41 protein-coding genes, 1 pseudogene and 1 riboswitch are annotated in these 57671 nt (G+C 69.7%); of the genes and pseudogenes, 21 read left to right on the plus strand and 21 right to left on the minus strand.

Features of this window, described 5'->3' with window-relative positions; all coding sequences use genetic code 11:
- The 10 genes and pseudogenes from Manayef4_RS09070 to thiC all read right to left on the minus strand — a co-directional run.
- Positions 1–308, minus strand: a 308-nt coding sequence (locus tag Manayef4_RS09070; RefSeq protein WP_254665548.1) for a transposase, incomplete at its 3' end; no start/stop codon positions are given.
- A 557-nt stretch (positions 309–865) separates the two neighbouring features.
- Positions 866–1180: a helix-turn-helix transcriptional regulator gene (locus Manayef4_RS09075; protein ID WP_070131301.1), complete on the minus strand. Its 315-nt coding sequence runs from the start codon at positions 1178–1180 to the stop codon at positions 866–868.
- A complete protein-coding gene (locus tag Manayef4_RS09080) occupies positions 1177–1569 on the minus strand; it encodes a type II toxin-antitoxin system RelE/ParE family toxin (RefSeq protein ID WP_070131302.1) in 393 nt (130 codons plus the stop codon). The genes Manayef4_RS09075 and Manayef4_RS09080 overlap by 4 nt, the downstream gene beginning before the upstream one ends.
- A gap of 70 nt (positions 1570–1639) precedes the next feature.
- Positions 1640–2125 (minus strand): tyrosine-type recombinase/integrase, encoded by a 486-nt coding sequence (locus Manayef4_RS09085; RefSeq protein WP_070131303.1) that lies wholly within the window; start codon positions 2123–2125, stop codon positions 1640–1642.
- A gap of 37 nt (positions 2126–2162) precedes the next feature.
- Positions 2163–2573, minus strand: a complete 411-nt coding sequence (locus Manayef4_RS25890) for a DUF5615 family PIN-like protein (RefSeq protein WP_011434852.1) — start codon at positions 2571–2573, stop codon at positions 2163–2165.
- Positions 2570–2809, minus strand: coding sequence for a DUF433 domain-containing protein (locus Manayef4_RS09095; RefSeq protein ID WP_011434851.1), 240 nt, complete (start codon positions 2807–2809; stop codon positions 2570–2572). The genes Manayef4_RS25890 and Manayef4_RS09095 overlap by 4 nt, the downstream gene beginning before the upstream one ends.
- A 442-nt stretch (positions 2810–3251) precedes the next feature.
- Complete coding sequence (locus Manayef4_RS24895) at positions 3252–3410, minus strand: hypothetical protein (RefSeq protein ID WP_023840839.1); 159 nt, start codon at positions 3408–3410, stop codon at positions 3252–3254.
- A gap of 62 nt (positions 3411–3472) precedes the next feature.
- Positions 3473–3664, minus strand: a pseudogene (locus Manayef4_RS09100) (helix-turn-helix transcriptional regulator); the annotation flags it as partial.
- 27 nt (positions 3665–3691) lie between these two features.
- Positions 3692–4009: an ABATE domain-containing protein gene (locus Manayef4_RS09105; protein ID WP_160323712.1), complete on the minus strand. Its 318-nt coding sequence runs from the start codon at positions 4007–4009 to the stop codon at positions 3692–3694.
- A gap of 268 nt (positions 4010–4277) precedes the next feature.
- The gene (gene thiC, locus Manayef4_RS09110) at positions 4278–6095 is read right to left on the minus strand and encodes a phosphomethylpyrimidine synthase ThiC (RefSeq protein WP_139140050.1); all 1818 of its coding nucleotides are present in this window, start codon (positions 6093–6095) and stop codon (positions 4278–4280) included.
- Between thiC and Manayef4_RS24100 the strand changes: the two genes are divergently transcribed.
- On the plus strand, positions 5992–6240 hold the full coding sequence (locus Manayef4_RS24100) for a hypothetical protein (protein ID WP_175443353.1): 249 nt from the start codon (positions 5992–5994) through the stop codon (positions 6238–6240). The two genes, thiC and Manayef4_RS24100, sit on opposite strands and share 104 nt — an antisense overlap.
- Positions 6227–6334: riboswitch (TPP riboswitch) on the minus strand. (Overlaps the previous gene by 14 nt.)
- A gap of 145 nt (positions 6335–6479) precedes the next feature.
- Here the strand turns inward: Manayef4_RS24100 and Manayef4_RS09115 are convergent.
- Both Manayef4_RS09115 and Manayef4_RS09120 read right to left on the minus strand, forming a co-directional pair.
- Positions 6480–8096 carry an ATP-binding cassette domain-containing protein gene (locus tag Manayef4_RS09115; RefSeq protein ID WP_070131304.1) on the minus strand — a complete coding sequence of 539 codons (1617 nt, stop codon included), beginning with the start codon at positions 8094–8096 and terminating at the stop codon, positions 6480–6482.
- A complete protein-coding gene (locus Manayef4_RS09120; protein ID WP_070131305.1) occupies positions 8093–10171 on the minus strand; it encodes an ABC transporter permease in 2079 nt (692 codons plus the stop codon). Before Manayef4_RS09120 ends, Manayef4_RS09115 begins: the two co-directional genes overlap by 4 nt.
- A 144-nt stretch (positions 10172–10315) precedes the next feature.
- Here Manayef4_RS09120 and Manayef4_RS09125 point away from each other — a divergent pair, with 144 nt between their 5' ends.
- Positions 10316–11548, plus strand: coding sequence for an ABC transporter substrate-binding protein (locus Manayef4_RS09125; RefSeq protein ID WP_070131306.1), 1233 nt, complete (start codon positions 10316–10318; stop codon positions 11546–11548).
- Positions 11549–11654: 106 nt separating this feature from the next.
- Here the strand turns inward: Manayef4_RS09125 and Manayef4_RS09130 are convergent, their stop codons facing one another.
- The 4 genes from Manayef4_RS09130 to Manayef4_RS09145 form a co-directional block, all read right to left on the minus strand.
- A complete protein-coding gene (locus tag Manayef4_RS09130; protein ID WP_070131307.1) occupies positions 11655–13616 on the minus strand; it encodes an ABC transporter ATP-binding protein in 1962 nt (653 codons plus the stop codon).
- Positions 13613–15346 (minus strand): ABC transporter ATP-binding protein, encoded by a 1734-nt coding sequence (locus tag Manayef4_RS09135; protein ID WP_023840842.1) that lies wholly within the window; start codon positions 15344–15346, stop codon positions 13613–13615. Before Manayef4_RS09135 ends, Manayef4_RS09130 begins: the two co-directional genes overlap by 4 nt.
- A gap of 263 nt (positions 15347–15609) precedes the next feature.
- On the minus strand, positions 15610–18675 hold the full coding sequence (locus Manayef4_RS09140; protein ID WP_070131308.1) for a diguanylate cyclase: 3066 nt from the start codon (positions 18673–18675) through the stop codon (positions 15610–15612).
- Between the two features lie 297 nt (positions 18676–18972).
- Positions 18973–19377, minus strand: a complete 405-nt coding sequence (locus Manayef4_RS09145; RefSeq protein ID WP_070131348.1) for a YccF domain-containing protein — start codon at positions 19375–19377, stop codon at positions 18973–18975.
- 509 nt (positions 19378–19886) lie between these two features.
- On the opposite strand from Manayef4_RS09145, the gene Manayef4_RS09150 reads away from it, so the two are divergent.
- The 3 genes from Manayef4_RS09150 (at position 19887) to Manayef4_RS09160 (ending at position 23703) form a co-directional block, all read left to right on the plus strand.
- Positions 19887–21266 carry a cystathionine beta-synthase gene (locus tag Manayef4_RS09150; RefSeq protein ID WP_070131349.1) on the plus strand — a complete coding sequence of 460 codons (1380 nt, stop codon included), beginning with the start codon at positions 19887–19889 and terminating at the stop codon, positions 21264–21266.
- A gap of 38 nt (positions 21267–21304) precedes the next feature.
- Positions 21305–22483 carry a cystathionine gamma-synthase gene (locus Manayef4_RS09155; RefSeq protein WP_070131309.1) on the plus strand — a complete coding sequence of 393 codons (1179 nt, stop codon included), beginning with the start codon at positions 21305–21307 and terminating at the stop codon, positions 22481–22483.
- A gap of 230 nt (positions 22484–22713) precedes the next feature.
- Positions 22714–23703, plus strand: a complete 990-nt coding sequence (locus tag Manayef4_RS09160; RefSeq protein WP_070131310.1) for a hypothetical protein — start codon at positions 22714–22716, stop codon at positions 23701–23703.
- A gap of 524 nt (positions 23704–24227) precedes the next feature.
- On the opposite strand, the gene Manayef4_RS24105 is transcribed toward Manayef4_RS09160, so the two are convergent.
- Together Manayef4_RS24105 and Manayef4_RS09170 are read right to left on the minus strand one after the other, a co-directional pair.
- Positions 24228–25073, minus strand: coding sequence for a hypothetical protein (locus Manayef4_RS24105; RefSeq protein ID WP_023840846.1), 846 nt, complete (start codon positions 25071–25073; stop codon positions 24228–24230).
- Between the two features lie 1358 nt (positions 25074–26431).
- Positions 26432–28117, minus strand: coding sequence for an isovaleryl-CoA dehydrogenase (locus Manayef4_RS09170; RefSeq protein ID WP_070131311.1), 1686 nt, complete (start codon positions 28115–28117; stop codon positions 26432–26434).
- Between the two features lie 1390 nt (positions 28118–29507).
- On the opposite strand from Manayef4_RS09170, the gene Manayef4_RS09175 reads away from it, so the two are divergent.
- Positions 29508–33392: a diguanylate cyclase gene (locus Manayef4_RS09175; RefSeq protein WP_254665549.1), complete on the plus strand. Its 3885-nt coding sequence runs from the start codon at positions 29508–29510 to the stop codon at positions 33390–33392.
- A gap of 264 nt (positions 33393–33656) precedes the next feature.
- Entirely contained in the window at positions 33657–34418 is a 762-nt protein-coding gene (locus Manayef4_RS09180; protein ID WP_011434832.1) for a glucose 1-dehydrogenase, read from the plus strand.
- A 43-nt stretch (positions 34419–34461) separates the two neighbouring features.
- Here Manayef4_RS09180 and Manayef4_RS09185 read toward each other — a convergent pair whose 3' ends face one another.
- Positions 34462–34653, minus strand: coding sequence for a hypothetical protein (locus Manayef4_RS09185; RefSeq protein WP_011434831.1), 192 nt, complete (start codon positions 34651–34653; stop codon positions 34462–34464).
- 49 nt (positions 34654–34702) lie between these two features.
- A complete protein-coding gene (locus Manayef4_RS09190) occupies positions 34703–35779 on the minus strand; it encodes a non-ribosomal peptide synthetase (RefSeq protein WP_108913197.1) in 1077 nt (358 codons plus the stop codon).
- A gap of 355 nt (positions 35780–36134) precedes the next feature.
- On the opposite strand from Manayef4_RS09190, the gene Manayef4_RS09195 reads away from it, so the two are divergent.
- The 12 genes from Manayef4_RS09195 to Manayef4_RS09250 all read left to right on the plus strand — a co-directional run bounded on the left by Manayef4_RS09195 (position 36135) and on the right by Manayef4_RS09250 (position 50285).
- Complete coding sequence (locus tag Manayef4_RS09195; RefSeq protein WP_011434828.1) at positions 36135–36635, plus strand: hypothetical protein; 501 nt, start codon at positions 36135–36137, stop codon at positions 36633–36635.
- Positions 36636–36943: 308 nt separating this feature from the next.
- Positions 36944–38830, plus strand: a complete 1887-nt coding sequence (locus Manayef4_RS09200) for a hypothetical protein (protein ID WP_023840851.1) — start codon at positions 36944–36946, stop codon at positions 38828–38830.
- Positions 38831–39024: 194 nt separating this feature from the next.
- The gene (locus Manayef4_RS09205) at positions 39025–40188 is read left to right on the plus strand and encodes a TAXI family TRAP transporter solute-binding subunit (RefSeq protein WP_070131313.1); all 1164 of its coding nucleotides are present in this window, start codon (positions 39025–39027) and stop codon (positions 40186–40188) included.
- A 122-nt stretch (positions 40189–40310) separates the two neighbouring features.
- Positions 40311–41801, plus strand: a complete 1491-nt coding sequence (locus Manayef4_RS09210; protein ID WP_256388613.1) for a serine/threonine-protein kinase — start codon at positions 40311–40313, stop codon at positions 41799–41801.
- 130 nt (positions 41802–41931) lie between these two features.
- Positions 41932–43839 carry a serine/threonine-protein kinase gene (locus tag Manayef4_RS09215; protein ID WP_070131315.1) on the plus strand — a complete coding sequence of 636 codons (1908 nt, stop codon included), beginning with the start codon at positions 41932–41934 and terminating at the stop codon, positions 43837–43839.
- A 56-nt stretch (positions 43840–43895) separates the two neighbouring features.
- The gene (locus Manayef4_RS09220; RefSeq protein ID WP_070131316.1) at positions 43896–44999 is read left to right on the plus strand and encodes a class I SAM-dependent methyltransferase; all 1104 of its coding nucleotides are present in this window, start codon (positions 43896–43898) and stop codon (positions 44997–44999) included.
- A gap of 140 nt (positions 45000–45139) precedes the next feature.
- Positions 45140–45619 (plus strand): OmpA family protein, encoded by a 480-nt coding sequence (locus Manayef4_RS09225; protein WP_254665551.1) that lies wholly within the window; start codon positions 45140–45142, stop codon positions 45617–45619.
- Positions 45616–46503 (plus strand): hypothetical protein, encoded by an 888-nt coding sequence (locus Manayef4_RS09230; RefSeq protein WP_070131318.1) that lies wholly within the window; start codon positions 45616–45618, stop codon positions 46501–46503. Before Manayef4_RS09225 ends, Manayef4_RS09230 begins: the two co-directional genes overlap by 4 nt.
- Positions 46504–46750: 247 nt before the next feature.
- Positions 46751–47236: a hypothetical protein gene (locus Manayef4_RS09235; protein ID WP_011434820.1), complete on the plus strand. Its 486-nt coding sequence runs from the start codon at positions 46751–46753 to the stop codon at positions 47234–47236.
- Positions 47237–47371: 135 nt separating this feature from the next.
- Positions 47372–48448 carry a hypothetical protein gene (locus Manayef4_RS09240; RefSeq protein ID WP_070131319.1) on the plus strand — a complete coding sequence of 359 codons (1077 nt, stop codon included), beginning with the start codon at positions 47372–47374 and terminating at the stop codon, positions 48446–48448.
- 105 nt (positions 48449–48553) lie between these two features.
- Positions 48554–49162, plus strand: coding sequence for a hypothetical protein (locus tag Manayef4_RS09245; RefSeq protein ID WP_070131320.1), 609 nt, complete (start codon positions 48554–48556; stop codon positions 49160–49162).
- Between the two features lie 55 nt (positions 49163–49217).
- Positions 49218–50285 (plus strand): LLM class flavin-dependent oxidoreductase, encoded by a 1068-nt coding sequence (locus Manayef4_RS09250; protein ID WP_070131321.1) that lies wholly within the window; start codon positions 49218–49220, stop codon positions 50283–50285.
- Here Manayef4_RS09250 and Manayef4_RS09255 read toward each other — a convergent pair.
- Positions 50173–51048: an SDR family oxidoreductase gene (locus tag Manayef4_RS09255; protein ID WP_070131350.1), complete on the minus strand. Its 876-nt coding sequence runs from the start codon at positions 51046–51048 to the stop codon at positions 50173–50175. The genes Manayef4_RS09250 and Manayef4_RS09255 overlap by 113 nt on opposite strands.
- A gap of 315 nt (positions 51049–51363) precedes the next feature.
- Between Manayef4_RS09255 and Manayef4_RS09260 the strand changes: the two genes are divergently transcribed.
- Positions 51364–52578, plus strand: a complete 1215-nt coding sequence (locus Manayef4_RS09260; RefSeq protein ID WP_254665552.1) for a hypothetical protein — start codon at positions 51364–51366, stop codon at positions 52576–52578.
- A gap of 125 nt (positions 52579–52703) precedes the next feature.
- Positions 52704–57263 (plus strand): cation-transporting P-type ATPase, encoded by a 4560-nt coding sequence (locus tag Manayef4_RS09265; RefSeq protein WP_070131323.1) that lies wholly within the window; start codon positions 52704–52706, stop codon positions 57261–57263.
- Positions 57264–57671: the final 408 nt, after the last annotated feature.

The following is a 57671-nucleotide window of genomic DNA, read 5'->3' on the forward strand; positions in this document are numbered from 1 at the left end:
CGGTGGAACAGGGTGTCATCGACGACGACGTGCAGCGGCCCGGCCGGGACGAGGCGGTCGACGACGAGCCGGGCGAGCGCCAGGCCGACCTTCTCCGGCGACCAGACCGCCCGCGCGAAAAACCGGTGCGCCCGGTCGTGCGGCCACAGCGTGGACAGGCCCGCGCCGACGAGCATCCCGCACACCGTGCGCCGCCCGCCGGTGGCGAGCATCCCCACGACGAGCGCCCGGAACGTCCGGAACGACGGCGCGGTGAAACACGGCCGGAAACCCTCCAGCAGCACCGCCAGAGAAACCGGTATCGTCACGTCCGGGAGCATCGGCGTCCAACTTTCGGGTTGGTACAGGAAACGCTGATGCTCCCGCCACCAGCCCCTCGCGCTGGCCTTCCACCCCTCCGCCACGCACCGCGATACCACCGGCAGGCACCAGGGAATCATCCACCCGAAAGCAATCGGGAAAATTATCCAGCCGTTGCCAGACACTGATCTGGATCAAGAAAACTGCGAAACTCTAGTTATTGAATCACAATAGGGCAGCCGTGTCCAGATGCTAAGATTCCTATTAGTAGCAACATCCCTACCGCGCATCCTCGCCAGCGTCGCTGGACAGGTGATCGTCGAGCTTGCGCAATGCACCTTGCTTCTCCGCCATCGGAGCCTGTCAATCCCGATGAGACATCAGGCTGCTTGGTTCGTGGGTAGCGCCTCCTCGGTCTCGATGATCGCTGGGGGCTGGTTGATCCACGCCTCGGTCGGCAGCGCGGGTGGGGTCGGCCGGCGACGATCACGACTCCGGGGGTGCGCCCCTGGGACAGCAGCAGCAGCAGCGCCGCCCCGATCCGCTTCTTGAGTTCCCGGTCGTATCAGGCGATCTGGCGGAGGTCATTACCGTAGTCGAAGATGATCCGCATGCGTGCGCCCAACGCCCGGKCGTATCGGCTCAGGGTTGCCACCTCGTTCACGTCCAGATCACCGTTTTCGATCTGGCTTATCCGGCCAGGTGAGACGCCCATCAGATCGGCGACCTGACGCTGTGTCAAACCAAGGCGCTTGCGCTCCTCGGCCAGGTGGTAGGCGCTGGCCCACGCCTCCGTACGCGCTCGTTCCACGGCGAGTGCCGCGTCATCGCCGTCATGGAGCTCGGCGCGGATGTCCTCCCAGTCATGGAACTCGGTCATGAGCCCTCCCGCCGTTTCCGTTCGACGGCCAGCCAGCCGTCGTAGACAACCTCTGCCGCAGGAATCGCAGCCCTGTACCAGTGCGACCAGTCGCCGGCCTTGTTCCCCGCGACCAGCAGCACGGCCTGCGACCATGGATCGAACACGAAGATCACTCGGATGGCCACCTCGCGGCCCGACCGCGGTCGGAGCTCCTTGAGGTTGCTGATCGTTGATCCCTTGAGGGTGTCGACCAGCGGGCGCCCGAGCGCCGGCCCGGCCTCGGCGAGCATGTCGATTGCCGCGTTGACGGATCGGTAGCTGTCCGRCTCCTCCCGGCGCAGCGAACGCAGCCACTCTCGCACCTCGGAGGTGGCCTTGATCGTCCACCGGGCGGGCGTTGCGGCCATTGGTCAACTATAGCTCAAGCTAAACATGGATCCGGGTGAGTGCAGGTGACGATTGATCGAATATTTCCAATCAACACCACTGAGCTCTGGTCGCCGACAGTATGATCGCGTGTGTGATCCGCAACCGTGCTGGTGGGGGTGTTTGTGGTGCGTTGCCGAGCGCACCCTGCTTGACCTGCGGTTTTTCTCCTATTCGATCTTCTTGTGACCTGTCGGGTGTGCGCGGGGTGTGCGCGRCCCGAGTGGGTGGAGTGCGGGGGACGAGTCGGGCGGCGCCTTCGGCGGCTTCCCGGGCGAGTTCTTCCAGGACCGAGGTGTAGGTGTTGACCGTCACCTCGTGGCTGGAGTGGCCGAGGGTCTCCTGGATGACCTTCAGGTCCGCGCCGCCGCCGTGCATGAGGGTGGCGGCGACGTRCCGGGCATCGTGAAGGCGGATCGGGGGTACCCCGGCTCTCGCGATCTGGTCCTGGAACTCGGCGGAGACGGCGGCGGGATGCAGAGGATCGCCGTCGAGGGTCGTGAACACCGGTCCTGAGGGGTCCCAGTCGAGGCCCATGGCGCGGCGCTCGTCGTGCTGCCGTTCCCGATGACGGTTAGAACTCCTCGACAGTGAGGTCGTCGAGGAGCAGTTCCCGCACTCCCGCGTCGGTCTTGGGCCTGGTGCGCTGCACCTTCCAGCCGACGACGACGAGCTGCCACTGGATGAGGATCTTCTTTTGGTCGAGGTCGACGTCCGGCCAGTTCAGAGCGCATGTCTCTTCACGGCGCGGCCCTCTGTAGGTCACGAGGTGATAGTGAAGCGATCCCGGCGGGTAGGCACGGATGTTCCCGCAGCCGCGGTCGAGGGTGAACACGATCCGGTTCTCGGCAACCGCAGCAGCGAGCACCTCCGGATCGGAGCGGCCCGACAGGTTCTCCGCAAGCACGGTATCGGCATCGATCCCGTGCTTGGCGAGTCGCTCGGCAAGGGAGACCGGGAGACCCTCGTCCAGCTTGACCTTCACGGCGCGGTACGAAGCGGCACGAGATCCTCCCGCGCCAGACGCGCCCCGTAGGCAGCGGCCGCACGGATCCCCGACACGGTCAGCGACGGGTACTCCGCGATGATCTCACCGTCGGACATACCGTCGGCAAGGCAGTCGAGCACGACACTCACCGGCACCCGGGTCCCCCGGATACACGCCTGCCCATGACCGACTGTCGGGTCGGCCACGACGAGCGCCAGAAGATCTTCCGCCATGCCTCCCAGTATGCTCCCGGATCTCAGCGTCGAGCGCCCGTCACGTGGTCCAAGCCGTGGCACGAGTGACAGCCAAGTTGACAGCCAAGCCGCTGGACGCGGGTGGACGTCGACGGATACCGGTGGACGGAACGCTCATGGTCAGCAGACAGGGCGGACGTTGACAGACGTCGACGGAAGATCCAAATCTAACTACGGATCAGAAGGTTGGGGGTTCGAGTCCCTCGGCGGTTGCAACGCGTCGGTGTTCGGGCGGTTCGACGTCTGCGAGCCGGCGGGCCAGGCGCTGTTCGGCGCGGGCGAGTGCCTCGTCGCGTGCCGGGAGTACCTGGTGGGCGCCGAGGCGTGCAGGTCTGGCGGAGCGGGGCGTCGCTGGTGGCGAACGCGCAGGGCCGCCGCCGCCCGCAGACCGAGCAGACCGCTTCCGGGAGTGTGAAGCAGTTCACGCAGATGTCGGGCTGGTCGTCGTGCGCGCGCAGACCGGCACCGCCGCGGTAATCACGTCGGCGGGCAGCGACGGGTCGGCGGCCGCGACCGCGGCGGTCACCGCCACCCAGCGGGCCGCCGCCGTCGCGAGCCGTGACGCCCAGGGGCTGGTCATGACCCGACCCCCGGGCCGGGGATGGCGGTGATGTCGGCGCRCCGGGGCCGGCCCCAATAGGGCTCGACCAGGTCTCCGGGCGCGCAGCCGAGGATGTCGCAGAGCGCGGCGAGTGTGGCCAGCGACAGCCGCTCCGGGATGCCGGTCACCAACCGGTAGACCTGCTCGCGGGAGAGCCGGACACCCCGCTCGGCGAGCAGCGGGACCAGCGCCGTCGTCGCGAACAGCCCACGCTCGGCCATCAGCTTCCGCAGATGCCAGTGGTAGCCGACCTGCGCGCTTCAGTCGGTGGCCAACAGCCCATTCAGTCGCGACAGCGTGGGTTCGTCCGGCACGGTGGAGCTGCCGCCCGCCCAGGCGCCGATGCGCGGCCGCAGCCACTCCCGGAGCTCGACCGCGGCGACGGCGATGCGGTCGAGCTCCTCGGATCCGAACCGGGCAGGCAGCGCCTCTCGTTCGGCCGTGCCGACAAGCCCCGTGAGCTGGAGCCAGCGCAGGTAGCTCCAGCCATCGGCGATCAACTCGATCGGGCCGTCCGCCGAGAAGGCGAGGCTGTTGACGAAGTCCAGCACCGGATGATCGCCCAACCCGATCAGCACGTCCGGGTTCATCGGAGACCTCCCCTCGAGCCGATCACCCAAATAACCACTCCACTTCCTCTTGAGAGGTTACTCCCTCGTCAAAGTAATCGTCTTAGATATCTTTTTTAGATAGCTTTTATGGACCACCGGGGCCGCTGCGCCCGCTGAGCCCCCTGCGCCCGACGGGGCCCGCCGCTGACCGGCGGAAGCCCGTCGGGACGGTCGGTCAGGAGTTGGCCACGTCGGTCAGGAGTTGGCCACGGCGGTCAGGAGTTGGCCACGGCGGTCAGGAGTTGGCCACCGGAAGGTAGATCCGATTGCCGGCGGCGTTGAACTCGGCGGCCTTCTCGCGCAGGCCGGCGGTGACCGCCTCGTCGCCGGCCGGGTCCGCGCCATGCCCGGCCGGGTCCAGCCCGTCCCCGCCCGCGTGTGCCCGCACCTGGTGGGAAATCTTCATCGAGCAGAAGTGCGGGCCGCACATCGAACAGAAGTGCGCCGACTTCGCGGCCGGGGCCGGCAGCGTCTCGTCGTGGAACGCGCGTGCGGTGTCGGGGTCGAGCGCGAGGTGGAACTGGTCGGCCCAGCGGAATTCGAACCGGGCGTCCGACAGGGCGTCATCCCAGGCCTGCGCGCCGGGATGCCCCTTAGCGAGGTCGGCGGCGTGCGCGGCGATCTTGTAGGCGATAACGCCGGCCTTGACGTCGTCCCGGTCGGGCAGGCCGAGATGCTCCTTCGGGGTGACGTAACAGAGCATGGCGGTACCGGCCCATCCGATCATCGCCGCCCCGATCGCGGAGGTGATGTGGTCGTAGCCGGGGGCGATGTCGGTGGTCAGCGGCCCGAGGGTGTAGAACGGCGCGTCGTGGCACAGCTCCCGCTGCAGCTGCACGTTCTCCTCGATCTTGTTCATGGGCACGTGCCCGGGTCCCTCGATCATCACCTGGACGTCGTGCTCCCACGCCACCTGCGTCAACTCGCCCAGGGTGGCGAGCTCGGCGAGCTGGGCCTCATCGTTCGCGTCCGCGATGGACCCGGGCCGCAGGCCGTCGCCCAGAGAGAACGTGACGTCGTACGCGGCGAAGATCTCGCACAGCTCGGCGAAGTGGGTGTAGAGGAAGTTCTCCTCGTGATGGGCCAGGCACCAGGAGGCCAGGATCGAGCCGCCGCGCGAGACGATCCCGGTCCTGCGCCGCGCGGTCAGCGGCACGTAGCGCAGCAGCACCCCCGCGTGGACCGTCATGTAGTCCACACCCTGCTCGCACTGCTCGATCACGGTGTCCCGGTAGACCTCCCAGGACAGCTTCTCCGGCCGGCCACCGACCTTCTCCAACGCCTGGTAGATCGGCACGGTCCCGACCGGCACCGGCGCGTTACGGATGATCCACTCACGGGTCAGGGCGATGTCCGACCCGGTCGAGAGGTCCATCACGGTGTCCGCGCCCCAGCGGGTCGCCCACACCATCTTCTCGACCTCCTCCTCGATCGAGGAGGTAACGGCCGAGTTGCCGAGGTTCGCATTGATCTTCACGAGAAACGCACGGCCKATCGCCATCGGCTCGGACTCKGGATGGTTCACGTTCGCCGGCAGCACGGCCCGCCCCGCGGCGATCTCCGCCCGCACCGTCTCGACGGGAAGACCCTCCCGCAGGGCGACGAACTCCATCTCCCGAGTGATCTGACCGCGGCGGGCGTAGCCCAGCTGGGTTATGGAAGGCCGTCCCGGCACCGCCCGACGGGGCACTCGCACCCGCCCGTCGAGATCCGTCCCGCCGAGACCGAGCGTCCCAGAACCGGGCGTCCCAGAACCGGGCGTCCCAGAACCGGGCGTCCCAGGACCCRATGTCCCGGTCCCGGGAACGGTCCGCCGCTCATCCGGCGCGGTGTCGCCACGCTGGGCGATCCAGCTGTCCCGCGTCGCCGGCAGACCCCGGCGCACATCGATCGTCACCCCCGGATCGGTATATGGACCGGAGGTGTCGTACACCACGACGGTGTCACCCGTGGTCAGCACGATCTCCCGCATCGGCACCCGCAGATCGGGATCCGCTCCGACCAGCCAGGTCTTGCGGCTGCCCGTCRGCGGACCCGTCGAGACCGCCGTCATCCCCGCGGCCGAGACGGACGACGAGGAGGACGAGGACGAGACGGACGGGGAGGATGCGGCGGACGACAAGGATGAGGTGGACGGGGACGAGGTGACGGCCTTCGAGGTGGACGAGGACGAACGGTCGGTACGCGACACCATGTAAGACTCCCTACGCCGGCATTACCCGGACAGGTTCCTGCGGTCGGCGGCCCCAGCCGCCCTCTCAGCCCCTTGGCGGAGCTCCCGCGATCAACTTCGACGCTTGTCGACAGTAAGACACCGCCGGCCCGCTCGCCACCCCTTCCGGTTCATCCGACGCATGCCCTACACCATCGGGCGACGTGAAGAGCCCTGTTCMGCCGGACCCCGGTTTCTCTGCGTGGCGGGGAACGCCGGACCAGCTCAGCGGTCCGGGGCCGCCGCCGGCCCGGAACTCCCGCCCAGGTAGGCCGTCTCGATGAGCTCGGGATGCGCGATGAGATCCGCCGCGCTCGCCGACAGCGCGATCCGGCCCCGGTCGAGAACGTAGCCACGGTCGRCCACCTGCAACGCGAGCGAGACGAACTGCTCGACCAGCAGCACGCCGGTCGACGTCTCGAGGGCGATCGTGCGCAGCAGGGCGAGCAGCTGCGGCGCAATCCCGGGTGCCAGGCCGAACGACAGCTCGTCCACCAGCAGCAGACGCGGTCTGCGCACCAGAGCGACGGCCAACGCGAGCCGTTGCCGCTCGCCCCCGGACAGTTCTCCGGCCGACCGGTCGAGCAGGCCGCGCAGCACCGGGAACCAGTCCAACACCCGCCCGATCTCGCCGGATGAGCGCCGGCCGGCCGCCAGGCGCAGGTTCTCGCGGACGGTCAACCGCCCGAGTGATCCTCGTCCCTGCGGTACGACCGCCATCCCCCGGCGGGCGAGTGTGCTCGGCGCGGCCCGGCGCGACCGGTCATCGAGGACCTTGACCCGTCCCCTCRACGGCGTCAGCAGCCCCGCCGCCGTGCGGATCAGCGTCGTCTTGCCCGCGCCGTTCGCTCCGAGCAGCGCCACGATCTCCCCGGCACCGACGGTGAGCGACACGTCCCGGAGCACCGGAACTCCGTCGTATCCGCTCGTGACCCGGTCGAGTACGAGCAGATCGCCCCCGCCTCGGCCGGGGGCCGGCGCCGGGGTGGAGGCGGGCACGGAGTCGAGAGCAGGCACGGAGTCGAGAGCAGGCACGGAGTCGAGAGCAGACACGGAGTCGAGAGCAGACACGGAGTCGAGAGCAGAGGCCGAGCCGGGCCCGGGTCCCGGGGCGGTCCCGGCGCGGTCGCCGCCGTCGGGCCCACCACCGCCCAGATAGGCAGCGCGGACCGCCGGATCGGCGCGCACCTCGGCGGATCGACCGCGCGCGACGACGCGGCCCCCGTCCAGGACGAGGACGTGGTCGCATACGTCGAAGACGAGCTTCACGTCGTGGTCAACGAGCAGCACGGCGATGCCGTCGGCGGCGATGCGGCGCAGCCGGTCGGCGAGCGTCCGGCGGGCGGCCGGGTCGAGACCCGCGGCCGGTTCGTCCAGCAGCAGGACCTTCGGCCTGGCGACGAGGGCGCGGCCGAGAGCCACCGAGGACCGCTCGTCGTGGGAGAGCGTCGACGGCAGGCGATCGGCGATCGTGGCGAGCCCGAGCGACCGGGCCGGATCTGGCCCGGTCGCGGGTCCGGGTGCCCGGGGCGTGACGACGGCCAGGTTCTCCCCGACCTCCAGACTGTCGAAGAGTTCCAGCGCCTGGAAGGTGCGGGCGAGCCCCAACCGCAGCCGCTCATGCGCCGGCAGTCCGACGAGCACGGCACCGTCCAGCGTGACGGTACCCGCGCTGATCGACRCAAACCCGGTGAGGGCGTCGATCAACGTCGTCTTTCCGGCTCCGTTGGGTCCGATGAGCCCGGTGATGGTGCCTGCCGACAGAGTGAAGGAGACATCCTCGAGGATGCGCGTGCGGCCCTGGTCGGCGGCGAGCATGTCGACCGCCAGCAACGCCGTCACGGGGCTCCGCCCGGGTTGACCGGATGCGGGGTCAGGCTCGGCCGGCCCTGGTCCGGCGGCTGCGGGTGTCGCACGTGATCTCCTCGACGCGTTCGCTGCCCAGGACCGGTCCGATGCGTGCCACCCGACCGATCCGCGCGGCCCTGATGATCGGCGCGAGCCGTCCGATGCGGTCGGTACGCGAGCCCGGCCGGACGTAGCACCGCCAGCACCACGACGGCGATCCCGCACAGCACGGACTGGTACTTGCCGAGCCCGGCAACCTGGTCCAGCACGATGAACACGATTCCGCCCGGCACCAGCAGACCGCCCAGCAACGCTCCGCCGACACTCGTCACCCCGCCGGCGGCCGCGATCGCCAGGAAGAACAGCGAGGCCGTGACGCCGAACGAGTCGAAGGACAGACGTCCCTGGCCGTAGCCGATGAGGCAGCCGCCGAGACCGGCGATCGCGGCGGAGAGGGTGAAGGCGAGCACCTTCGTACGACGGACGTCGATCCCGGCCGCGGCAGCGGCCCGTTCGTTCGCGCGCACGGCCAGCATGCGCCGGCCCAGGTCCGCGGTGCGCAGCCGGGCGACTCCGTAGCAGCACGCGGCGAGCACGGCCAACGCCAGCAGCCCGTACTGCGGCCGGGGGAACCCGGCACCGGCGAGCCCGAGATCGAGGCCGAAGATCTTCGGACTCGGTACTACCGACCCGGCCAACCCGCCGGTGACCAGCGGGTTTCCGAACACCACCTCCTGGATCGCGACGCCGGCGACCAGAGTGATCAATGCCAGGTCGATTCCACGCAGCCGCCGTGACAGCACCCCCAGCAGCAGGCCCGCCACGGCGGCGGCACCCGTGGCGAGCAGGGGTGCGATCGGGAACGGCACGCCCAGCTCACCCTGGAGTCTGGCCAACAGGAAGCCGGCGACACCGGCGAGGGTCATCTGTGCCAACGAGAGCTGTCCGACGTACCCGGTCAACACGACGAACGACAGACACACCACGGCGCCGGCAAGGCTGCGTTCGAGGCCGAGCCGGTAGGGGCCGGCCAGCACGAGGATCGCGACCACCCCGAACGGCACACCGACCGCGAGGTGGCGCAGGGGAGACTCCGGCGGGTCGACCACCGGCATCGGAGCCGACACGGCGACGCCCGCGGCGCGACCGGGAATGAGATCCCCGCGCCGGCCCGCCACCGCGATGACCAGAAGCATCGGAAGCAGCGCGCGCAGTCCCGGCTGGTTCAACCAGGAGACGTCCTGTTGCAGCGGGATCAGGACGGCCTGGGTCATGCCGAGGCCGAGAGCTCCGACGACGGTCAGACCGAACGAGGACAGGCCACCGAGCAGAGCGGCGGCGAGCGCGGGAACGACGAACRGCGAGTAGCTCGTCGGATTCAGCGCACTGATCGGCGCCACGAGGATCCCGGCGAGGGCGGCGAGCACGGCCGCCATGACCCAGTTGACGGCGGCGATCCAGCCGGGCCGCCGGCCGAGAAGCGCGGTGGTCTGCTCATCCTCGGCGACGGCGCGGGTAGCCAGGCCGAACAACGTCCAGCGCGACATCGCCCACAGACCGGCGGCGACCACGATGACCGACGCGGCGAGCAGCAGCCGGTCACTCGCCACGGTCACGCCCAGCAGGGACAGCGGTGACTGCGGCRGCACCGGGCTGAGGAACCTGTTGTCAGATCMGAACTGGAGCACGGCGACGGCCTGCAGCGCGATCGTGAGGCCGACCGCCGCCACGACCGTCATCAGCGGCTGGGCACGCCRCAAGGGCCGAAAAACCACCAGWTAGGATGCCAGTGCTAGAATTGCCGCCATTGCGAGGGATACTGACAGGGCTAGCCCGAAGGTGGGCGTGTCGGTGAGATGAATTCTTGGCGGCATCCCGACGACGGGCAGTACGAGGTCCCCGACCTCCCGTAGTTCTGCGTACTGGTAGGTGGCGTACATAGCGAACGCCCCATGGGCGATGTTCACCACGCCGGACGCGCGGTAGGTGAGCACGAGCCCTAGCCCGAGCGCCGCGTACACGGCCCCCGGGCCAAGGCCGAGCAGCAATGCTGCTATATACGTTGTCACCGGGCCCCCGTAGACGCATCTATTGCAGATAGAGAGATCCGAACTGCGATGAAGACCGGACGCATGGTCACACAACAGTCCCCGTCCGGCCGGTCGACGGTCAAGCCCCCAGAACTGGACGACAGAAGTGTAGCTTCACGAGCCGTGAGACAAGCCTCCCGCATCCTCCTCGCGTTCTCYGTAGCCTTGTCCGTCGTTGTCRCCGGGTGCACGAGTCAGCGCGGTGGCTCGTCCGGCGCAGCTGCCGGTGGCAGCGCGGCGGCGAGCCGCCTGACCGGGCCTGCGGTCACTGTCGGCTTCGTAACGGTTGAGAACAGCACTGTCGGGTCATACCCGGAGACCCGGAAGGCCGCTCAGGCCGCCGTGGACTACGCCAACACCTCTCTGGGCGGGCTCGACGGTCGACCGCTCCGGCTGATCAGCTGCGCAACCGACGGCTCGCCGGAGTCCTCCCAGAACTGCGCCAACCGGCTTGTCGCCACGAAACCACTCGCGGTGGTCGGCGGGATCGATTTCGGCGCGGAGGCGGCGATGCCGATATACGAGACCGCCCACATCCCGTACGTCACCGGCTCTCCTCAACTGAGCGGAGAACTCGGCTCACACAACGCCTTCGCATTTTCCGGCGGTTCGCTCAGCGAGCTGCTCGGCCTCACCGACTATCTGACGAACATCCGGCATGTGCGCAGCGTGCATGCCCTGTACCTCGACCTGCCCGGCCTGCTGTCCGCCGCTATCCAGGGATCGCAGAACGTCCTGCACCATAAAGGTGTGTCCGACGTCAAACTGGTGCCGGAGAAATCCGACGCGGCAGACTTCGCGCCGGCCCTGACCCAGGTCGCGGCGGGCAAGCCGGACGCGATCATCGTGGTGTTCCAGGCGGCGACGTGCACCCGGATCGTCCAGGCCGCGGCGGCGCTGAACATCCGCAGCGACATCTACTTCATCGGTCCCTGCACCACCCCCGCGGTGCCGCGCGCGGCCAGCGGCCGGACCGACAACCTCTACTTCGCATCCAGCTACCTACCGGTCGGGACGAGCGATGGTGACGCCGACACGGCGGCGTTCCGTAAGGCGATCCCGGAGGCCGATCGGTCCTCGTCGTCGCAGGGATCCTTCTCCGCCGTCCTCAACATCCGGTCGCTGCTGGCCGGTACCGCCCAGCCGACCTCGGCCGCCCTGCTCACGGCGCTTCGCGCCTCCCACGACCGCCCGAACGTCATGGCCCATCCGTTCACCTGCGACGGCAAGCAGATCGACATCTTCCCGGCGATCTGCAACACGGCGGTGCGGCTGCTGGCGTGGAAGAACAACACGTTCACCGATGTCACCGGCAACTGGCTCGACGGGCGCCAGCTCATCAAACTGATCAACTGACCACGTTCGCCTAACAAGCCGTCCGGCTCGTGCTCATCCCCGCTGTCACACGCACGGGCCGGTGGCGCAACCGCTCACGCAGATCTCGACCGTCAGATCTCGACGGTCAGATCTCGACGACGGCCTGGGCGAACTGGGACTGGTACAGCCGGGAGTATGGGCCATCGGCGGCCAGGAGCTCGGTGTGGGTGCCCTGTTCGACRATGGCTCCGTTCTCCATCACGAGAATGGTGTCCGCGTCCCGGATGGTCGACAGCCGATGYGCGATGACGAACGCGGTCCGCCCCGCCCGCAGGGTCGACATCGCCCGTTGGATGAGGACCTCGGTACGGGTGTCCACCGAGCTCGTCGCCTCGTCGAGAACCAGGATCAGAGGTTCCACGAGGAAGGCGCGGGCGATGGTGATCAGCTGCTTCTCCCCGCCGCTCACGCCGACCCCCTCGTCGTCGAGCACGGTGTCGTAACCCGCGGGAAGAGTGCGGACGAACCGGTCGACGTGCGCGGCGCGGGCCGCCGCCACAATCTGCTCGTGGGTGGCGCCCTCCGCACCGTAGGCGATGTTCTCCGCGATCGTTCCGCCGAACAGCCAGGTGTCCTGCAGGACCATGCCGATGCTGGCCCGCAGTTCATCCCGCGACATCGCCGCGACATCGACCCCGTCCAAGGTGATCCGTCCGCCGGTGACCTCGTAGAAGCGCATCAGCAGGTTGATCAGAGTGGTCTTGCCGGCGCCGGTCGGCCCGACGATCGCGACGGTGTGACCAGGTTCCGCGACAAGTGACAGGTCCTCGATCAACGGCTTGTTCGGTTCGTAGCGGAAGGAGACGCGTTCGAAGGSCACCCGGCCACGAAGCCGCTCCGGATGCGCCGGAACCGCCCGGTCGGGTTCCTGCTCGACGGTGTCGAGCAGGTCGAACACCCGCTCCGCGGAGGCCACCCCGGACTGCACCAGGTTCGCCATGCTGGCAACCTGGGACAACGGCTGGCTGAACTGCCGAGAATATTGGATGAACGCCTGGACGTCACCGATCGACAGCGAGCCGGACGCGACCCGCAGGCCGCCGATCACAGCTACCAGCACGTAGTTCAGGTTTCCGATGAACAACATCGAGGGCTGCATGAGACCGGAGATGAACTGCGCGCGCCAACTGGCGGCGTAGAGCCGCTCGTTCTGCTCACGAAAGATCTCCGCGGATTCCTCCTGCCGGCCGAACGCCCGCACGAGCGTGTGCCCGGTGTACATCTCCTCGATATGGGCGTTGAGACCACCGGTGATCCGCCACTGGGCGACAAACTGGGGCTGAGCCAGCTTGCCGACCCGGGTCGCCATCATGATCGACACTGGCACCGTGACCAGCGCGATCAGGGCGAGGATCCAGGAGATCCAGAGCATCATCGACAGCACGCCCACGATCGTCAGCGTCGACGCGACAATCTGCGACATRCTCTGCTGCAGGCTCTGCCCGAAGTTGTCGATGTCGTTGGTGACCCGRCTGAGCACCTCGCCTCGCGGCTGACCGTCGAAGTAACGGACGGGCAACCGCGAGATCTTCGCCTGGACGTCGCGGCGCAGATCACTGATCACTCTCTGCAGGGCCAGGTTCGCCAGCCGGGCCTGGAGCACACCGCACAATCCGGACACCGCGTAGACGACCACGACCCCCAGCAGCACGACACCGATGGCATCGAAGTCCATGCCATGACCGGGGGTCACGTCGAGCGAGGCGAGYAGGTCCGCCTGGGTACCGTGGCCGGTGGCACGCAGCTGCGCGACCGCCTGTTCCTTCGTGCTGCCGGCTGGCAGCCGCCGACTGAAGATCCCCGCGAACACCAGGTCGGTGGCGTGGCCGAGCAGGCRAGGACCGATCACGCTCAGGCCGACGCTCAACGTCGCCAGGACCACGACGGCGATCAGCAGGTGGCGCTGCGGTCGCAGCAGTCCGAGCAGCCGGCGGCTCGACGCGGCGAAGTCCATCGACTTCTCCGTCGCGCCCGGGCCCACGAAGAACCGAGCGGGCCCGGCCGTCGGGGCCGGGCCGCGGCGCGGTGCCGGTACCGGGCTGCTCATGCCGCCTCCTCCTCGGTGAGCTGGGAGAGCACAATCTCGCGGTACGTGGTGTTGTCGGCCATCAGCTGCTGGTGGGTGCCGACGCCGGCCACCTCACCGTGGTCCAGCACGATGATCTGATCCGCATCCCGGATGGTGGCGACCCGCTGAGCGACGATCACCACGGTCGCGGCGGAGGTCTCGTGGGCGAGCGCCCTGCGCAGGCGGGCGTCGGTGGCGTAGTCGAGGGCCGAGAAGGAGTCGTCGAACAGGTAGATCTCCGGGCCGTGAACGAGCACGCGGGCGATGGAGAGCCGTTGGCGCTGGCCGCCGGAGACGTTCGTGCCACCCTGGGCGATCGCGGTGTCGAGACCGTCCGGCATGGCTTCGACGAAGTCCTTCGCCTGCGCGATCTCCAGCGCGCGCCACAGTTCGTCGTCGGTGGCGTCCGGATTTCCGTAGCGCAGATTGGTCGCGACGGTGCCGGAGAACAGATACGGCCTCTGTGGAACCAGGCCGACGGTCCGGGCGAGCAGCGCCGGGTCGAGATCGCGGACGTCGACGCCGTCGACGAGGACGGCGCCCTCGGTGGCGTCGGCCAACCGCGGGACCAGACCGAGCAGCGTTGTCTTGCCGCTACCGGTGCTGCCGATGATGGCTGTGGTCTGACCCGGCCGGGCGCGCAGGCTGATTGCGCGCAGGACCGGCGCCTCCGCGCCCGGGTAGTGGAACCCGACGCCCCGCAGTTCCAGGTCACCGTGGCGGCGCAGCTCCCGCACCGGGTTCTGCGGTGGCAGGACCGTGGAGTCGGTCTCGAGCACCTCCTGGATGCGCTCCGCGCACACCTCGGCGCGGGGAATCATCATGAACATGAAGGTGGCCATCATCACCGACATCAGGATCTGCATCAGGTAGCTGAGGAAGGCCGTCAGCGCGCCGATCTGCATCTGGCCGGCGTCGATACGGTGGGCACCGAACCACAGCACGGCCACGCTCGAGAAGTTGACCACGGTGAGCACGAGYGGGAACATCAACGCCATGAGTCGGCCGAACCGCAACGAGATGTCGGTCAGTTCGGCGTCAGCCACCGCGAACCGGCGCCGCTCATAGTCGTCCTGGACAAAAGCGCGGATCACCCGGAGCCCGGTGATCTGCTCCCGCAGGATCCGGTTGACGGCGTCCAGGCGCTCCTGCATCGCCCGGCCCAGCGGTCGCATCCGTCGCACGATCAAGCTGATGATCACTGCGAGGACCGGAGTGATCGCGACGAGCAGGAGCGAGAGCCCGGCATCCTGGTTGACCGCCAGGATGATGCCGCCCAGGCACATGATCGGCGCGGARACCATGAGCGTGAAGCTCATTAACATCAGCATCTGCACCTGCTGCACGTCGTTCGTGGCCCGGGTGATCAGAGAGGGCGCGCCGAAGCGGCCGACCTCCCGGGCCGAGAACGACTGGACCCGGTCGAACACCGACGCCCGGATGTCCCGACCGAGCGCCATCGCCGTCCGGGCTCCGAAGAAGACGGCGGCGCCGGCACAGACGATCTGCACGACGCTGACACCGAGCATGAGTCCACCGATACGCATGATGTAGCCGGTGTCGCCGATGACCACTCCACGATCAATGATGTCGGCGTTGAGGGTGGGGAGGTAGAGCATGGCGATCGTCGCCACCAGCTGCAGAAGGACCAGTATCGAGATCGGCCGGCCGTAGGGGCCGAGGTGAGCCCGCAGAAGTCGGATCAGCATACGGTCCCTCTCGGTGGCGGCTGGTGGTCGAACCGGTAGATCGCRACAACGGTGGGTAAGCACACTGCAGACGTGTTGCGACCCTACGACGTCAACCCAACATCAGGTCAAGGCATTTTCAGTGCCGCGCACTGGAGAGTCGAGGGTCAGTGCCGCGCACTGGAGAGTCGAGGGTCAGTGCCGCGCACTGGAGAGTCGAGGGTCAGTGCCGCGCACTGGAGAGTCGAGGGTCAGTGCCGCGCACTGGAGACATGGCGGCTACCTCATGTCGGATACCTGCCGGGGATGTCGGYGAGCGGTGCKGGTCCGCCGAAGAGGCTGCCCTGGCCAAGGCCGCAGCCGCTGTGCGCGAGGGTGGCGGCCTGCTTCGCGTCAGCGATGCCGGTGCCCAGCAGTGAAATGCCCAGTCCGCGGATGGTGGCGAGGAACGCCGTGCGCAGCGTGCCGTCGTTTTCTTCTTCCCCGGGGGTGCGGCCGTCGGTCAGCGATTCGGTCAGGTGCCGGGTGGCGGCGGCGTCGAGCACGATGATCTGGACGGGAAGCGGCAGAAGGGGATCGAACGAGAGGTCCTCGGCGTCGGGATAGGTGATCGCGAGCCTGATACCTCGTGCGGCCAGTCCGCGCAGCGCCCGCAGGGCAGCCTGATCGGTGTGGTGCGTCGCGCCGGCGACGCGGAGCACGAGAGCATCGGGTGGCAGGTGGTGGACGGTCAGAGCATTGACCACCTCGGTCGTGAACCGGGCGTCAGCGGCATCGAGGATCGAGACGGGGATGTGGAGGGCCACCTCCGGATGGCCYGTGCTTCGGTATCGGCCGAGGTCACGGCAGGCCCGGTCGAGCAGGATGTGCTCCAGTGCGGGGGCCAGCCCGGTCTGCTGGGCGGTGAGGGTGAGACGGTGGTGGGGAACGGATCGGGAGGACGGGTCGTCCCACCGAAGCGCCGCCTCGACACCGACGGTCCGACCGGTGTGGAGCTCGATGATCGGCTGATAGCTGACGTTGAGGGTACCGCCGCCATCCTCGCCGCGTACGGCGTGGGTGAGGCTGGTGCGCAGGGCGTCCTCGGCGCTGGCGGGGCACAGCTCCGGCCGGTACACCACCAGGGTGCCCTTACCCCGCCGTTTTGCGGCGTACATGGCGGAGTCCGCCTGTTTCAGCACGCTTTCYGCGGTGGCCTGAGTGCCGGGGTCGACAACGACCAGCCCAATGCTGGCCTGGGTTGTATGAACCGTTCCGGCGAGTACCAAGGGTACGCGGAGTGTTTCCAGGATCCGCCGCCCGATGGACTCGGGGTCGACGCAGYCGCCTTCCAGCAGGACCGCGAACTCGTCGCCGCTGATGCGGGCAACCGTGTCGGTGCTACGGGCGCAACTCGTCAGCCGACCCGCGGTTRCGCGAAGCAGGTCGTCGCCGGCCGCGTGCCCGAATCTGTCGTTGACGCTCTTGAAGTCGTCGAGGTCGCAGAACAGTAGTGCAAGCTGCGTGTCGTCCTGCGTATTGTCGTGGAGGCGCCGGGCAAGTCCGCGTTGCAGTCGGGCCGTCAACAGCGTGCGGTTCGCCAGGTCGGTCAGCGGATCGTGCAGGGCCTGGTGGTGCAGCTGTCGTTCGCGGGTGTAGCGGTGGGYGTTGTCCAGGCACAGCGCCGCGCGGGCGGCCAACTCCTCGGCCAGGGCCAGGTCGTCGTCCTCGTAGGGCTCTGGTTGCCGGGAGCGGCAGAAACTGGCCACCCCGAACATCACGTCGCGGGCGCACAGGGGGACGGTGATGAGCGAGTGGATCCCCTGCGCGAGGAGTTGCTCGACGCGTTCGGGGTCCTGGGCCTGCCAACCGGGAGCCGCGTGCAGGTCGGCCTCGAGCACCGCTCGCCCGCTGGCCAGGCACCGAGCCTGCGGCGTGGAGGRCAGGAAGCTGATCTGGTGACCGGCCGGGTAGAGAGCGAGGCCTTCCTGGATGCCGTGCAGGGCGGCGCGGCGCAGCAGTGCGGTCGGACGCAGCGAGTCCTCGCCCCGCAGAACAGACTCCGACAGGTCCACCGTGACGACGTCGGCGAGTTCGGGCACGGCTGCCTGGGCCAGTTCCTCGGCGGTCCGAGTCACGTCGAGGGTGGTCCCGATGTGCATACTGGCCTCGTACAGCAGGGTGAGGCGTCGCCGTGCCGCCACCGCGAGACGGCCGATTCCCTGTTCCCCGATCGCCAGCAGTGACGCGCCGATGGCGGGCTGCCGGCTGGCCGGGTACGCACTGGCCACGGGTGTGCTGGCCGGGCGGGTGGCGTCGGGTGCACCCGCCGGCAGTCGCGGCGTCGGCCTGGGCGCGCTGAGCGCGGCATACGGCAGGAAAAGCCCCGGCGCCGACGGGGCACCGGCGTCGGCCCCCCGCGGCTGGCTGTTGAGGTGTCCTGCCACAGCCGCGGCGCTGGTCATGAGGCGACGGGGCGGCCCGAAGGGAAGGACGACCTCGACGGCCAGCCCGGCCACTGCGGAGTGCGTCCGTACCTCCCTGCACACCAGCGTGGCAGTCTGACCGTGCGGCAGGGATACCTCGATGGCGGTCGGCCGGCCCGCTGCGATCAGTTCAGCGGCCTTCTCCTGCAAAACCAGCCGAGTATCGTGCTTGATCTCGATGCCGGACCCGGCATCGAGATCAAGCGGAAACTGTGCGCCGCCAGCCGGTATCCGCATCCGGTGTTTGGCCTGCCGGTACGCCAGGAGCAAGGCGCGTTCCCGCTCGCTCGCCTGTTCCAGCAGGCGATGTTCGATAGCGCGGCCAGCCTCCCCCACCATGGCTTCCGCCGACGGATTCGCCTCGGCGAGCCTGCAAATGAGGCTGAACACGCCTTCGATACGCCCGCTGAGGGGGTCGCGGACGGGAGCGGATATGCACGCGTCCGGTTGGTAGAGGTCAGCAAAGTGCTCGGCGCCCGAGACGCGGGCGGGGCGCCTTTCCACGAGGGCGAGGGCTACGGCGCTGGTGCCGACCAGGTGCTCGGCGACGCAGAACCCAGGGTGTAGGCCGAAGGATGCCTCACCGACCCGGTGCGCCAGTATTCTTGCCTGGTCGTCGGTGAGACACACGCACACCCAGGTCCCGGCGATCATGGATGCCAGTCGGTCGAGTACCGGGTCGGCCGCGCGGACCAGGCGCGTGTCCAGATCAAGATCCGGATCATAGACGGGGGAGCACCGGTCCGGGCTCACGTTCAGTACCTGGCTGCGCCACCACGAACCCAAAATCGCGTTTTGTGGTCCTTCCGCTACCAGGTCCCCCGTCAGGAATCGTTCCCGCAGGTGAGCGCTGTTACGCTGCGCAAGGTCATCCCAGATGTCCACGATGATTTCACCTCCCTCCTCGGGAGCCCAGAGGTTTCCGCGTCACCCTCCTGGCCTGCGCGCACATTCCACACCATCAAATCTACTACACCATTGTGGGCCTGCTGTCGCCTACGGAATGCTCCGATCTGCGAGCGACGCCCGAGATGAGACCGGTATAAGCACGTATGCGATGCTGGCGACGCTACCGGTGGAGCGGGACGGCATAGTCGATCATGTCGTTGTGATCATGCGGCCGGCATTCTGTTCGCGCGGCGGCRCGGCACGGTCCGAGCACRCTCGACCTGCCGCGGCGGCTCAGAATGCCGCGCGAGCTCMGACCGCGGGGGCGTCGACGTCCACGATCTCCTTACCCAGCGGCAGCAGCGAGACCGGGATCAGTTTGAAGTTCGCCAACCCGAGCGGGATACCGATGATGGTGAGGCAGAGTGCCAGGCCGGTGGTGAGATGTCCCAGTGCCAACCACCAACCGGCCAGCAGGATCCACAGCACGTTTCCGACCAGGGACGCCCCGCCGGCGCCGGGTCGGTCGACAATGCGCCGTCCAAACGGCCACAGGGTGAAGTTCGCCATCCGCAGGGCGGCGATCCCGAAGGGAATCGTGACGATGAGAATGAAGCACACAAGCGCCGCGAGGGCATAGCCGACGGCAAGCMAGAAACCACCGAATACCAACCAGATGACGTTGAGYACGAGGCGCATGAGCTGACCCGCTCTCTCCCGATCCGACACCGGGATCGTGGTGAACGCCGATGGCAAGCCTGCCGGAAGCATCAGCGCCACTGTCGATCGGCCGCCACTCGTCGATCGGCACCGACTTTATCGTACCAATCCAGCCCAGGTCGTCCGAACACGACCGTCCGAACACGGTCAGGTACACCACGATGACACACCGTCAGGTACACCACGATGATCTGCCCCGGGGACGCCATCGCAAACGGAGTGGATGCCACGCGGCCCGGCACGTTCCGGCCCTGCTCGCTACTGTCATGACAGCAGTCCATGCCGGCCGGTCGCGACCGACCGGCCGCGGCCGCACGAACGCAGGTGACGTACGCCGCCGCCTGGCGCAGGCAGCTTCCCGGCCACGGTCGTCGGTATCCAGGAGGTGAGCCGGTTCGGGTAGCCCAACCGGCTCCCGCCCGCCGTGGACACGAGGTGTCGCCCCGGTTACCTCTCTCGAGAGCGGAAGTGATGCGCGGATGACCGATATGCAGGCATTCGACCACGTAATCGATCTTGTCGGAAACACGCCGCTGGTCCGGATCACACCGACGATCGAGACGACGCCGACGCCGGTGCTGGCAAAGCTGGAGTACCTTAATCCCGGTGGATCGGTGAAAGACCGGGTAGCGCTGACCATGGTCTCCGCCGCCGAGGAGGCCGGACTGCTTCCGCCTGGTGGGACCATCATCGAACCTACCAGCGGAAACACCGGTGTCGGCTTGGCCCTGGTGGCGGCCCGGCGGGGCTATCGCTGCGTGTTCACCATGCCCGACAAGATCAGCGAAGAGAAACGAGCCGTCCTGCGCGCCTACGGCGCCGAGGTCGTCATCTGCCCGACAGCAGTGGCACCCGACGACCCCCGCTCCTACTACTCGGTGGCCCGCCGGCTCGTCCGCGAGACTCCCGGTGGTTGGAGCCCGGATCAGTATTCCAACCCGAACAATCCCGCTGCGCACTACGCTACGACCGGGCCGGAGATCTGGCAGGCCACGAACGGTCGCGTCACCCATTTCGTCGCCGGCATCGGGACCGGCGGGACGATCAGTGGAGTCGGCCGTTACCTCAAGGAGGCGTCCGGCGGAACCGTGCAGATCGTGGGCGCGGATCCGGAGGGTTCGGTCTACTCCGGTGGCAGCGGCCGGCCCTACCTCGTCGAAGGCGTCGGGGAGGACATCTGGCCGACGACCTACGACAAGACGGTCGTCGACCGGGTGGAGGCGGTCAGCGACCGCGACTCGTTCCTGATGACGCGCGAGCTGGCCAGGAAATGCGGGCTGCTGGTGGGCGGATCAGGCGGGCTCGCGGTGGTAGTCGCCCTCCGGGTCGCTCGCGAGCTCGGCCCGRACGACGCCGTTGTGGTCCTGCTTCCGGACTCCGGCCGCGGATACCTGTCGAAGATCTTCAACGACGAATGGATGTACGAGTACGGCTTTCTGGAGCCGCCGTCGAACGAGCCGACCGTCTCGGACGTCCTGCGGAACAAGGCCGAACAGACCAGTGGTCCCCCCGATCTGGTGCATGTCCACCCGGCCGAGACAGTCGGTGCCGCCATCTCCTACCTGCGCGAGTACAACGTGTCGCAGATGCCGGTGGTGCGGCACGAACCGCCCCTGCGGGCGGCGGAGGTCGCGGGTTCCGTCATCGAGCGGCATCTGCTCGCGGCGGTCTTCRCCGACCGGTCCGCCATCGACGCTCCGGTCGCCGATCATCTGTCGCCGTCGCTTCCGATGGTGGGTACCGGCGAGCCACTGGCCCGGATCGTCGCGGTGCTCGGGGACGAACCCGCGGTGCTGGTACACGACGAGGGTAATCCCGTCGGCATCCTTACCCGTGCCGACCTGCTGAGTTTCCTGGCCGTCCGCTAGATCGGCACCGATCATCGAGAACGCCCTAGCGTGGCGTCATGCATATGGAGCAGCCCGCTGAGGGATTCGAGACCATCGCGATCCATGCCGGCCAGGAGCCCGATCCCGTCACGGGAGCGGTGGTGACGCCGATCCACCAGTCCTCGACGTTCGCCCAGGATGGCGTGGGTGGGCTTCGGAGCGGTTACGAGTACAGTCGTTCGGCGAATCCGACCCGTACCGCGCTGGAGACCTGCCTCGCCGCACTGGAACGCGGGACGGTCGGCCTCGCTTTCTCCTCCGGCATGGCGGCGGCRGACGCCCTGCTGCGAACCGTCTGCCGGCCCGGAGACCACGTCATCATCCCGGCGGACGCCTATGGCGGCACCTACCGGCTCATCGCCCGGGTGCTCGCCGACTGGGGCGTCGACCACACCAGCATCGATCTCACCGACCTCGATGCGGTGCGAGTCGCGATCCGTCCGGGCACCACGCGACTGGTGTGGTGCGAAACCCCGACCAATCCCATGCTGTCCATCGCCGACATCGTCGCTCTCTCGTCGCTGGCGCATGACGCGGGGGCGCTGCTGACGGTCGACAACACGTTCGCTTCGCCCTACCTGCAGCAGCCACTGACCCTGGGGGCGGACGCGGTGGTGCATTCCACGACGAAGTATCTCGGTGGCCACAGCGATGTCGTCGGCGGCGCGCTCGTGGTCGGCGATCCGGACCTGGGCGCCCGGCTACGGTTCCTGCAGAACGCGGCCGGCGCCGTCGCCGGCCCCTTCGACAGCTGGCTGGTACTGCGCGGTGTCAAGACGCTCCCCGTTCGGATGGACCGGCACTGCGACAACGCTCGGCGTATCGCGGCCGAGCTCGCCACGCACCCCGCTGTCGGGGCCGTCCGCTACCCGGGTTCGACCGGCCATGYGGGTCACGACATCGCCGCGAAGCAAATGCGCGACTTCGGGGGAATGGTCTCGTTCACCCTTCGGGCCGGCCCCCAGGCGGCCGTGGCGGCATGTGGCCGGACCAGGCTGTTCACTCTCGCCGAGTCGTTGGGTGGGGTGGAATCCCTGATCGAACATCCGGCGAGCATGACCCATGCCTCGGTGGAGGGCTCGCCGCTCGCGGTACCCGCGGACCTCGTTCGGCTCTCGGTCGGGATCGAATCAGTGGACGACCTCGTCGCCGATCTGCACCAGGCGCTGCGCGGGCTTTCCGACGGATCCGCGTAGCCCGGCCCCGGTTTCGGGAGTGGTGGCTTCTGGCGCACGCGTCCGGTACGGAAGGGCGAACCAGCGAAAAAAGTCCAAACCTTAACCCGCGGCGGCGACATAGCGCCCCGTACCCGGTTACCGTGACCTTACTGTGTCGAGACCCTCGGGCGGAGAACAGCAATGGTTGCGCGTGCGCATACGCCGGACATGTGCCCAGTCCGCCAGGTCGCGATCGTCAGGAGTACCACATGGACGCATCGACGGACCGCCGAACGATCCTTACCACGAGCGCGCTACTCGGTGTCCTCGGAGCCGCCGAGGCGGTCGACATGACATCCTCGGCGATGGACAGCCGCGCAGCGCTACACCAGGTCGAGGCCGGTCTGGAGTCCCTCGCCCGCCGCTGGGAGACCACCGCGCCGGCCGACTTGGTCGAGCGCCTCGCGACGCTGGAGCACCATGCGCGGACGATCGGCCGATGGCGGTTGGGCTCAGCCCTGCGCCGGGACTGGATACGAGCGCATGGCCGGATTCTTCTCATGACCTCCGTGGCACAGGGTGACAACGGCATGGCCAGGCCGGCCACAGTCTCGGCGCGGGCGGYGCTCGTCCTCGCGAAACATGTAGGAGACGCGACGACCGCCGCCCACGCCGGAGYCGTGTTGGCTGAACTCGCCGCTTATTCCTTCCAGAGCACCCGCGACGGGTTGGCGCTGGCGCGGGCGGCCCAGGCCACGGCACCACACGCGCACACCGCGGTCCTGGCGATGACCACCGAGGCGCACATCATGGCCGCGTGCCACCTGCCTACCGACGATATCGTCGCCGTGCTGCGCTCAGCGGGATCGGTCGCGGCAAAGCTCCCGGCAGGTGCGGTGGGTTACAGCCTGGACGGTATCCATCCTGGGTATCTGCCGACATTCGGCGGTGCGGCACTCGTYGCCGCCGGCGCATTGGACGAGGGAAATGAGCGGCTGAGCGAGGCAGCCGAACTGTTCGACCGTTCCCGGGCGTCCGGTGCTCTCGCCGCCGTCCGCCTTTACCAGGCATCCGCGGCGATGCGCGCACGCGAGCTGGACAAGGCCGAGATCCTCGCGACCAGAGCGCTCGCCGCATCCGCCGTGCGGCCGAGCAGCTGGCTGTCGAACGGAATCCTCTTTCTCGCCGAACGCGCCCGCAGCCAGGGCGCGGACTGGTCCGGACTCGTCATCCAGGCCCAGGAGTGGTCCCCGCTCTGATCGCGTCGTTGACGTCCGGGGGCGGTCACGACGTCATCTGCCGGCACGCCCCCGGCGCCGGGGCCTTCCACCGGGATACCGGCGCACGGCGCCCGATCAGCCATGCCAGCCCTGGCCACAACAGCCCTGGCCACAACACCGCCGGCCGTGAGGACCCCGGCCGTGAGGACGCGGCGTCGAGCCCAGGGACGCACACCGGCGCGGAGTCCATGCAGCAGCAGCAGGCCAGCAACAACCATAATCAGAACAACCAACGGCGACAAGATGTTGGAATAATGCAGTTCATTCGACGGGTTAAGATTTACGGATTTCTGTAGGGCAGTGTTCGAGGCGATCGGCAGCGGCGGCGGTGTCGCCTGAGCGAGAACGGGATAAGGAATAGGCACGGCGGTACATTATCGGGTAGGCGACAATGCGAACCGGGCCGGTGGAGACAAAAGTGCTTCGGCTCGCCCCTCGGTCGTCGCCTTGGTCGCGGCCAGCCGCGCCGGTCCCACACCGGCGGGTTGAAACGCCGGACCCGCTCAGGGATCCGCGCACATCGCGGCATCAGCCTGTTGCTTGGAGCCGAACAGATCGGGAATCACCACAATCGGTCCGGGAGCCGTCGCCGGGCCGCAGTCGTCGCCCCGGCCGTCCGCCCTGCCGCCCCCCGTCGGACCGGCCTGTGCGGGCGGTCCGGGATCGACCGACCCGCCCGCGGGCGCGGGGAGCAGTCCGCCGGACGGCCGCGCTTCCGACGGGTTCGACGACGGACGCGGCGCGGTCCGGCGGCTGGGCACCGAAGGGAGCAGTCTCCTGTCCCCCGGATCGGGTCCGAAGGCATCCGCCCGATCCGATGCGACGGGTGGAACCAATGACACCCGCCGCCCGCCGTCGGCCGACGGCGGGCGCGTGGGCGAAGACGGGGGCCGTGATTCGACGAAAGGTGCGGTCGGGCCCCCGGCGGAATCCGGATCGCCTGAAGGGGCGACGAGGCGTGGCAACGTCCGTGCTCCGTCCGTTCCCGGGACGCCGGGAACGGGGTGGACGGGGTCGGGGTAGGTGGACCGGGTGGGGAAGGACGATCGGCTCTGCTCGCGGCGGCCCGCCCACCGGTCGTCGTCCCGATCGTCATCAGTCCTGGCCCGGACGAGCCGATCGGACGACGGTCGATCGGCCTGGATCAGCACGTCGCCCGGGGTGGGCCCGCCGGGCGCGGCGAGCCCGAAGGCGATGACCGCGACCGTGAATCCAGCCGCCGCGACCGCGCCGCTTCGCCGCCGGTCCAGAATTCCGGCCCAGCCGACCCGCCCACGCAGGATGCCTGTGACACCGATCAGCATCACCATCACCGCAAGCAGAGCGATGATCATCGCAACCGCCGCCATCGGGGCCCCCAGGTCTCAGCATCAGCACGAGAACCCGAACCGTAACTCACTGAAAGTAACGAGACGAATACCAGAACGTCGTGTCGCCCTCCGTGTACCCGGAAAAGCGCGGCAGCCGACAACCTCGAGCGAGAACGATCATCCGTCCGCCGGCCCGGCGGCGACAGCCGGCCGGGCCGAGCCGACCGGCTGCCCGGTCGCCCTGGGCGAGCCCTCGTTCGTGCGCGGCGGAGCGGACGGCGACCCCGCCCCGCTCGCCGACGGTCCACTCGCCGGCCTAGAGACGGACCGATCCCCCGGTTCCCTCGGTTGCCGCGATGCCCCCGCGCCACGACCCGTATCACTCGATCCAGGTGATCCGGGTGAGGGGCGACCGCCGTCGCGTGGTGTCGGGGCCGCGCTCTCGGCTCCTCGGTCGGACCCGGCATGTCGGTCGGACCCGGCATGGTCGCGCCCGGCATGGTCGCGCCCGTCGGACTTCTGACCGGCGGTTCCGCGACCGCCAGCGGTTCCCCGGTCGTCCCCGGCGGTTCCCCGGTCGTCCCCGGCGGTTCCCCGGTCGTCCCCGGCGGTTCCCCGGTCGTCCCCGGCGGTTCCCCGGTCGTCCGGGCGGGTGTCGGGCCGACCATGCGCCGGCGGCGGGGTTCCCGTCGGCCGGGTTCCCGGCGGCGACGTCCCCGCCGGCGACGTCCCCGGCGAGGACGTAGCAGACGGCAGCGTCGGYGCCGGCGACGTCTCCACCGGCAACGTCCCTAGCTGCAACGTCCCCGACGACCGGCTGTCCGCGGGCGACGCCCACGGCGGCCAGGTGTCCCATGTGGGAGGACGCGACTGCTGGGGTCCGCCGCGGTCATCGGACGGCGCCGGACGACGTGCGGCCCTGTCCGCAGCCAGGTCCCGATCCGCGTCGGTGTCCGCGGGCAACGTGGACCCGGGCTCGACGGACGTCGCGGATAGCACTGAAAGTGGCGATGCTGGCGTGGACGGTGATGGGGGAGTCGGTGCGGGCAGGACAGCCTGGCTCACGGGCAGGTCCGGATCGTTGCCGTCGCCGACCCCGACTCCTCGGGATGCGAGCAGCCCGAAAGCGACGAGCGCCGCGGATCCCGCACCGGCAACCGCGCCGGCCGTACGGCGGTTGGGGATCCACGCCCATTCCGCGCGTCCCCGCACCAGGCCGAGCGCGCCCGCGATCAATATCAGCCCGGCGACAGCCAAGCAGAAGAACACCATGGAACCCTCCAGGGCGCAGTCAGTCTCCACCCTAGGGGCACATCCCCCACCCGATGGCGCAGCATTGATTACGGAGAGTTTCTAGTACCTATCCGCCAAGGTCAGGAAACACCGAGCGAATCATCTCAGGCGCCCATCGGTGGAATTCTGCCGAGAATATTTGGCACATCAGCGGCATCGGGCAGGGTACCGAAGGCCAGTCCCCCCTCACCGGCGACTCTCGTGGCRCAGAACGCGTCKGCCACGGCGCTCGGGGYGTAGCGCACCAGCAAGGAGCCCTGMAGGACGACGGCAAGTCGCTCAACGATGCGCCGGGCGGCGAACTCCGCGTCCTTGGACCGGTCCAGGACAGCGCGCAACCGGGCCCAGGCCGCGTCCAGCCTGCGGTCCGCGCCACGCGCCGCGTCGATCTCCGTGGCGAAGGCGGCGAAGCTGGCCGGTTCCCGGGTGAGCGCGCGCAGCACGTCGAGCGCGTTGACGTTGCCCGAGCCCTCCCAGATGCCGTTCAGCGGCGCCTCGCGGTAGAGCCTCGGCATCCCGGACTCCTCCACGTAGCCGTTGCCCCCCAGGCATTCGAGCGCCTCGGCGGCCAGCGCCGGGGAACGCTTGCACACCCAGTACTTCGCGACGGCGATCGCCAACCGTCCGAACGCCTGTTCCTGACGATCGCCACGGGCCGCCCGGTCGACCGCGCCCGCCACCCGGAGCACCAGGGTCGTCGCGGCCTCGGACTCCAGGGCGAGATCGGCGAGCACATTGCGCATCAACGGAGCATCGATGAGCGGTCTCCCGAACGCGCGTCGGTGACGCACGTGGTGGGCTGCCGCCATGACGGCCGCACGCATCCCCGCCGCCGAGCCGAGGCTGGAGTCGAGCCGGGTCATCGCCACCATCTCGATGATGGCCCGGACCCCTGCGCCCTCCTCGCCGACCAGCCAACCGACCGTGTCGTCGAACTCCGGCTCGCCGCTGGCGTTACTGCGATTACCGAGCTTGTCCTTCAGCCGCGCGATGCGAAAGGTGTTGCGGACGCCGTCCGGAAGCACCCGTGGCACCCAGAAGCAGGACAGGCCACCGGGGGCCTGGGCCAAGACCAGGAAGACGTCGTTCATCGGGGCGCTGGTGAACCACTTGTGCCCCCGCAGCCGATAGGTCCCGTCGCCCGCCGGYGTCGCCGTCGTCGTGTTGGCACGGACGTCCGAGCCACCCTGCTTCTCCGTCATGCCCATGCCCGCCAGCAGGCCGGCCTTGCCCTCGGGTGGGCGCAGACCCGGATCGTAGACGCGGCTGGTCAGCAACGGTTCGTAGCGGGCGGCGAGCTCCGGGGCGGCGCGCAGCGCCGGCACCACGGCGTAGGTCATCGACACCGGGCACAGATGGCCCTGCTCGACGGTGCCCCAGACCAGGATGTCCGCGGCGCGGGCGACATGGGCGCCGGGACGCGGGTCGGCCCACGGCGCCCCGGCCAAGCCCTCCCGTACCGCGACCTCCATCAGGGCATGCCAGGAGGGATGGAAGTCCACCTCGTCAACGCGAAACCCGTAACGATCATGAGTGCGCAGTTGCGGCGGGAACCTGTTCGCCTCGTCGGCCTGGCGGGCGGCCTCCTCGCTGCCGGCCAACCGACCGAGTCGGTGCAGATCGTCCATATGCCAGCCGGCCCCCTCCCGCGCGAGGGCCGCCAGCAGCGCCGGRTCGGCCGCCGCATCGTGCCCCACGAGGGGCGGAGGCTGGTTCGTCACCTCATGGGTCCGGGACGAACACGTCCCGGGAACCGCCGTTGTCCGGTTGACGGTGGTCGGCGAGATCACCGGCCCTCCTCTCGGCCGGGCCGCACATCGGCCTCGACAGTGCCGCACATCGGCCTCGACAGTGCCGCACATCGGCCTCGGCCGGGCCGCACATCGACAGTGCCGCACATGAGCCGAGCCGCGTCCGAGCACGGCCCGTCGRCACTGGTATGAAGCGTGCCACTCCTGGCCGCGTCGGACCAGTCGCATCGCGCRCTCTCGCCGGATCCACGGGCCGTGTACCCGGCGGGGCCGTGCGGATCACGGCCGCGCCGAAGAGGATCCGCTCCCGCGGCGAAGGCCCACGGCGGACCAGAAAAGATCCCTGCCGCCGGCCCCGAACAGGTGGGCTGTTCCCGGCCGGCGTCCGGCTATTGCGCCCAAAGATTTTTACACATTCGGCATCCAACGCCGGGACGATGTCGTCGCGCCCTGACGTCCGGGCACTAGGCCGGATCGAGAACCAGGTAAATCGACCGGTGGCCACGTCCGGGCGAAGAAATCCGCACGCTCCGGCCCACCCGAGGCGCGGTGAATCTCCGGACCGCCGTCCGGGCTAGAATGCCGTTTCCCGTTAAGCCAGCCACCGGCGGAACGGATCGGAAGCAGCCGACACACTGCTCGACCAAGCCGCCCCGCGCCCTCGCCGACGCCTCGACGAGGAGCCGGCGGGCAGGCAGGGACGGTCACGCGCTCTTATTCACCCGGCGGTCCCRCTGCCACGAAGCCCCGCCGGCTCGAGCAACGCACGYGGTGAGCAGATGATCATCTTCCGCGATACTCGATCGGGCTAGACCGGCCGGGTGTTACGGAGAGTATTGGATAACGCCGAAGGGAACGAGAAGCATGCGGGGACCGGTCGCGGGCGGTACCAACATCACAGCTCCCCAGCTCCAACCAACAGCACCCAGTGCTATACATAGCGTTATACGCAGTAACCCGTAGTCGAGTTGATGCCGCCCATCGACCGACCATCCAAGCCTTAAAGTATTCAGAGCGACACCTCTAGTAGTCRAATCATTCTCGCTCGGCAATCTCCTCCATCCCGCGAACGCGCCGGGTCACCCAGCCCAATACGCCGGTCCGTGTCGGCACAAGCGGTGGAGTTCTGTCACGGGCGGCGGCCGGTGAAACTCGTGGCACAGATACTCGTATGCTCACCCACTACCGGGATGATTCGACGGCACGGAAAACAGAAAGTCTTCACTCACGGTAAGATCCGTCGAGTCCGGGCACGGTTGTCGGACGGGGCATATAGATGATCAGAGGTGGCCGAATCGGTGGGCGGCAAGCGCCCGGGCGAGTCACGGCCGCAATCAGAACCTCGGCGGCCCGGGCCGGATCGCGACTCCGGCGGCGATTCATCCACCCRCTGATCGTCGGACTACYCACGGTTGCGGTCCTCGGTACCATGGCAATCTGGACGGGCTCCGATCTGCTGAGCCGGGAGAAGATCGACCGCCTCAACGAACGTTCCCAGCTGGTCAAGCGGCTCGCGCAGTGGGCGGCGATCGTCKATAACCCGGCGGCGATGCAGTCCGCGACCGATCGGACGCCCTTCCAGCCCGGTGACCCCCTGGGAAACGAAGCCCTGCTCCCGCAGCTCCAGATCGCTCACTCCGGCGATGTCATCCGGGTGGTTGCGCTGCTCGACACCGCGGGCCATACCACGGCCTCCTATCCACGGGGGAACTCCATAGTCCCCGCCGACCTGGGGCAGGCCTGGTCCGCTGCCTGGTCCGGGGTTCCCGCGGTGTCCCCCGTCTTCGCCCTCCACGATGGCCGCGTCAGAGCAACGGTGGTTCCCGTCGGCCGTCCGCGGCCCTGGGCCGTCCTGGTCGCCGTGTCCACCGAAGAGTCCAACCTCCAGTTCACCAACTGGATCACGGCCCTGCTCGGGGTCGGCCGGGGCAGCATGTCGACGGTCGGCCCGGACGGGGTACCGATCGCATCCACCGAGCCGGGCATGCTGGGTCGGCAGGTCCTCTCGACCGCCGATCTCTCCCGCTCCCACGCCCAGCGTGGTGGTGCGCGGATCTGGGAGACGACCGAGAACGGCAGGAGGATCACGAACATCACGGCGGTGCAGCCGACGACGGGGTACCTGACCTACTTCCGGCAGGCCACGGACTCGCTGAACGCCGACCTCCGGGCCCGACGGAACCAACGGAATCTGACGTTGCTGGCCTTCGCGCTGACGTCGGTCCTGAGCATCGTCTTCGTCGGCCTGCTGCGAGAGACGGCGGCTCGGCGCTCCCGGGCCGGGCTGTGCGCGTTGTTCGCGGCGGCCCATGACATCGTGCTGACAACCGACCTCACTGGACGACTCACGTTCATCAGYCCCGCGATCGTCCCGTTACTCGACCATTCCCAGGAAACCTGGCTCGGGCGCAAGGTCGCGGATCTGGTGCACCCGGACGACGCCCACCGGCTCGTACGATTGATCGAGAACCCCGCTGCCGGGTCCCTGCTCAACATTCGGATGACGGCGGCGAACGGCACATCCCGGTGGTTCGACGTCGCGACCCGCCACCTGTCCACCCGGGATGGATCCGGCGAAGTGCTGATCACCTGCCATGCGGTCGGTAAACGGAAGCAGTTGTTGGACCAGCTCGGCTATCAGGCGCGCCATGACGTACTCACCGGACTGTGTAACCGGACCGCCTTCGAGGAGCAGCTAGAGGATGCCCTCGCCGCGGCTGGGGGCGTCGCGGTCCTGTTCATCGACCTCGACAGCTTCAAGCCGGTCAACGACACCTTCGGCCACGCGGCCGGCGACCGGGTGCTGCAGGTCATCAGTGGACGGATCCGAACACTGCTGGGCCCCGACGATGTCGCCGGGAGATTCGGCGGCGACGAGTTCGGGGTCCTGCTGCTGCGCGCGAACGAAATCGCCGCTCGCACCATGGCCGGTCGGGTCATCCGCGCGGTACGGGAACCGATCCTCGTCGACGGCTACGAGGTCTGCGTCGCCGCAAGCGTCGGAGTAGCGCTGGCCGTCAGCCGGCCCAGCCATTCCGGGCGGCTGCTGCGCGCGGCCGACGAGGCCATGTACAAGGCCAAGCAGGCTGGTCCGGGACGATATGCCATGGCGGACCCCCCAGCGGCCGAGACCACCACGCTCAAGGCGCCCGCACCGTCCGCGTCTGTGCTCCTCGCCACCGACCGGATCATGCCGCGATCCCCGGTCACCCGACCGCGCTCGATGTCCTTCCCAGCCTTGCCCAGATCCCCAGGCCCGCCCAGATCCCCAGGCGCATCCGGATCGTCACCCGCGGGCCGGACCGGGCATCCGCTGTCTCCTCGACGCTGGCGGACAACCGTGCGCGAGCAGCTGGGGCGAGCCATCCCACTGCTCGTGCTGGGGACCGTCATCCTGGCCGCCACGGCGGTCACCCTGGAGATCGAGAATGCCAACCGGCGGCGAGACGAGGCCCAACACACCGCCGAGACCCACTCCCTCGTCCTCCGTCTGGCCGAGTATGTCGCGGACCTGGGTCAACCCGTGCGCCTGATCGACCCGATCTCCAGACTTCCCTGGTCGCTGACCGAACCCGCTGTCGACCAGCGGGTGCTGGCGTCGGTCTCCCGATCGGCGCTCGCGGGCCCCGACACCGTTCTGGCACTGGTCGATCTCGACGGCAGGCCGACGGCGGTCCAACCCACCGGCGCAACGATCCCGTTCCCCCCACGGGACCGGATCTGGGCTCTCGCCCGCACCAGCGGAATCAACATCCCTGTTTTCCACCTGGGCGATCGGGTTCGGGCGTACAGCATCGTGCCGATCGTGCGGGACGGACGCAGCGCCGCGTTTCTGGTCATGGGTAGACCGGGAGCCGGGATGCCGGGAGCCGAGATGGTCCGCGTTTTTGGCGGCGGGGGTACCGGGACGAGCGGCACCGGAGAGGACACCCGGATCGTCATCGTCGACGAGGCCGGGCRCATCGCCCTGTCCGACGATCCGTCCGCGGTCGGGATCGCCCTGATTGACGGCACGGAGCTGCGGTCAATCAAGCCAGGCCAGAGCCGGCAGGTGACGGTGCGCAACGGCGGCGGTCACGTCGCCGTCGCCGCCGCGATCCCCGGCCATCCCACGTGGGGATACCTCATCCTGCAACAGAACGGCCCGCTGCCGCGCGACCCGCGAGACAACCATGCCGTCGGCGATCTGCTGCTGCTCGGCATTGTGACCGTCACGTTCTCAGGCCTGACAAAAATGATCTTCCGGGGAGAGCAGGCGGTCCGGCGCGACCGGGCGCGGCTGCAGACCCTGCTGCACGAGTCGCACGACATCATCGTCAACCTGGACCGTGCGGGCCGGCCGACCTTCATCAGTTCGGCGGTCGAAAGCCTGCTCGGCTACCCGGTCAAGGCCATGATCGGGCTGCCGCTCATCGACCTGGTCCATCCCGAGGACCAGGCTGCGACGCGGGCCTTCCTCGCGGACCGGCAGCGTGGTGGACCGGGGTCCCTGCTGGACGTCCGCATGCAGACGGTTAACGGCGACCATCGCTGGTTCGACATCGAGGCCGGCGCCTGGCGGCCCGCGTCCGGGCCGGGCTGCTTCGACGGTGGTGTCCTGCTCACCTGCCACGAGATCAGCGAACGTCGTCAGTTGCAGGAGCAGCTACGGAAACGTGCCACCCACGACCCGTTGACCGGCCTGCCGAACAGGGCGGCGCTTACCGAATTCCTCGATCAACTGGCTCGGGAGCAGACTCCGTTCGCGGTTCTACTCATCGATCTGGATGACTTCAAACCGATCAACGACACGTTCGGTCACCAGGTGGGCGACGATGTGCTGTGCACGGTCGCCACTCGGTTGGCCGACGTCCTCGCCCCGGGCCCGTCGGTGGCCAGCGCGGGACCGGTCGAGCCGATCGGTCCCGCGCTGATAGATCCCGAGACGATCGATCCCGAGATGATCGATCCCGAGATGATCGGTCCCGAGATGATCGGTCCCGAGATGATCGGTCCCGAGATGATCCGACCGGAAGCACATGCTGGGCAGGCGTTCCGACTCGGCGGTGACGAGTTCGTCATTGTGCTGCCCGGGGCCGACCCCCTGACGATGCGCCAGACCGAGCAGCGGGTGCGCGAGTTCGTCGARRCACCCCTCACCGTGGCCGGCAACACCCTTGTGGTCAAAGCAACGATCGGCCTGGCGTCCTCGCAGGCCGTCGGGGGCGCCGGCTCGCACAGTCCCGAGAGCGTGGTCCRGCACGCCGATACGGACATGTACGAGGCGAAGACGAGCGCCCGGGCCCGACGCTCCATCTCCCCCGCGGCGCGATGACCTCCGCTCTCCCGAGGCCCTCGGTCGCCCTGTCGACGTGCGCGGGATTGTCGCGCTTCACAGCCGGTGAGGTCGAAGTAACCGACACGTCGTCAGTACCCCCCGACCCACAGATCACATGTTCCGGAACACGTTTGCCGGCAGCCTGGTAGGGCCAGCCGCCGGGACCTGCAAGGATGGCGGCGCGAGAAGCCCGGATCGCTCGCCGGCCCGGGATGGGATCCATGATCAGGCGCGAGCCGCCTTATCGTGAAGGAGCACTCTATGTCCGTATTGGACCGTTTCCGATTGGACGGTCGGGTCGCCGTCGTCACCGGGGCGTCCTCTGGTCTCGGGGTGGACTTCGCCCGGGGCCTGGCCGAGGCCGGCGCGGACGTGGCCCTGGGCGCCCGCCGGGTCGACCGGCTCACCGCCACCGCCGAGTTCGTGGAGAAGGAGGGCCGCCGCGCCCTGCCCGTCGCCACCGACGTCACCGACCCCGCCTCCTGCGAACACCTTGTCGCCGCCGCGATGGAGACCTTCGGCCGGGTCGACATCCTGGTCAACAACGCCGGGATCGGCACCGCCGTCCCCGCGCTCAAGGAGACCCCGCAACAGTTCCGCTCCGTCATCGACGTCAACCTGGGCGGCTGCTACTGGATGGCGCAGGCGACGGCGCGGGTCATGCGACCCGGCAGCAGCATCGTTAACATCTCCAGCGTTCTCGGTCTGACGACCGCCGGCCTGCCGCAGGCGGCCTACGCGGCGAGCAAGGCCGCACTCGTCGGCCTCACCCGCGATCTGGCCCAGCAATGGACCGGCCGACGCGGCATCCGGGTGAACGCGCTGGCGCCGGGTTTCTTCCACTCTGAGATGACCGACGCGTACCAGCCCGAGTACCTCGAGACCCAGTTGCCGAGGGTCCTCGGCGGACGCTTCGGTGAACCGGAGGAACTGACCGCGGCGCTGCTCTTCCTGGCCTCCGACGCCGGCAGTTTCGTCACCGGGCAGACCCTTGCCGTCGACGGCGGTTTCACCATCACCTGAGCCCTCCGTCCATATCGTCCGACTCGCCAGAAACGCCCGCCGATCAGGTCTCGAGCGGCATGAGTTCGGCGGCGAAGGCGTCGAAGAAATCCGGCCATCCGCCGGGTGTCGTGACCGGATGAACGACGAACTTACTCATCCCGGCGGCAAGATATTCGGCGATCAACGAACGCGCCGCGTCCCACCCGACCGGGAGGAGTCGCTCGGGGTCGACCTGCGGGTAGCGCCGCCGCAATGCGGCAAACGTCTCCGCGGGCGGCGTGGAGATGGCGATCCGCAGGAGATCAGACCCGGCGGCCGTCGATGCCGGGCACCGTCGCCAGCTCGTGGCGCAGCTCGGCCACCACCTCGGCGACCAGCGGTTCCCGCAGGACGCCGCGGTGGTCCCCGCCGATCCGGCGGATCGCGGCGGGCCCGGTCAGGACGCCCCGCCAGGCCTCGATCTCGTCGTGGTCGTCGGCGAGCCAGACCGTCGTCCGGCCATCGTAGGTGCGGGGGCGGTAGGTCATCGTCAGAATGCGCCCCTGGTTGTAGAAGACGTCGTACTGGTGCATCCCCCGGAAGCGGACCACGCCGGCGAGCGGCAGCTCGACGAGTTGGCGCAGGCGGTCGACCACCACCCGCGGGGTCAGCGTGGGCCCGTCGTCGGCGGCGAGTGGGCCGATCCCCCGACCGGCGTCGGGCGGTGTTGGGGAGTCCGGATGCGCTCCCTCCAACTGACTGGTCGGCACGATCGCCCCGGATCGGGTCAGCCGCGAGGTACCCGGCAGATAGGTGTCGATCAACGCCAGCAGGCCGACCTCGTGGCCCGCCTTCCGGAGGACCTGCGCGGCCTCGAACGCGATCAGTCCGCCGAAGGAGTGCCCGGCCAGCAGGTAGGGACCCGTCGGCTGGAGAAGACGGATCTCCCCCACGTGCCGCCGGGCGGCGGCCGACACCGACCAGTCGGGGACGCCCCGCCGTTCCAGGGCGTGCGCCTGCATCCCGTAGACTCGCCGTTCGCCCGCGAAGTACCGGGCGAACGGGAGCAGACCGATCGCCGGCCCACCAGCCTCCGGGAAGCAGAACAACGGGGTGCCGGAACCGTCGGGCGTCAGCGGCATCACGGTGGGATGCCCGACGGACTCGCTCTGCCGGGCGGCCCACACCTCGGCGAACGCGGCGGGCGTCGGCGCCTGGGCGACCACGGAGCTCGGCAGCCGGACCCCGAACTCGTCGCACAGGGTCGCCACCAGCTCCTGGGCGGTCGCCGCATCACCGCCGAGATCGGTGAAGTCGTCATGCAGACCGACGGTCTCGAGACCGAGGACGCGGGCCCACAGCAGGGCCGCGGCCACCTGGTACGGATCGGCCGCAGACATGCCCGGYAACGACATCACCCCACAGGACTAGGCGAAGAGCACATTGAACACCACCGGTGGAGATCATCGACACGCCGACCAGGCGTTCGTGGGAACCAGTGGTCGCGGCCTGCGGCGCTGCGCCTGGTTCCGCCGGTCGGCCCGCCCCCGGCGGGAGGGCCCGTACCCCGATGGGGTGCCTGCTACCCGCCGGGGGCATTGACGGCTCGGTATCGGGCGCTCACCGTAGACGTGTGGGTGATGTGGGCAGACCGGAACGGATCGTCGAAGACGAGCCGATCAGCTTTCCCGACTCCGAGCCGCTGACCATCCCGGTCCCGGCCGCGCCGGAACCGGACCTGGAACCGGTTCCCGGGTGAGCCTGCTCGGCTGGCGGCAGTGGGCGGTGGACGCGCGCGGCCAGCTACGCCCTGCCTGGACGCCGTGGTCGCCGTTTCCACCCGGGTTGCTGCTCTGGCGCGCCGACGGCATGACCGAGGCACATTGCCTGCGCACCCGCCGGCCGGACCGGGACGTCGAGCCCGGCGAGCCCGGCGCGGGCCACGGACGGGTCCCGGACGAGCACTGCGCCTGCGGCCTGTATGCCTGGCGGGACCCGAGCATCCTGGCCGCCGCCCGCCCGCCCCGCTGGACCTCCCTGCCGTACGTCGTCGGAGTGGTCCGGCTCGGGGGGCGGGTCATCGTCGGTGAACGGGGCTATCGCGCGGAGCGCGGCTATCCCGTCGCCGTGCTTGACCGCGACGGCGTCGTCTCCGACGACTACGCYGTTGCGCGCTATCGCAGCTACGCCGCGTTGGTGGCGGAATGGGCGGATCCGAGCGCCACGCCCCGCGGCCAGGACCGGGCAGCCGGGTAGTACCGCGCGCCGCACCGGAACGGCCCGGACAGCCCAGCACCGGACAGCCCAGCACCGGGAACCGCCGGACCCGCGGGAACGAACGCGGTCCCGGAAAACCGGCGAGGGTTTCCGCAGCCGGCTGAGGAACTCTCCCCCGGCGGGTATCCCTCCCTGTGCCGTGTCGCGGGTGGACCGTCACCCCATACCGCCAAATCATCACGTTATGTAGCTACGGAGGCAATCAGGGCGACTATGGTCGTGAACGCCCCGTACATCCCGTCCGCAGGGGGCGGATCGGGGTCTACGGGCACACGAGGGGGGCCGTCGTGACGCAATCCGAAACCGCTGGGGCCGCCGAAGGCATCTCCGGTCACGGTACCGATCATGCTCCCGGCCACAGTGCACGCCCGGCGCCGGAGATCCGGTCCTGGCGGATCCAGGTTCCTCCGCCGCTGTTGGTCGCGGTGGGATACCTGGCGGTGGCCATCGGCATCTTCCACTCCGCGTGGGGGAATCTCGGGAACGTCTCCTACGGCGGCAACGACGCCATGCTGTTCGCCTGGTTCCTCGGCTGGACGCCGCACGCGCTCGCCGACGGGCTCAACCCGTTCCTGACGCACCACATCAAYGCCCCCGACGGGGCCGACGTCCTGTGGAGCACACCCGTGCTCCTACTGGGCGCGCTGGCCGCACCGATCACGCTGCTGGGCGGCCCCGTGACCACGCTGACGGTGCTGCTGACTCTGGCGCCCGTGATCAGCGGATTCGCCCTGTTCTGGGTGCTGCGCCGATGGGTACGTCCGGGACCGGCGGCGCTGGCGGGCCTGCTGTACGGCTTCGGACCGCACATGATCGGCGCGTCCTACGGTCATCTGCATCTGACCTTCGCGCCGTTCCCGCCGGTTCTCCTGCTGCTCCTCGACGATCTCGTGGTCCGCGGGCGGGGGCCGCGGCGCACCGGCGTCCTGCTCGGCCTGGCGATCATCGCCCAGGCGCTGATCGGCGAGGAGCTGCTCGCCACATCCGCGCTGGCAGCCACGTTCGGCCTTGTGATCCTCGCCGTACGTCATCGCGATCGGATCCGATCGCGGCTACGACCGGCCCTGACCGGCCTCGCCACGGCCGGCGGGGTCGCCGCGGTCGCGCTCGCCTGGCCGCTGGGCACCCAGTTCCTGGGTGCCCAGCGGATCCATGGCTCGATCCAACCCGATGGAATCGCCGTGACGGATCTGCTGACCTTCGTCACGCCGACGCCCATGCAGGCCGTCGCCCCGGACGGCGCGCTGCGCCACAGCCTCGGTTTCACGGGGAACGCGGTCGAGGTCAGCGGTTACCTGGGCGCTCCACTGATCGTTCTGGTCGTCGTGGTCGTCGTCGCGACGGGCGGCGCGCGCCGGCCTCCGCCGGTCGGGGTGTTCGCTCCGCTCGGCGTGGTCATGGCCGTGCTCTCACTCGGTGGTCACCTGCATGTCGACGGCCGGGACACCGGCGTTCCCCTCCCGTGGCTGCCCCTTCAGCACGTGCCGGTACTCGGCAACGTGTTGCCCTCCCGCCTGGCGTTATACGTGATGATGTGYGCGGCCATCGTGGTGGCGACCGGGCTTGACCGGCTGGCGTCGGACCGGACGGTGCCCGCCGATCCGGACCCCGGACGGGAGATCCCCGCTCGGGTCCGGACCAGGACCGTCCGGCTGGGAGCCGGCCTGCTGACACTCGCGGCCCTGGTGGCGCTCGTCCCCGCCCCGATGCTCACCACGTCGATGACGACGCCCGCGTTCTTCACCAGTGACGGGGTGACCCTGATTCCGCAGGGTGCCACCGCACTCGTCGTCCCCTTTCCCCATCCCCAGAACGCCGAGGCCATGCTGTGGCAGGCCAGGGCGAACTTCCGGTTCGTCATCCCCGGCTGCTACTGCACCGTCCCCGGGCCCGATGGCCGGGCGGCGTTCCACAGCCCGCCGGACGCGCTGACGTCCGCCCTCATCGACATCGACAACGGCGCGACGACCGCCGCTGCCATGTCGGGATCGCCGCGGCTGCGGGCGGCCTACAAACGGCTCGCCCCGGACGCCGTCGTGCTGGGACCGGCGCGGCGGACCGCCGAGCTACGCACGCTGCTGCGCGAACTCGTCGGCGCGGCTCCCAGCCGGGTCGGCGGGGTCGACCTGTGGCTCCCAGGCCGGGAAGCCGGACGTTGGCCTCGCCACCGGTGACCCCGTGTCGTCCACCGGACAAGCCCGAAGGCCCGCCGGGAATCGCGCTCCGGAAGAGTTTCCGAGAAGCTGGCAGCGGGGCGCTTTACCACCGCACCCCCGGCTGTGAACCTGCTCTGCCGATTCCTCTACGATTTCCCGCATTCCGCGACCATGGTCGTCAATGATCCACATCCCAGAGCGGAGGATGCGCGGTGTCGACGGACCAACCGGCCGGGTCCCGGCCGGAAAGGCTGACCCGACGGCAACGCCTCACCGTGGTGATCGGTGTGGTTCTCGCCGTCGCCGTCGTCACTTTGCTCATTACCACGTCCGATCGTTCCAGGGCGGCCGCCTGGCCGCCGGCGGGCCGATCCGCCTGCACTTCGGTACAGATCTTCACTGGCAGTGTCGGGTCACCCTACAACCAGTTTGCCCGGGTACTGCGGACCCGGTTRCAAGCCGCCCCGGAACACTTCGACGTGGACGTCGTGGAAACGGCGGGTTCCACGGAGAACATCTATAACCTGGAATCACCCGACAGCCGCGTCTGCGGGTTGGCGATCGCGCAGCTCAACACGACGGTCGACGCGGCGGAGGGGGTCAACCAGTTCGATCCGAACCGCGGTGGCCACCCGGTGGCGGGTCTGCGCACCATCGGACCCGTCCATCAGGACCTGCTGCACGTGATCGTGCGCGACCCCACCAGCAGGTCGGATGACGTCGACATCACCCGCTTCGCCGATCTCTGCCACCGACCCATCGCCGCCGGCCGGTCGGGATCGGGGGTCCGGCAGATCAGCGAGGTGCTCCTGCGGGTGGYCCTGTCCGAGGACTGCCGCGGCGAACTGGACGAATCCTCCATCGACGAGGCCCTGCGCCGCCTGTCCGCCGGGAAGGTGGACGCGGTGGTCTGGGCGGGCGGAGCCGGAACCCGGCAGATCAAGAACGCCATCGCCGGTGGCGCCAGGCTGCGCCTGCTCGACCTGTCCAGCTACCAGGACGGCATCACCGCCGACTGGGACCAGTTCTACCGGTCCCGCGGGCACTTCTTCGCCGGGCCGGTCTTCGGCACCGGAAGCCTCGGACCCGACGACTACCGGGGGATCTCGCCGGTCCGGACCGTCACGATCCCCAACGGCCTGCTCGCCCATGCGGACGCCGATCCGGTGCTGGTCAGGCGGGCGACCGCCGAACTGTTCCGGGATCCGCAGGACTACGCGAAGGAGCTGTGGGGCGACAACCCCGGGGGACGGACGGTCCCGGACGCGCTGTCCGTCTACGAGGGGCCACTTTTCTGCTATATACCGCTGCATCGGGCCGCCGCGGAATACTACGTTCAGAGATTCCGACGGCCACCGGGCTGTGGTGCGACGTGACAGCGCCACCAACGTGACAGCGCCACCAACGTGACAGCGCCACCAAAGGCAGTGCCGCCGGGGACAGGGACGCTCGAGGACCAGCCGTGCTACGACCACTGAACGACACCGACCCGCGGGTGATGGGGCCCTATCGCCTRCACAATCGCATCGGCGCCGGCGGCATGGRCGTTGKTTACCTGGGATTCGGACCGGACGACCAGCCCGTCGCGGTGAAGGTGCCGCACGAGGTGCATGCCAGTGACCCCGAGTTCCGTGCCCGCTTCCGTTCCGAGGTCTCGGCTGCCCGGCATGTGCGAGCCGACACCGTCGCCCGGGTGATCAGGGCCGAGGTGGACGGGCCGAAGCCCTGGCTCGCGACCGAATACGTGGCGGGCCCCACCCTGCGCGCCGCCGTCCAGGAGGGCGGCCCGCTCACGGGCCGCCCTCTGGATGGGCTCGCGATCGGTCTCGCCGCGGCCCTCGAGGCGATCCACGCCGCCAGCGTGGTGCATCGCGACCTCAAACCGGCGAACATCGTGATGTCCTGGGCCGGTCCCAAGGTCATCGACTTCGGGGTGGCCCGGTCGGCCGACTACACCGGCTACACCCAGGCGGGCGAACTCGTCGGGACCGTGGTCTGGATGGCCCCCGAGCAGATCAACGGCCAGCAGGCGGGATCGGCCGCGGACGTCTTCGCCTGGGGATGCTGCGTGGTCTTCGCCGCGACCGGGCGGCGGCCCTTCCGCGGCGAGGCGCCGGAGATCGTGGCGCTGCACATCAGCTCGACCGAGCCGGAGCTCGACGGCGTGCCCGAGCGGCTGCTCGGTCCCGTTCGTCAGGCCCTGACGAAGAACCCCGGGCACCGGCCCTCCGCCGGCGAGCTCGTCCGCCTGCTCACCCAGCGGCTCTCCCCCGAGGAGACGGCCGACGCCAGCAACGACGTCCCCCCGGTCACGGGTGCGGAACCGAACCGCGAGCAGACCCGGCCGACCCCGAATCCCGGCCCGCCGGCAACCCCTCCCCCCACACCCTCACCCGTCCCGACGCCGTCATTCCCCGCAGTCGGGCCCGCGCATCCGTCACGGCCATCCCCGTCCTCGTCACGGCCATCGGTCCTGACCGCGCTGCTCGCCCTGACCGGTCTGGCCGCCACGGTCGGGGTCTGGGCCGCCGAAACCGAGCGGACCGGCCATGCCGTCGTGGGGCCGGTGGCCGCCGCGATAATCGGCCTCATCTGCGGGCAAATGATCTTCCTGAGCGACCGGCGGATCGGTGTCCTGACGACCGTGGCCGCGGCGGTGAGCGGGTCGGGGATCGGTCTGCTGCTCGCGCGCGTCCTGGATGTTGACGAGCCGAATCGCGTGCTGCTGTCGGTCGCCGGCGCCCTGATCGTCGCCACGGCCTTCGCGGGCGCCATGGCGCCGTCCCGGCCGGCCCCGGGGGATCGGCCTGGAACCGACGGACCGGGTGAGCCGGTGGGGTCACACCGGCTCCTGGAACCGACCCACCCGGTATCCCGTACGAACACCGGTGGGGAAGCCGGCACGGACGCCGCCGGGGCGACCCTGCGCCTGCACGGCGCCGCGGCCCCCGGCCAGCACCTCGTGCCGGAACGCCCCGACCCGTCCTGACCGACCCAACCCCGGCCCAGCCCGGGGTCACCCGACCCGACCCCGGCGAGCGGGCTGCTCGGCAGCGTCTCGATATTTCTGTCCACCTGGGAAGCTGTCCTGCGACAATGGAGGAAGCCAAGGGGGTGTCGTGGCTACCGTTCCGGTAGGCAACCGTATGGTGGCGGGCCGATACCGACTCGTCGCGCGGCTGGGTGCGGGTGCGATGGGGACGGTGTGGCGTGCCTTCGACTCCGTGCTGGAGACCGAGGCGGCCCTCAAGGAGATCGAGTTCGCCGGCGGAGTCGCCGAGGCCGAACGCGCAGACCGGGTCGAACGCGCCCTGCGGGAGGCGCGCCATGCGGCCAAGCTTCGCGGCCATCCGCATGTCGTCACCATCCTCGACGTGCTCCTGGAAAACGGCCTGCCCTGGATCGTGATGGAGCTCGTGCCGTCCCGGTCCCTGTTCGAGGTGGTCCGGTCCGACGGGCCCCTGCCCGTTGCCGAGGTCGCCCGGATCGGGACCGCGGTGCTCGATGCCCTCGTCGCGGCACGGGCGCATGGCATCGTTCACCGTGACGTCAAGCCGTCGAACGTCCTGATCGGGACCGATGGACGGGTCGTGCTCACCGACTTCGGCATCGCCACCGGCGAYGGCGACCCGACCCTCACCGTCACCGGTGTCCTCGGGACCCCCCTCTACATGGCGCCGGAGCGGCTGAACAACCAGCCCGCCACCTTCGAGGCGGACCTGTTCAGCCTGGGCGGCACGCTGTACTTCGCCGTCGAGGGCCGGCCGCCGTTCGAGCGGGACACGTTCGGCGCGATGCTCGCGGCCATCCTGCTGCAGCCGCCCGCCCAGGCGCACCGGGCCGGCGAGCTGGCCGCGGTGCTCGACGGCCTGTTGGAGAAGGACCCCGGCCGGCGGATGACCCCGGCCCGGGCGCACGAGCTGCTCGCCCGGGCGGCCCAGGCCGATCCGCCGCGTCGGGCGGCCCACGTTGACGAGCTGTCCTGGCATCCAGGGCCCACCGCCAGAGCGGCGCCCAGCCAGGTGCCCGGCCAGGCGCCCAGCCAGGTGCCCGGCCAGGCGCCCAGCCAGGTGCCCGGCCAGGCGCCCAGCGGACACGTCGATCCCGGCGCGCCGCAGACCGGCCGTCCTGCCGCCCCGACGGAGCTCACCGCGGTGGAGCAGGACGGCGCGGTCCTGCTCCGATGGGAACCATCGACCACGCAGGGCGCCTCCTACCGGGTGTCGCGTGTTCTTGTCGACCCCACGGCCCCCGGCGGCCGCCGCGAACGCAGCCTGGGCATCACCACGGCCACCGAGCTGTTCGACGCCGGCGTGCCCAGGGGCGTCCCGCACTGGCACGAGGTGGTCACCACGGTGTCCGGCGAATCCGGCCAGCTGCGGTCCGTACCGGTCCGCACCCCGACCCGCACGCTCTTCCCGCCCGTCACGGCGCTGCGGGCGAGCATGATCGACGACGCGGTCGCGCTGTCCTGGCGACCGGTTCCGGGGCAGGGCTGCATCGTCATCGAACGGACCTTCGCCGAGACCTCCCCGCTGTCGGGCGCGAAGCGCCGGTTCCGCGGATCCGACGGCTATTTCCTCGACCAGGACACCGCACCCGGCGCGATCTACCGCTACCAGGTGTGGGTCGCCGGAGCGGACGCCTCGGATAGTCTCGTCGCCCCGTCGGGTGCCGCGGAGGTACTGGTGCGGGTCGTCGCACGGCCGCGCGCGGTGGTGGATCTGGAGGCCCGTTCCACCCTGGGCGGCACCGTCCTGCGCTGGACGACCGTGCCCGGAGCGATCGTGCGGATCTACGTGACCGAGGTTCCCGAGCAGGCCGGGCTGGTCGGTACCGGCCCGTTCGGCCCRGCCGACCACGAGGTGGGCGTGGGGTCGCTGGAGGGCCGGGCCCGTCTTGTCGGGGAGAGCCGCCGCGGACGTCTCGTCGACCGCAATCCCGCCGGCGTGGTGGTGTACACGCCGGTCACCATCACCGAGGACCGCGCGGTGATCGGCGCGGCCGTCACCCATCACGCTCCGTAAACAGGCCCCGGTCGTGACCTGAACGCCCATCCCGAGCGGAGTGGCCGCGGGTCCGGATGCCAGCATGGGTCACCGTGGAAAGTCCAGACAACATCGCCGACAGCACCGGCACAATCGACAGCATCGGCACCACCGGCCCAACCGACCGCACCAGTCCGAGCCACACCGGCCCAAGCCACACCGGCCCAAGCCACACCGGCCCAAGCCACACCGGCCCAAGCCACACCGGCCCAAGCCACACCGATCAGGACGGTTCCGCGCCGCTGCCGGCCTACGGCTACCGTGACATCGACCCGGACACGGCCCGCCGGGCGAGCCGCTTCTACTGGGACGATGCCGCGGCGGACTACCAGTCGGAGCACGGCGCGTTCCTCGGCGACAGCGACTTCTGCTGGTGCCCGGAGGGACTGCGGRAGTCCGAGATCGGGTTGCTCGGCGACGTCGCCGGCAAGGTGGTCCTGGAAGTCGGCTGCGGCGGCGCGCAGTGCGCCCGCTGGCTGCGCGGGCAGGGCGCCCGGGTGGTGGGATTCGACCTGTCCGGCGGACAGCTGGACCAGGCCCGCGCGCTCGGGATCCGCACCGGTATCGATGTGCCGCTCGTCCAGGCGGACGCCACGGCGCTCCCGTTCGCGGCCGCCAGCGTGGACGTGGCCTGCTCGGCGTTCGGCGCGGTCCCGTTCGTCGCCGACAGTGGCACCGTGATGCGGGAGATCGCCCGGGTGCTGCGGCCGGGCGGCCGCTGGGTGTTCTCCACGACCCATCCGTTCGTCTGGTGCCTGCCGGATGACCCGGACGAGAACGGCCTGCGGGTCTTCCACAGCTACTTCGACCGACGCGCCTACACCGAGCATGACGAGCAGGGCAGCGCGATCTACACCGAGACGCACCGCACAATGGGCGACCGGGTCCGCGAGATCGTCGCCGCGGGATTGATCCTGCTCGACGTCATCGAGCCGGAATGGCCTCCTGGCCAGGAGCGGGCCTGGGGGCAATGGGGACCGATCCGGGGCGGATACGTCCCCTCCACCTCGATCTTCGTAACCCAGCTCCCTTCCGGGGCCTCGGGTGCCGATCAGCATGGATGCGGCGCGTACCAGGCCACCGACTCAACGCCGCGACGGGCTGACACACTATGCGAACAACGCCCCAGGGTGCGGTGAGACGGCCCGATCCCCCCCGTTATGGTGAGCCCCGGATTCGCCGTTAGGGGCAGACCGTGTATCACGCTCACTCCACACCCGGAGATGCCACGTTCAGGCGACGCGGCAATCCGGCCGTCCGCACGTGCGCGGGCGTGGTCATGACAGCGGCGCTGGGGCTCGTGGCCGGGTGCTCCTCCAGCGGCGGCGACACCGCCTCGTTCACTCCGGCGCCACGGGCTACCCGGATCGCGCCTGYCGTCGCGGCTGATCCGTTGCCACCGTTGAGCAAGTTCATCACCCAGCCGGACGGCAGCCAGGTGACGACGGTCAGCGCTGACTACCTGTTCGACTCGAACAGCAGTGAGCTCCGGAGGGAGGCCGTGACCGCGTTGGGGCAGATTCTGCCGTCGATCCGTGAACACCCCGGCCACATCGCGGTCATCGGGTACAGCGATGGGCTGGGTCGGACCGAGGACAACCTGCGGCTGTCGCAGGATCGCGCCAAGGCGGTCGAGTCGTGGCTTGCTACTCAGGGCATCCCCGGCTCGGTGCTGGAGGTCGAGGGCAAGGGCGAGGAAGGCGCGCAGGACGGCGTCGCCGACGCGAGCCGGYGCCGAGTGGAGATCGTGCTGCGATGACGAGCAATGTTCCCGTCGCTGTTCCCGTCGCTCCCACGGTGGCGGCCGAGGATGCCACCGAGGACGATCTGATGGTTGCCGGGCCGCGGCGACGGGCCCGGCGCAGGCGGCTCGCCGGTCTGGTCGCGGCGACGCTGCTCGCGACGCCGATGCTCACCGCCTGCAACACCGGCGGTCTGCTGGGCAGGGCCGACGCCTCCGCTCCGTTGGACTGCACCCGATACCAGGAGAAGGCCCCGGACAACGGCGCACCCCTGCTACTGATCCTTCTCGACCTGTCCGACAACTCGCCCGAGACGGCCGGGCGGGTGACCGCCCGGACCCAGCCCTATCTCGACACCGCGCTGAAGAACGGCGAGTACATCCGGCTGGTCGCCAGCGGCGGCGGCCCGATGACCTACTCGGACTGCTTCCACGGTGACCGGATGTTCCAGATCACTCGGAACAACGACCGACRCGAGGAGAAGGACCGGCTCGCCGCGTCGAAGGTGCTCAGTCAGGAGATCGACCACATCGTCCAAACCGAGCGGGTCAGCCCGAAGGGCAGCGTGACGGGCCTGCTCGCCGGCATCRACGACGAGATCAACGCCGTCCGTTCCACGCCCGATGTGAAGGTCAACGAGGTGACCGTGCTGGTCTGGACGGACCTCCTGGGGACCGGCCAGGACTMCGACTGCCTCAACGTCGACGGTAAGAAGGCCTCCGTGTCGATCGCCGAGGCACTGGTCAAACGGTGCTTCGAGACGCGGCAGATCACCTCCGTCGGAAACGACAGGGTGCGTTTCATCGGCGTCAACGAGGGATCAGCGGACCGCCCGCAGCAGGACCTCGCCCGTTACCTCAAGGGCGAGCTGTGCCGACGGATCAGCAGTGACTGCAGCTAGGACGGCCCCGCCCCGGCCGGACACCCGGCGTCATCATCCTCATGCCCCCGACCAGCCCGGCCCCATCGAAAGCGGCACTGCACTGACCACTCTCACCGCCACCTCAAGTCCGGCCGCGACCGTCGCCGGAGCACCCGAGATCCCGGAACACCCCGTCCGCATCCGCCGCGGCGCGCACCACGCCGACACGTCCGAGCCACTGATGATCGCGACAGCACCGGTGGAAACCCACGCAAGGAGGCGACCCATGGGTGTTCTTCACGAGCCCGAGGAGCAGCATTTCAGCCCGGCCCTCATGCGCTCGACGGTCGTGATCACCAGCTGTCTGCTCATGCTCGCGGTGCTGGAGATCTGGGTCTGGCTGACCCTGTCGTCGCCGTTCGCGAAGGTCTCCGTCACCGGCTCGATGATCGTGACCGCGCTCAGCTTCTTCATCACCGGGAACACCTTCCGACTGCGCGACATCCGCCGCCGTGTGGGCAACCAGGCCCGGGCCGGCCGGATCGCCCCGATCGACGCRCTGTCCAGGCTGCCGCCGCGGGAGACCATCCAGCGACGGTTCCTGCTGGGGGCCGTCGGTGCGGTCGTCGGGGTCGGCACGCTCGTACTGACCATGGTCTTCTCCGGTGACGAGGCCCAGGGTGCGCGCGAGGCGATGGTCGCCTCGGTGCTCGGCATCGTCTGCGCCATGCTCTGCTTCGTCGGCGGCACCTTCGCCCGTCCGATCGACTGACCGGCCGACCACGCCAACCACACCGACCAGCAGCCGACGAGGCCGACAGCTCCGTGGAACCTCTCGTCGAATGTCCCGTCGAACCCGTCCGGTCGAACCCGGAAGGACCGAGATCGGAAAGTAGGAACCTCCAAGGTGCTGCGTAGGGGAAACCAGCCAGGGCGTCTGGCCAAGCAGCTCATCCGCCGGGTGGGAGACGCCGACATTGCGCTGGYGGGCGCCGAGACCCGCCCGAAGGTCCTCAAGAGCCTCGAGGACGCGGAGGTCCAGGAGGTCCGCGCCGCGGTCCGGGCCGACGGACGGACCCTGGAAGAGCTGATCGCCGAGCTCCGGATGGAGATCGACTCCCGGGCCGAACGCCGAGAGCGGCGGACCGAGCTGATCAAGAACAAGGTCGAGCAGGGCCGGCTGTGGCGCAGCGTCGGGGTGCAGGAACGCATCCCGCAGATGGCACTGGCGGGCCCGGCCCGGGCCGCGGTGCTGACGGTGCTCGCGGCGCTGGACTTCTACGTCTTCGCCCAGTCCTACGCCGTCCTCGCCGATGTCGGCGGGTACGGGCCCGAATGGTGGCTGGGCGGCCTGCTGGGGGTCGCCGTGTTCATCGCCGGGGTGGCGCTCGCCCACGGCATCAAGGCGTCGATCCTCGCACGGGCCCAGAAGCAGATGCTCGCCGACGCCGACGCGGGCCGGTTCAAGATCGATCCGGAGATCCGCGAGCAGCTGGTGGAGTCGAAGTCGTCGCCGCTGGCCTTGACCCTCACCACCGCGATCTTCCTGCTGCTGTCCATCGCCGGAGTGCTGGTGCGCACCCAGGGATCGGCCAGCGAGAGCACCGGCGGCGCGGTGATCGTGTTCCAGGCGTTGATCCCGCTGGTCGCCGTCGCGGTCGAGCTCTACCTGCACGACCCGACGGAACGGGACGAGCCGATGCCCAACATCGTCGACCGTCGGCTCGAACGGCGGCTGGCCAAGGCCGAACGGCGGCTGCGCATCGTCGCGGCCCAGGTCGAGGCGAAGGTCTCCAGGATCGAGAAGCTCTACCGGGTCGAGGAGGCCATCCTTGACGTGGAGCAGAAGGACATGGGCCTGCGGCACACCACCGACCTCGTCCTCGGCGGTGGCCACATCCCGACCGTCCCGACGAACGGCCGGGTCGCCGAGGTGGACCGCGAGCAGTTGGAGAAGACCCTCAAGATGGCCCGTCGATCCTGATCCGGCTGACGGGTACCGATCCGGCTGACGGGTACCATATGAGACCGCCATCGAAGAGCACGCCGCCCGCGTGCCGGCCCCACAACCGGGGGTGACAATATTCCCATGCTTTCGGAYGACGGCCTTTCGGATGACGGCCTTTCGGATGACGGCCTTTCRGATGACGACGTAGACGAGATCGTCTTCAAGGCCGCGGGAAACGGCGACCATCGCGGCGCGGCGGCCACTCTGGAGGCCCTGGCCGAACGGAGCGAGACGCACAGCGAACGCGTCACCCGGGCATCCCTGCTGGTCGACGCGGGCAGCCAGTACGGGCTCGCGGACGACTGGGACGAGGCGATCCGCTGCTACCGGGCGGCGGTGGCGGACGGCGGCAAGTGCCCGGTCGATCCCCGCGTCTGGCTGCATGACGGCCTGCTGCGCAACGGTCAGCAGGACGAYGCGGCCGCGCTGCGGGCCGAGCTGAAGGCGTCCCGGTCGGTCGATCCGGGCGTCTACGAGGCCGTGGCCGAGAGCCTGGAGTCAATCGGTCTGCTCACCGACGCCCACGCCTGGTTCACCATGGGCTACCACCGCTGCGAGCACGCCACGGTCCCCGACTTCATGCTCGATCTCCTGCTGGTCGGCCGGCGGCGGGTGCGCGTCGCCCTCGGTTATCCGACGGACGATCTCGACGAGGTGGCCGAGGACTACATGGAGACGGTCGGCGGCTGATGGCCCCCGGGGTGCCCGGGGAAGAGCGCGGCCGGATGCTTCGTTGTAACCAGCCGTGAGCCCGGCCCGACCTGTCCCCCTGTCCGTGTTGGATCTCGTCCCGGTGGGCACCGGYGTCCCCGCCACCGACGCGGTCCACGGGACACTCGAACTCGCCCGACATGCCGAAAGGCTCGGATACACCCGATACTGGTTGGCCGAGCATCATGGCATCCCGGGGATCGCAAGCTCGGCGACCTCGATCCTCATCGGTCAGGTCGCCGCGGCCACCACCACCCTCAGGGTGGGGTCCGGTGGGGTGATGCTGCCCAACCATGCGCCACTCGCCATCGCCGAACAGTTCGGCACGTTGGGCACCCTCTTCCCGGGACGGATCGATCTGGGTGTCGGCCGTGCTCCCGGCACCGATCCCGCGACCGCCCGGGCTCTACGCCGCACCAGCGATCTGTCAGCCATCGACGACTTCCCCGAGCAGCTCRCCGAACTGACGACCTTTCTGGCCGGGGGGAATTTCCCCGACTCGCACCCGAGGCGCGGCGTCACCGCGTTCCCGCGGGCCGAGGTACCGCCCATCTGGTTGCTGGGATCGAGTGGCTACAGCGCCCAGGTGGCCGGCATGCTCGGCCTGCCGTTCGCGTTCGCGCACCATTTCAGCTCGGTGAACACGGTGCCGGCGTTGGAGCTCTACCGGAAGTCCTTCCGTCCCTCGCCCGGCCGGGAACGACCGTATGCGATCGTCGCCGCCGCGGTGCTCTGTGCCGCCGACGACGAGCACGCGCAGTGGCTGGCCGGACCGCAGCGGCTGGCGATGCTGCGGCTGCGTAGCGGCCGCCCCGGGGTGTTCCCTTCGCCCGAGGAGGCCGCCGCCTACCCGTGGACCTCGCGGGAGCGGTCGATCGCGGAGGCCGCCACCGCCTCGCACATCGTCGGCTCCCCGGTGACGGTTCGCGCGGGGATCGACGCGCTGCTCGACGAGACGGGTGCCGACGAGGTCATGGTCGTCACCAACGTCACCCGGCTGGCGGACCGGATCCGCTCCTACGAGCTGGTGGCCGAACTCGGCGGACTGACATCGACGGGTCCGGCGGCCGCGAGCGGCCGGGGCGCAGTACCCGTTCGGTGATCCGCGCGACCAGTCCGCGCGGCAGCAGCCGGGAGGCGTTGGAGGTCAGGTAGTTCAGCCGTCCGTCGATGACGTACGGCTGGCCGCGGTCGAGGGCACGGAACGCGGTGGCGATCACCTCGTCCGTGGTCCGCAACCGGCCACCGGCGGACATCCGGGTTCCCAGCACCTCGAAGAACTCGGTGTCGGTCGGTCCGGGGCATAACGCGAGGACGCGCACCCCCCGCCGGCGGTACTCGGCCCACAGGCCGATCGAGAACGACAGGACGAAGGCCTTCGAGGCCCCGTAGACGGTCATGTACGGGACGGCCTGGAAACCCGAGGTGGAGGAGACGTTGATGACCGTGCCGCGGCCCCGGGCCACCATGCCCGGCAGGAACAGGTGCGCGACCCGTTCGACAGCCACCACGTTCAGCATCACCTCACGGTGATCCCGGTCGGCGGACAGCTCGTGGTAGGGACCGCGTGTCCCGAACCCGGYGTTGTTGACGAGGATGTCGACCTCCAGGCCCGCTTCGGCGACTGCCTCGGCGAGGCGGTCCGGACCACGCTCGTCGGCGAGGTCGACCGCGATGACGTGCGCCTCGGTGCCGTACCGGGCGCCGAGGCGCTCCGCGACCATCCACAGCCTCGGCTCGGACGGCGCCACGAGGACGAGCCGGGCTCCACGGTCCGCGTATGCCTCGGCGAACGCCGCGCCGATGCCCGAGGATGCGCCGGTGATGAGAGCGGTGCTCATCCGAAGATCCGGGTCGGCGGTCATGCTCCTCCTGCTCAGCCGGGGTTCCGCACGGGCGTCCGCGCCGGGCGCGCCGGGCACGCCACAGGGCGATGTCAGGAAACGCCATCATCGAACACCCGGAAGGAGGAGCACTCACCCGGCACTAGGCGGATTTTCCCTTAGGCGACAGATCGCTCACGCCAAGCATCGACAACCCGGCGAAAATTACTACGGAAAGTCACCATCGCCGTCAGAGTCCCTCACCCGCTCCGCTCGACTCACCCACGAAGAATGACTCCGATGCGCGTCTAATCAACTACAATTTCGCCGCTACCCGGCAACCGCGGCAGGAGGATCGTGTCCCTACGTAGTCGAATGCCGCGACATCCCGGCGCACTCGTCCTCGTCCTCCTCGCCATGAGTGCTGTTCTTGTCGCGACCCTCGGTCACGAACACCGCGGCCGCGACGGCAGCAGCGCGGCCGGGCCCAGTAGCCCGGACAGACCAGGGCCCACCAGCGCGGCCAGCCTTCCCGGCCCACCCGGCGCCCATGCACCACCCGGCGCCCATGCACCACCCGGCGCCCATGCACCACCCGGCGCCCATGCACCACACGATGAAGGGGATCCGCGGCCCGGCCCCTGGGGCCGGGCGCTGGCGGCGGGAATCCGACCCGTCCCGGCGACCCAGCCGGGCAAGCTGCGCTTTGGTCTCGGGCCGGCGCTCGACAGCGCCCTCGCCTCGCCGCTCGCCGGGAACCTGGACTTTCTCACCACCTGGTACAACGGCCCGGGCGACCTGAGCTTTCTACGGAAGTGGCGGGCGGACCTGATTCCCGAGGTCTACCGTTCCGGCCACGGCATTCATCTCGTCGTCTGGCTCGACGGCACCGGCAGCGTGGGGACCTTCCAGACCTCCCATGGCCCCGCCTGCGGCCGGGAGTACCCGTTGTCCGGCGCCTTTCTCACCGACGCCCGCGAGCTCGCCTCGATCTTCGCCGGACCCGCGAACGGCCCGGCGCTCTACGTCACGCTCTTCACCGAACTGCAGACATATCCGTGCCAGTCCAACGAGTGGGCCGCCACACCCGAGACCACGAACTACTACCGGGCTCTGCAGGACCGCTATCTGGCGACCCAGGAGATCTTCCATGCCGGGGCGCCCAACGCCCGGGTGTCGCTGGGCTGGGGCGGTTGGCAGAGCCGCTGGGACGATCCGGTGAAGGGCGGCGGCCGCTCTCTGATCACACACTTCGCGGACGTGCTGCGGGCGTCGGACTTCCAGAGCTTCCAGGCGATGGGGAACGATTCCAACGCCGCCGACGTGCGGAACATGACGAAGCTGCTGGGACAGTACGGCCCGGTCATGGTGGCGCATTTCAAGTCGGGGTCGCAGGCGGCCTGGGACGCGGACATGCACGCCCTGCTCGCCGGTGACGAGGTGCGCAAGCTCAGCCTGGACGGGCTGTTCGCCTTCAGTTTCATGGACCAGTCCAACATCAACTTCTCACCGCAGGCGCTGGCCACCGCCCGGGGGGCGGTGCAGAGCCACGGCGTCCGGTCCTCGTACTAACTGATCTCCTAGAACGATCAGTTAGTACGCGTGCGGAGAGGGTAGTCGGTTAGGACTACGAGGCAGCCGTGGCCCGCGCCCGCCGCACGCGATGATCACGCAATGATGAGGAGGAGGCCGCGCGGATGCGTCTGCCCGCAGCCCGGACCGTCCTGCGCGTGCCGAGCGCCCTCCTGGGGGCGGTGGCCCAGCCGGTTCTCGCCCATACGGTTCTTGCCCATACCCGGACCGGGTGGAGTCCGGATTCAAAGCCCGGTTCCCTCGCACCCGGGCCCCCCACGCCCCGCGGCGTCGATCGCGACGGCGCCGATCGCGACGGCGCCGATCGCGAGATCGCCGGCTCCACGGCGGCCGGCGAACCGCGGGGGAGGGCCGACGCCCACCACCTTCTCAGTCTCGGGATCCGGGGGATCTCCGGGCCTGCCGGCGAATCCCGTCGCCGGCAGCTGGAACGAGTACTGGAGAATCAGCCCGGGGTGGCGTGGGCCCGGGTCAACGAGCCGTTGCAATGTGTCCTGATCGGGCTCGCCGAACCGCCCCCCACCCTCGACGACCTGGTCGCGGCCCTCGGCCGGGTGGAGGGCGTCGCGCTCGAACCGAAGCCGGGAGCGGTGGCGAGGTTCGCGGCGCCGGTCCGCCGGACGGCCGCGGCACTGGCGGCCGACGGGGTCGCGTTCGCGCTGGCGTCGGCGGGCCGGCTCGCCCGGGCGGTGCCACTGCCCATCGAGATCGCATCGCTGGTCACCCTCGTCGACACCCAACCCCGGCTGCGCCGGTGGGTGGAGCAGATGCTCGGCGCGGGCCGGGCCGACGTCGTCCTCGGGCTGGTCAACGCCGGTGCCCTCGCCCTGGCGCAGGGGAATCTCGGTCTCGCGGTCGACGCCGGCTACCGGATGGTCGCGCTGGGCGAGGCGCGTGCGCGCCGGGACGCCTTCATGACGGCTCGGGACGGGCTGCTCGGTCATCCGGACTGGGCCGCGGCCGAGCCGGTGGTGACCGAACGGCCGCGACCGCTGCCGGACGGTCCGGTGGAGCGCTACGCCGACCTCGCCGTGCTCGGCGGGCTCGGCGGGTTCGCCACCGCCGCCACCGGGAATCCGCGCCGTGCCGTGGCGCTGGCCGCCACCTCGCTGCCACGCCCGGCCCGGGTCGGGCGGGAGGGCTTCGCCGCCCAGTTGACCCGCGTCCTGGCGCGCCGCGGCGTCCACGTCATGGATTCGGCGGCCCTGCGGGTGCTCGACCGCGTCGACACCATCGTCATCGACGCCGACGTCCTGCGCGGAGAGGAACGCATAATCGCCGACGTCGTGCCGCTGGCCGGTGCGAACCGCAGCGACGTCGCGGTCCGCGCGCACGCCCTGTTCCGTCCGGCCGGTATCAGCGCCGTCGCCACCGCGGAGGGCTGGGCCCTCGGGCCGGTGGAACAGCTCGGCCTGCGCGGCCGGACCGGTGTCCGGGAGCGCCGCGAACTGGCCCGGTCCGGGGCGGACACGGTGCTCGGTCTGGCTCAGGGCAGCAGGCTGATGGCCATCGTGTCGGTCGAACCCGGGCGAGCGGAGGGGAGCCACCACCTGCTGGCCGCCTGCCGCCGTTCCGGGCGKGCGGTGTTCATCGCCGGTGACCCTCCCGCCGGCGCCGGCGGAACAGTGGAGGACACCRACAACCTTCCCGGGGTACCCGGGGGGGACCGGTTGGTCGGGACGATCCGCGGTCTGCAGGCCGAGCGCGGCGGCGTCCTGGTCGTGTCCCGCCGACGGGCCGCGGTCGGCACCGCGGACTGCGGCGTCGGCGTGAACGGCCACGACGGCTCGCCGGCCTGGGGGGCGCACATCCTGGTTGGGAATGACCTGGCCGCCGCCAGCCTCGTGATCGAGGCGGTCGCCGCGGCCGCCCAGGTGAGCCGGCACGCGGTGCGGCTCGCCCAGGTGGGCTCGGGTGCCGGTGCGTTGGCCATGCTCACCGGGGCCGACCCGCGGCTGGTCTCCCGGGCCATGACAATGGTCACCGCGGCGGTCACCGCCGCCCTCGGCGAGGGGATCTGGGCGGCGCGGGAACTGGGTCGCCGCCCCCCGCCGCCCGCAGTCCCCCGTACCCCGTGGCACATCCTGCCGGCCGAGGACTGCCTGGCTCTGCTGGACAACAGCCGCCCGGGTGGGCTGTCCACCGAGGAGGCGGCGCGACGCCGCCAGGACGGCGCGGTGTCGATGCAGGCGACCGCGCCCAGCCTCGTCCGGGCGTTCGCGGCCGAACTGGCCAACCCGCTCACCCCCGTCCTCCTCGGCGGCGCCGCGCTGTCGGCCGCGACCGGTTCCGTGCTGGACGCCGGTCTGGTGCTCAGCGTCGCGATCGGCTCGGCGTTCGCCGGCGCGGTCCAGCAGATACGGGCGGACCGGGCACTCGCCCGACTGTTCGCCGTCTCGGCGGTTCCGGCCCGGGTGCTGCGGGACGGCGAGGAGACCAAGCTGCCGGCGGACGACCTGGTCCCGGGCGACATCATCATGGTCGGGGCCGGGGATGTCGTCCCCGCGGACTGCCGGCTCCTGTCGACGACGGGGCTCGACGTCGACGAGTCGTCGCTGACCGGCGAGTCCATGCCGGTCACGAAATCGCCCGGACCGGTGGCAGCCGCCAACCTGGCAGACCGCTCCTCGATGATCTACGAAGGAACGACCGTCGCCGGCGGGCGGGGCRCCGGCGTGGTGGTGGCCACCGGCTCGGCCACCGAGGCGGGGCGCAGCATGGCCGCGACCGCCGGTCCCGCCCGGCTCAGCGGCGTCGAGGCGCGACTGTCCACAATCACCGATCTCACCATTCCGGTGGCGCTCGCCGCCGCCGGGGCACTGTTGGCCTCCGGGTTGATCCGTGGCCTGCCGATCCGGGACACGCTCAGCGCCGGGGTGGCGCTCGCCGTCGCGGCGGTGCCCGAAGGGCTGCCCTTCCTCGCGACCGCCGCCCAGCTTTCCGCCGCCCGACGGCTCTCGGCACGGGGCGCGCTGGTACGCAACCCCCGCACCATCGAGACCCTCGGCCGGGTGGACGTGCTGGGTTTCGACAAGACCGGAACGCTCACCGAGGGCAGGATCCGCCTGCACGCCGTCTCGGACGGCACGCACACCGCCGCGGTGACCGAGTTCGGAGCGACGCATCGGCGGGTGCTGGCCGCCGGGCTACGCGCCACGCCGCGCGGCAAAGGAAAGAAGAAGTTGCCGCATCCGACCGATCGCGCGGTGCAGAAGGGAGCGGCCGCGGCGGCGGTGACCCGCGAGTACGGTCTCGCCGTGTGGTCGCCGACGGCCTCGCTTCCCTTCGAGCCGGGCCGCGGCTACCACGCGGCAGTGGGGGATGCCGGCACGACCACGGTGCTGAGCGTCAAAGGGGCGCCCGAGGTGCTGCTGCCACGGTGCGCCCGCATCCGGACCGCCGACGGAACGGCACCGCTGAACGACCGCCGGCGGGCGAGGCTCATCCAGGAGCACAGCCGGCTCGCGGGCGCGGGCTACCGCGTCCTCGCGGTGGCCGATCGCGACCTGGGGTCCGCGCCCCGACCGGCGGACGAGGAACTCACCGATGACAGCGTGGCCGAGTTGGCCTTCCTCGGCTTCCTCGTCCTGTCCGACCCGGTCCGGACCACGGCCGGGGCGTCGCTGGAGGCGCTGCGCGCCGCGGGCGTGCAGGTGCTGATGATGACCGGAGACCATCCGGCCACCGCCAGGACGATCGCCACCGAACTGGGAGTGCTCACCGACGACCAGATCATGCTGACGGGTGTCGAGCTCGAAGCCATGGACGACGAGGCCCTGGACGCGGTCCTGCCCAGGGTGGCCGTGATCGCCCGGAGCACTCCGCTGCATAAGGTGCGGGTCGTGGAGGCCTACCAGCGGCTGGGCAAGACGGTGGCGATGACCGGCGACGGCGCCAACGACGCGCCCGCCATCCGGCTCGCCGACGTCGGCCTCGCGCTGGGCCGGCGTGGCACGCCGGCGGCCCGGGCCGCCGCCGACGTGATCGTGACGGACGACCAGCTGAACACGATCATCGACGTGCTCGTCGAGGGCCGTTCGATGTGGGCCTCGGTCCGCCAGGCCCTGGGCATCTTCGTGGGCGGGAACCTCGGCGAGATCGCGTTCACTCTCCTCGGCTCCATGGCCACCGGGCGGTCGCCACTGTCCGCGCGGCAACTGCTGCTCGTCAACCTGCTCACCGATCTCGCCCCGGCCCTGGCCGTCGCGCTGCGCGAGCCGGATCCGGAGGCGACCGGACAGCTCCTCAGCGAGGGCCCGGAGCGCTCCCTCGGTACCGCCCTGAACCGGGAGATCGCGGTGCGGGCGGTCGCCACGACCCTCGCCGCCACGGGTGCCTGGATCATCGCCCGCCTCACCGGGCGCCGACGGCACGCGAACACGGTCGGCCTCGCCGCGCTCGTCGGCTCGCAACTGGGCCAGACGCTGCTCGTCGGCGGCCGCAGCCGGACGGTCCTGCTGAGCATCGCCGCCTCGGCGGTCGTCCTGGCCGCCATCGTGCAGATGCCAGGCGTCAGCCAGTTCTTCGGTTGCACCCCGCTCGGTCCGGCGGGCTGGTCGATCGCGATCGGCGCGTCGCTGGCGGGGACGTTGCTCTCCTTCCTCCTCCAAGCCTCCGCCGGGCTGCAGTCCGCCGCAGGACACCTTTGGGTACGTGCGAGGTGAGTTGCGAGGTGAGTGGGGTAGGTGCCCGCACAGAAGCGGCCATGATATCGCGATTGAGGAATCTGATATTGAACCTGTGAGGTGACGCCGGTGGCCGACATCCTCGTACGTGACGTGCCGACGCGGTTCTCCCCAAGCTCGACGCTGCCTCCGCCCGAGMCGGAATCTCGCGTGTCGAGTATCCGCGCCGCACGCTTGCCGCCGCAGCCGGCCATCACCGGGYCCCGAGCGTCCCCGATCCGCTGATCGCAGCGACAGCGGAAGCCGCCGGCCTCGGTCGCTCCACTCGACCTGACCGCGTTCCTGGCGGGGATTGGAGAGCTGGGGCGGCCCTGGGCGCCAACGCATACTCGACCGTTACGTGATGGTACAGTCGCAACCGTGCGGGATGTGGCTACTTCGCCGCAG

This window comes from Frankia sp. CgMI4 (assembly GCF_001756285.1).
In the GTDB taxonomy this organism is placed as follows: domain Bacteria; phylum Actinomycetota; class Actinomycetes; order Frankiales; family Frankiaceae; genus Frankia; species Frankia casuarinae.

Bases quoted from the DNA above. Each gene is read 5' to 3' on its own strand.
- Manayef4_RS09095 (WP_011434851.1), bottom strand. From the start codon at position 2,809: ATGGCGGAAGATCTTCTGGCGCTCGTCGTGGCCGACCCGACAGTCGGT.
- Manayef4_RS24895 (WP_023840839.1), bottom strand. From the start codon at position 3,410: ATGACCAGCCCCTGGGCGTCACGGCTCGCGACGGCGGCGGCCCGCTGG.
- Manayef4_RS24105 (WP_023840846.1), bottom strand. From the start codon at position 25,073: ATGGCGGCGGTTGCGATGATCATCGCTCTGCTTGCGGTGATGGTGATG.
- Manayef4_RS09180 (WP_011434832.1), top strand. From the start codon at position 33,657: ATGTCCGTATTGGACCGTTTCCGATTGGACGGTCGGGTCGCCGTCGTC.
- Manayef4_RS09190 (WP_108913197.1), bottom strand. From the start codon at position 35,779: ATGTCTGCGGCCGATCCGTACCAGGTGGCCGCGGCCCTGCTGTGGGCC.